The sequence below is a fragment of the Flavimaribacter sediminis genome, assembly GCF_019492055.1.
Classification (GTDB): Bacteria; Pseudomonadota; Alphaproteobacteria; order Rhizobiales; family Rhizobiaceae; genus Flavimaribacter; species Flavimaribacter sediminis.
Window position 1 is genome coordinate 1 of the sequence record NZ_JAICBX010000009.1, and the last position, 55,211, is coordinate 55,211.

Sequence of the window (55,211 nt, forward strand, 5' to 3'; positions counted from 1 at the left end):
CTTTGTTTCGGGATTTGGCTTTGTTTCGGGATTTGGCTTTGTTTCGGGATTTGGCTTTGTTTCGGGATTTGGCTTTGTTTCGGGATTTGGCTTTGTTTCGGGATTTGGCTTTGTTTCGGGATTTGGCGATTTTCGCGCGCCGGCGGCGGCGTCACAGCCTGCTTTCGTGCGATGAGGCGGCTTTTCGGCGCGGCGCATCCTAGCACATACGCCGACGAAAATCAGCAAGAATGTTCTCTATTTGTTCTTTCGTGGCTGCGTTGTTCTGGACATCGGATTTAGCCCGGCATGAGGCAGGAAGGAGAATTTGCGCAGGTTAATGCAAGCGGCAATCGCCTCGCATCTTCCGCGCCGTGGACACGGCGCTGCTGGATGCCGGATCAAGTCCGGCATGAGGGGTGAATATATGGAATTGCGCCAATAAATCCCTCATTGCGGGCTTGACCCGCAATCCAGCGACCCGCGCGTCTGCGCGGGTGAGAAATGCATTCTCAAACGCCGTGCAGCCAGTGGGAAATGTCTTCCCAGTCGGGGTCCATCTCCTCGAGCAGATCCAGTTTCCAGCTTCGCCTCCAGATCTTGATTCGCCTCACATCTTCCGCGCCGTGGACACGGCGCTGCTGGATGCCGGATCAAGTCCGGCATGAGGGGTGAATATATGGATTTGCGCCAATAAAACCCTCATTGCGGGCTTGACCCGCAATCCAGCGAGCCGCGCGTCGTCGCGGGTGGGAGGCGCTCTTTCAAATACTGTGCAGCCAACGGGAGATATCCTCCCAGCCGGAGTTTATCACCTCGAACTGATCGCCTCACATCTTCCGCACCGTGGACACGGCGCTGCTGGATGCCGGATCAAGTCAGGCATGAGGCATGAAGGGCGGGGAGCAGCCGCTCGACAGGGTCGGCCGATTTGGCTAGCTTTTGATATCGGACAAGGGCGGCGCTGAGCAAGGATGAGACCATGGCAGCTTATGACGACTTCGCGGCGCTGGAAAAGCGGGGATGGGCCGACGCGGACACGGCTGCGGCCTACGCCACGGATTTCGCGCGGGCCTCCGAAATGGCCGTGCCGACGCTTGTCGCGGAATCCGCAGCCGGCCCCGGCAAAACCGTGCTGGATCTGTGTTGCGGGCAGGGGATCGTGGCGCGCGGGCTGCTGGACGCCGGCGCCAGGGTGACCGGCCTCGATTTTTCACCCGCCATGCTGGCGATCGCGCGCGAAAACGCGCCGGAGGCGGAGTTCATCGAGGGCGACGCGATGGATCTGCCTTTCGAGGACGGCTTTTTCGACGCCGTGGCCATGGGCTTCGGCATGCCGCATGTGCCCGACCCGCCGGCCGTGATCGCCGAAGCGCGCCGCGTATTGAAACCCGGCGGCCGGTTTGCCTATTCCGTGTGGCTGGCCGCAGAGCGCTCGGCCTTCACCTATGTCTTCGCGGCGATCGGCGCGCATGGCGCGCCGGAGGTGACGCTGCCGCCCGGACCGGGCGCGACCGACTACGGCGAAGAGGACCGGGCATTCGCCGCGATGACGGCGGCGGGCTTCGGCGACCTTCGGTCAACCGAGGTGTACAGCCGCTGGACGATTGACGATCCGGGCGCGCCGTTCGATTTCTTCGTGGAGGGCACGGTGCGCGGCGCGGCGATGCTGCGCCCGCAGCCCGAGGCCAACAAGCGGGCGATCCGCGCCGCCGTGGTCGACAAGGTGCTCGCGAACCACGGCGAGACGGCGCCCTTTGACACGCCCATTCCTTCCGTGGTGATTTCCGGGACGGCGGTGTGAGGAAAACTCAGTCGCGGCGCAGTTCGTCGCGCACCTGCATCAGGATCCGGCCGAGCTTGTTGAGGCCGTTTCCGTCCGGCCCGCATCCCCAGTAGGAATCCATCGGCGCGTTTTCGACGATCATCGATTCGCCCGTCGACAAAAGCAGTTCGCGCGGCGCCTCGTGCGTCCGGAACTTGACCCGCACTGCGTCGAGCATGACGCCGTCCTTGATCGCTTCCCAGTCGTCGCGCAGCGGAATCTGCCGCGTCATGCCCAGCGCCTTCGCGTCCTTCGGCTTGTTCGCCACGCGGATCCGCTCCCGATAGTCGGCGTCGTGAAACTTCTGCGCCTGGAAATAGTGTTCGACCGTGCGCCACCAGACATCGTCCATGGCCACGCCATAGGGCGCGAAATTGGAGAACTCCGACCAGTCGTCGGTCTGGGCGTAGAAGTAGATCGTGTCGGCCGGATACATGGGCGAACAATGGATGGTTTTGGCGCGCGCGGCAATCCGTTAATTGTCAGAACGCCGCAAACACGATCCAGGCGCCCCAGACCGCGAGCGCTGCTCCGGCCGCCTTGCTGATCAGCTCGCCACGGGGCATGAGCTTTTCGAGCGCGACGATGACCGCAAGGCCGACGATCCACAGAAGGTTCATGATCCCGCCGACGAAGAGCAGCGCCATCAGGAACCAGCAGCAGCCGAGACAATAAATCCCGTGTTCGACGCCCATGCGGAAGGCGCCCGCAGCGCCCGGGCGCCTTCGCTCGGTGAGGAATTTAGCCGGCGAACGACAATGCGCCAGGCACGCCGTCTTCAAAGGCGTGAACTGGAACAGGCCCGCCGCGATCAACACCAGCCCGCCCGGCCAGGTGTCGATCAGGGTCATCATGGCAGCGGAGACGACGCCCGCCGCCTCGAGCGCCCATTGCGCCGCCGTCGCAATCACGCTGAAGGCGGCCCACGCCGCAAGATAGCCGCCCAAGAAGGCGCCGGCGAAGGCCGGAACCCGGTCGGACTTGTTACCGTGACGCAGGAGCGCCGCATAGAGCAGCACCGTGGGCGAGACGCTCGGCAGCATCATCGCCACCATCATGACGAACCACATCAAAAAGACGAGGACGGCGTAGGCCGGGCTCCAGACCCCCGGCTCGCCGGGGCCCGGCATGTCGCGCATGGCGCGCATCGCCGTCATGTCGATCGCGCTCATCCGCATGCCCACCCCGAACACGGTGTAGAGGCCGGCAAGCACGAAGAGCAGGGCGATCGACGCGATCAGGATCCGCCGGTCGCGGCCAAGCAGCCGCTCCGGCAGGCTTGTCCGGGCCACCGGACCGGGACCGGGTGCGTCAGGCCGCCTCGAGCACGCCCGCGTTGTTCATGTGCAATTCGCAGAAATGCGCGTGGCTTTCGGTCGTGCCGGTGAGCGAAATCGCGCCTTTGGTCTTCGTGGTGGCCTTGGCGACTTCGGCGACGCGGTATTCGAAACCGTGCGGCAGGTTGATGCGCGCCCGGTGCTCGGCGCCGCTGACGGGATTTTTCAAGGGCTCCCAGGTGGTCTCGAACACATCCGGCACGTGGGCCGAGCCGGTTCTGGCTTCGAAATCCATCGTCGCGTCCAGCGGCTTGTAGAGCGTTTCGAGCTTGTTGGGGCACATGGCGGAATAGACCCACCAGAACGTCGCCATGTCCTCGGTGTCGGCGCCGGTGACGATCTTTTCAAGCGCCTCACGCTGTTCGGGCGTGGCGCTCTCGTCGATGATGGTCTGCATGGTGCCGTTGCCTTCGTGCACGGCGCCCGGCCACTGGTAGACCTGGGCGACCTTCGTGCCGGCGAGGTCCACGCCGCCATAGTGGCCGGAGTTGAAGCTGAACATAACTGCGGCTTCGCAACTGCCCTTTGTCGGCAGCGACATGAACTGGCACGGGCAGCCCGTGTCGCAGTTGCAGTTGGCAAGTTCATATCCGTGAATTTCCCAAGGCGTCATGATATTCGTCCCCTAATTCGTTTTTTTGGCAAGTGTAGTTTAGCACAGGAACAGCTGTAGTTGTAGTTTTTCTTGGGAAGTACTTGCTTGCGCAAGCGGATACTCGCTTGCGAGCGGGGTCGTGACGCACGGTGCGTTTCGGAATCAGTGTGTTGTGGTGGGGATTGTTGGTTATGCGCGCGGGTGTGGTGGATGCGGTGTGGGCTTTATAGGCTGATGGCGCTGAGGAAGCTTCTATGGTTTTATTTGTGGAGTTGGGGATGGTTGTTTGGGGAGCTTTATTATTCACGTTGCAAAGGCAAGTGATTAGCCATCTTCAAAATGGAGTAAACGACTACTACGGCCAATGTATTGAAGAGGGTTGGCTGCAGGTGGAGACGTGTGATTGATAGAAAATTATCACAATTTAGGTCTTTTGACGCAGGGAAGAGAAAAGAGGCGCTGCGCTCCGGGCATTTTTAACCACTGTATCGACGGAGGCGACATGCGGGCGCACGTGGGCAGTGATCGGTTTGAACTCTGAAGGCAGTAGTAGCGGAAGCCTCACTCTACAACTTAGGAATTGACTTTCGTGTTTCACAGTACTATTTTTGTGAAACAGAAAGGTCCAGCCCATGACTGTTATCGAATTTCCTTTGAGAACTGCGGTTTTTCAACCGTTAGGGCACTACGTAAGGCTTGGTGAAAGCAGTTACCGGAAGATTGCAGATCTCGTAGCTGCTGGAGTAATCAACAGCCGACGCTTCGTTGTTGATGCGTCAAAGATCAAGCATATGAAAGATATAATTCAAATGCTGCAGGGGCTTGGAGCGGAGATAGTCCTTGATCCCAAGACAGTGGAGCTTTCATCACGACATAAATGCTGGGGTATGGCAGCTGGCGCGCCTTGGGCAAGCAATCAACGTGGAGACCCACTTTCTCCTGAAGTATTTCGGAAGACACATTCGAAAGATATCTTCGGTCAGATAGCGCGACACGCCGTCGAATTCGGTGTTAGCGCTGTGTTGTCACCTACGCACTATCTAGCCGACCCGGATTTTGATGAATGGTACGCTATTGATTTGGAGAGCTGTGAACTTCTGAGAAACGCTTTAGATCGGGAAGGCGGAAAAGAAATATCCATTGATTATTTGATTGCTGCACGCCTGCTCGATTTCAATGATCAAAGTTTCCAAGCAAAGGTGATGGAAGACCTTGCCAATTTGCCAATTGAAAATCTCTGGGTTCGTGCATCGATGGCATCTCCAGACAGCAGTCCAATAAATGCTCAGCGCCTCATAAGAACTCTGGCTGGATGGCATAACATCGGCGTTCCTATTGTTATGGATTATTTCGGAGGTTTGTCTGGCGAAGCACTACTTTCGATGAACGTGGTGTCTGGTATCGCCCACAGTTATGGAGAGCAGTCATCATTTACCACTTCCAACTGGGGATCTCCGCCTAAGTTAAGGGAAAAGGATGAGCAAGGCGGTCGAGCCACCCGCATTGGTCTAACTTCACTTGGGCGCTCATTCACTACAGCAGAGTTGGAGGTCTTGCTATCCGCTCACGGTGCGAAAAGTGCCTTATTACCCAACGATCGAAAAATACTTCCTAATGGGCTTGATGATCTGAGGAATGATCCGAGAAGATTCAATGCAAGCGAAGCACAACGGAGAATTCAAGAGATTGCTGAGACACCGACTATAAATCGGCCCGACAATTTTGCGGACAAAAGGATGCGTGAGGTTGTCTCAACTGCAAAAAAGGCAGCGAAACTCAATCCAAAGCCAGATGTTGCAGAGGAACACAGGGTTGAATTGCCAAAGCTTCGCGAACGTTTAATTAGACACAGAAAAGTCTCCGAAAAGCTGAGGGGAACATATGAAGTGATTGCTTTAGAACGAGCAGAACAAGGTACTACTGTAAGAGTAATTGGTGCAGTAAGACCTTCAATCGCGAATGCGGAAACAGGAACTAGGTGATGGTGTCAACGGCAATAGCAAGGAGTATCAATGAGTTGGAGACGATTGGCGGTCTCAATGGAACCGATATTGCTAATGTTACATCGGTTTCTAAGGCAACCGTTTCCCGTTGGCGTAATGGAACCAAGCGACCGCAGCCTCCAAATGAAAGAGTTCTCTCAGACTTAGTTTACGTAGTCAAACGACTTGGAGACTACTACACTAATGATGAAATCCGTATGTGGCTATATGCTCCTCACCCGCAGCTTCAGGGGCAGCGTGCAATTGATCTAATTCATGCTGGCCGAGTAGAAGAAATTTTTCGAGTTCTAGATCGTCTGGACTCTGATGGGTATCTCTAAAAATGATAGAGGGGCCCAGAGACAGAAACCTAATCGATACTCTGGATGGACTTGAGACTGTAGTTTTTAGAGGGCGTGTTTGGCGGGTAACGCGAGATGGTCGCGATCCGACACTGTTTTTTGGTGGTGGCAACCGCTGGGACGATGGCACTTTTGATGTTCTTTACACGTCGCTGACAAAAGACGGAGCTATTGCGGAGATGAGATATCATCTTAGCCGTGGGCAACCAGTAATGCCTTCAAAAATACGATATCGACTTCACGAGCTCCAGATTAGTGTATCGGGTGTTCTTGACCTAACCAATGATGAGTTACTGAGTGCAGTCGGAATAGATATTAATACATTTGGGAAGCTTCCATATTTGGATCGCTTTGGGGAATATGAAGCGTGTCAGAAAGTAGCCGAAGCAGTACACTTTTTGGGATCAGATGATCCTACAGATCCATCCGCTATACTTGTTCCTAATGCACGCCATCCTGCGAAAAACTTGGTTCTGTTCGCCGATTACGTTAATCCAGAAGACGTGAAGCATGTACAAGATCACGGCTTAATCGACTGGAGTTAGCAATAGTGAATGCTAATCGTTATTGGCTCTCTGAGAGGCAATTCGTTACGGTATGTCACTAAAAACTGTTAAGCTCTACAGCCTGCAAAAAGCCCATCTTCAACCTATATGCCCGCTTTCTTCATGCGGGTCGTTAAAGTCTAGGCGAATCACGCCATCAACATCGCTTCCTGCCACACGACCTGCACACTTAGGTTGTGACGCCAAGTGGAAGCCGGATCGAATGCTGACGAAGGAAGCAGGTGGCTGGCGTCGAATTCGTCCCGCAACCTTCTAGCACCCCCCCACCCTGTGACGTTCGCCACATACGGCCCCCGCCCGCACTGGCATGCTGCGATCCTCAACACCGCATCAGGAAAGGATCATTAGCCATGTCCGCCACCGTGCTTTCCATGCTGTTTGCGCATCTGCTCTGTAACGCTCTTGCCGCGGAACAGCCGCTGCCGCCGCGCGAGGCGACTTTCTGCTCGGCGAATTTCGAGGCCCTGAAGCTCGGACTCAATCCCGATCTGACGATGGAGGCGTTCGCCCGAATGGACGCCCGGGACAAGGCGCAGGCCAGCGTCGCGTCGTACCGCCATTACCGGATCATGGTGCGGGAGAACGCGCATCTCGTCTCCGTGATGCAGAAAAGCATCGTCCCGCTGGTCAAGGGCGAAGCCGTCGCGAGCCTCGGCGAATATTGATCAACCAGCCGAACCGGGGCGGCCAGGTGGCCGCCTCCGCGCATGTCGGGTTCAGGCGCCGGGAAACCGGCGCGGGTCCCGCCGTCAGCTTTCGTGTCGCCACACAGAAAATCCTACCGGTTCGCCACGCCGTTACGAAGCTCGGCCCTGGCGACCGACGTTTGCGTTTCTGCCGCCGCGCGCTCCATGAATTCGAACTTCCAGGCAAAGCCCAGCGCATATCCCATGCATTCCGCCCGGCGACGGTGGAACCGGCCGCCATAGTCGCCCAGTCCCGCCCGGCAGGCGCGATAGCGCTCGGCGGATTGATCTCCGGTCACCGGGTCCTTGAGCATCATGACGACGGCGCGGTATCCGTAGGCTTCGCCGGCGACGCATTCGGAAAGTGTTTCATCGGACATCGCCTGATAGTCGACGCACTCGGCGACGATAAAGGCATGTACTTTCGGTGGAACCGGGATATCGGCGTTGGGCCAAACGGGCTTGCCGCCGGCCATTGCAGGCAGCGCGCCGACAAGAACGAAGACCAGTGACAGAGACAAACGCATCGTTTTCTCCTGTTTCAGGTCGCCCGCGCGGCCATTCTATCACAAAGCGCGCGAATTTCGGAGAACGGGGGCGCGGCCTCCGGCGATCCGAACGCCTCTCGTCTGCGTAAGAGAGGGTGGATGCGAGGGTTCGCAATGCTTTGGGTTTTGAACGCCATTGAAGAGGTGCTGCCGGTCGTGACCTTCGTCGCGCTGCAGCAGCTTGTGAGCTTCACCGTCGGGTTGGCGGTGATGACGGCGCTCGTCGTCTGCCTGCTTGCGCTTGCTTACGCGACCGGGCGCAAGCCGCCGCGCTTCGCCGTGGCGAGCAACATCGCGCTGCTCGCCTTTTCCATTCCGAGCATCGTGACCGACGACGCCACGTGGTTTCAGATGTCCGACACGCTGCTCGACGGGCTGGTGGCGCTGCTTCTGCTGGGCAGCTGGGCGGTCAACTATCCGCTGTTGAAAGTGCTGTTCGACCGGGTGTTTGCGATCACCGACGAGGCCTGGCGGATCCTGTCGCTCAGATGGGGCGTGCTGCTGCTTGTGCTCGCCTGTCTCAACGAGTTTGTGCGGCGGGGCTATTCCGAAGACGTGTGGACCTGGTACAAGCTCGCCTCCACGCTGCTGATCCTCGCCTTCGGCTGCTACCAGTTCACGCTGTCGGCGCGCATGCGGATACCGGAGGAATCCAACCGGCTGGGCCTACGACGCTGATTTGGGGCGGGCGCGGCGTGCGCGGCCTCCGGTCCCGATCGTTTTCGACGCATCCTTCATGATGATCTCGCGGTGCGGGTAGGGGATGCTGATGTCGTGTTCCTTGAAAATATCCCACATTGCCAGAAGCACCTGGCCGCGAATATTGGTGAGGCCGTTCTGGGGATCGTCGATCCAGAAGCGCAGCACGAAATCGAGCGAGGAATCGCCGAAGCCGGTGAGCCAGCAGACGGGTTTCTTCCGCTCGTTGACGCGCGAGACCTGTTCGGTCGCCTCGATCGCCAGCCGGCTGACCTCGTGCGGGTCGGCCTCGTAGGAGACGCCGAATTCGACGTCGAGGCGCACCAGATCGTCGCTGAACGACCAGTTGATGACCCGGTGGGTGATGAAGTCCTCGTTGGGGATGAGGTATTCGCGGCCGTCGCGCGTGACGACGGACACGAAGCGGGCGCGCAATTCGCGGATCCAGCCGAAGGTGCCTTCCAGCGAAATCGTGTCGCCCGGCTTGATCGACTTGTCGAGCAGGATGATGACGCCGGAAATGAAGTTGGAGATGACCTTCTGCAGGCCGAAGCCGAGGCCGAGGCCGACGGCGCCGGAAAAGACGGTGAGCGCCGTGAGATCGATGCCGACGGAGGAGAGCGCAACGGCGCCGGCGATCAGCACCAGGCCGATGCGCGCGATCTTGCCGATCAGCACCCGCACGGACGGGGTGAGCTCTTCGGATTTCTGCACCTGCTCGTCGAGGAACCGGCCGAGGACCGCGGCGAGCCACAGCGTGACGACGAGCACGAGCGCGGCTTTCAGCACAAGCAGGGCCGACAGGCGCATCTGGCCGAGCGGCATGGCGAGGCTGTCGAGGAAGGTGGCCGCCTCGTCGTCGAAGCCCAGAATCACGAAGGCGGCGTAAATCCATGCTAGCCAGCCGAGAATACGGGCAAGCAGCCGGTTGCGCACGACGCGCGACAGCACCGACGCAATCAGCCAGGCGAGCGACAGCGACAGGACGATGGAAACGAGATGACTGCGGCTCGGCCAGGTGACGGCGCGCATGACGACCAGCGTTCCAAACAGCAGGAGCGAGAAGACGATCCAGTCGATGCGCCTGAGCAGCGCGATCACGACGCGGAGCAGGCCCGCATGGCCCTTGATCCGGCGGGCCCTTTCCTCCAGCCGCGGCTCGACCCGGCGCGCCACAAGCTTGGCGACCACGAACAGGACGATGATGATGGCGGCCTGATAGAAGAACCAGGGCGTCGTCAGATATCCGACGAGGCCGCGGGCCCAGTACTGCAAATCGGCGATGACGCCATGCAGGTCCATTGCTCCTCCTGTCAACAGTATAAGAACAATATCAAGGATTTGTTCCGCAGGCTATCGCGTTGCAGACTGGGCCGACATCAGAAGCCGACGCGGGTCAGGCCGTCTTCCAGCTTCCTGCGGAAGCTTTGTTCCGTGAAGGGAAAGGCCGTGAAGAACTGTTCGCGGCTCGCGTCGGGCCGGCGGGCGCGGACCTCGTCGCTCCAGTATCGCGCCTGTTTTTCCTTGCCGGCGAGCGCGCAGGCGGCGGCCGCAATCATCAGCACCAGATGATGGGCGCCTGGCGCGCGCGCCGCGTGCTCGGCCTCGACGACGGCCTGGCTGATCTCGGAATTTCGCAGCAGGCCGACGGCGCGCACGCTGTAGATGGCGTAGAGCAGCGGATCGAGCGGGCTCAGATCCTGCGCCCTGGTGGCCGTGTCGATAGCGGTTGACGCCTCGCCCCGTATGGCGTTGGCGAAGGCCATCGAATAATGGCCCTGCGCAAAATTGGGGCTGAGCGCGACCGACCGCTCCAGCCAGCTCAGGCCGCCGAGAGGATCGCCCTCCAGCCAGAAGGAGCGGCCCATGGTGAGGTTGCAGAACGGATCGAGCGGATCGAGCTCCATGCTGCGCTCGGCGTGGCGGCGCGCGTCGGCGATCGCCGTCGGCGCGTCCGGCTTGTACTTTAAAAAGGCGTCCTGAAAGCGGGTGAAGGACAGGCCGGCATGGGCGCGCGCGAAGGACGGATCCTGGATGATCGCGCGCCGGAACAGGCTGGTGGCGGTCTCGTTGTCTTCCTGCGAAAAGCGGAACATGTGGCGCAGGCCTAGATGGTAGTTTGACCAGGCGTCGAGATCCCGCGTCGCGACGGACTGGATGTGGTCGGCCTCGTTTTGCGGAATGTAGATCTCCAGCGACGACACCACGCGGGTGACGATCTCGTGGCGAACCTCCTGCAGGTCTTCGGGACGCACCTCGAAGCGGTCGGCCCAGATGACTTCGCCGGCCGCGCAGTCCGAAAGCTCGATCGTGATGGCGATAATCTCGCCCAGTCGCTCGATCATGCCGCACAGCGCGTAGCGCACGCTCAGTTGCCGGCCGATCGCCGCGAGATCGGGAACCGGGGCGCGGAAGCGGAAGGCCGTGCCGCGCGCGATCACGCGAATCCAGCGCAGCCGCGACAGCGCCTGGATGAGTTCGTGCGGCAGGGCCTCGCACAGGACGCGCTCCAGCCCGGTCGGGATCATGCTGTCGAATGGCAGGACCACAATCGATGGCCGGCCCTGGGCGTGTTGGTCAGCTTGAAGCATCATGAAGGCTCGACGAAGTCGGTATCCGAAACAACAAGGTCATCTGAAAGGATTTTACAGGCTTATTGCATTTCGCGGTACTATTACTTTGTCTCGCGTTTTACGAGAAACGGCATTCTCTTTTGTGTGGGAAATGCCACCATGATTTGCCAATCTTCATCAGATCAGCTCGAATTCACTGACCGGGGGATCGTTCAGGCGCTGCGGGCTTGCCTGGCGGCCGCCCGGTAATGGCCCGGCGTCGATCCGGTCCATTTCGCGAAGGCGCGGCGAAAACTGTTCGGCTCGTCGTAGCCGATGGAGCGGGCGATATCGCCGATCGCGAGATCGGTTTCGGACAGAAGCGTTCGGGCGCGCTCCTCGATGAACCGCGCCTTGACGTTGCGAAAGGACGTTCCCTCGCCCTTCAGAACACGTTGCAGGGTGCGGGGCCCGAGCGAAAGGCGGCGGGCCACGCTGTCTTCCGACAGGTCTCCGAGCGCAAGCTGCATGCGCAGGATCTGCCGGACGGCGTCTTCCGTGGTCTGCGGCTGGGTGACGCCCATCAGCGCGGGCAACTCGCCGAGCGTGATCACCTCTTCGGGCGCAGGCGGCGCCGGGTTCAGGGCTGTGAGGTCGGCTACGCGCACCGACACCGCCGGCAACGATGCGCCGCCGCGGATCGGCGCGCCCGCCATATCGGCCATGGTCGCCCCGCTTGCGCTTCGATCGGCGATGACGTCGATCCAGTCGGGCCGCCAGTCTGCTCCGAGATAGTGCCGGAAAACGGAATTCATGACGAAGATCGCGCCCTCTTCGATATGGCGGCGTCCGACGACGGCGCCCAGCCCCGTTTCGAAGCCGATGACGAGGTTGTCGCCGCTTTCCTGCAGGACGACGTCGGCGCCCGGGTGGATCAGCGGAAGCGCGCGGCGGGAGCGCACCAGCGCTGTGGCGAGATCGCGCGCGCCGAGGACATAGTCCGCAAAGCCGCGATAGGCGGCATAGTCGAATTCCCGGCCGAGCCTGGCGCCGATATGACCGTCTCCCAGCGCGCGCGCCGTCGATTCCAGGAAGACCGCCTCCACGACATAGGGCACGAAGCCGGGGCCCGCCTTCAGCATTTTGCGATTGACGCCGGCCGTGTGCAGGGCCCGGTTCACGACCGCGGGAGACGCGATCCTGTCGAGAATTTCCACGGTGTGCGCGAATTCCACCAGGTTGACCATCGGTATCGGCATGATTGTATTCTGTCGCAAAATGATTGTTCTTTCTATAGTAAACATCCATGGGGGCCGAGAAGAGATGAAGCAACAGGTTCATCTAACCGGCGGGGGCACGAGGATATTCTGATGAAAGCCAAACTATTCACGGCCGCGTATTTTGCATGCGGGATTTTTGTCGGCGGGGCGAACGCCCAGACCTATTCCGCCGATACGCCGGACTCGGTTCTGACCCCGGATATTGTCGAGACCGAGCGCCTCGGCGCGCTGAGATTCTTCGACGGCATGCCGGACGATGAAACGGTCCGCAAGGCATACGACAACATCGATTTCAGCCGCGGCGTCGAAGCTTTCCTCAGCGGCATGCCGGCCGCCTCGATCCATGCGATGTGCTCCGGCTTCGAAGAGGCCGGAATCCCCGCCCACACGATCGGCGTCAGCGAGGATCTGCTCGACGCCCGTTCGCTCTGGCTCACCGCAAATTCGACGACCGTTTACGTGACGGCCTGCCTCGACCTCAATCAGGGTCCCGTCGTCATGGAAGTTGCGCCCGGGGTTCTGGGCGGCGTTAACGACGCCTTCTTTCGCTGGGAGACCGACGTCGGCGTGACGGGTCCGGACCAGGGACGCGGCGGGCGTTATCTCTTCCTGCCGCCGCATTATGACGGCCCGGTTCCGGCGATGGGCTTTCACGTCATTCCGACCAGAACGAACGCGCACTGGCTGTTCGCCCGGGCTTTCGTGACGGAGGCCGGCATGGACGCAGCGGTCGCCAACGTCAAGGCGGGCATGAAGATCTATCCCCTTTCGGAGGTCAAGGACCCGCCGGAACAGACCTTCGTGAATTTTTCCGGCGCGAAGATGAACACCATCCACGCCAATGACGCGACGTTTTTCGACGAACTGAACGCGTCCGTCCAGAACGAACCGGCCGACGCATTCGATCCGGAGATCGCCGGCCTGTTCGCCTCGATCGGGATCAGGAAGGACGAGCCCTTTGCCCCCGACGAGCGGATGCAGAAGATCCTTGCCGACGCCGCCGCCGTGGGCAACGCCACGGCGCGCGCCATCGTGTTTCGCCCGCGCGAGAGGGACCGGTTTTATTTTTATCCGGACCGGCAATGGTATACGGGCTTTGCCGGCGGCAGCCACGAATTCCTGGACAGGGCCGCGCGCGGCCTGGACGACCGGGTCATGTTCCACTACGTCGCGACCGGCATTACGCCCGCGATGGTAGCGCCGCAGGTCGGCGCCGGCTCGGTCTACGCCTTCACGCCGCATGACGCGGATGGCGACTATCTCGATGGCGGCAAGACCTACAAGGTGACGCTGCCCGGACCCGTGCCCGCCAAGGACTTCTGGTCTTTCGTCGTGTATTCGACCCAGCACCGCTCGATGCTGGAGACCGACCAGCGGCTCGCCGGCCTCGACAGCACGTTGCCGGGGGTCACGCCCAACGAGGACGGCTCCTACACGATCTGGTTCGGTCCGCAAGCGCCGGAAGGCAAGGAGGATCACTGGGTGCAGACGACGCCCGGCAAGGGATACGCCGTGATCCTGCGCCTGTATGGCCCGCTTGAGCCCTGGTTCGACAAGACCTGGAAGCCCGGCGATCTGGAAGAGGTGGAATAGGACCTGGCGGCTCGCCGCTCGCCGACCAAAAAACTTCAAGGAGGAAACAATGAGACTATTGCTGACACTTGCGTTGCTCGCGCCGACCTTCGCCTTCGCCGAGGACGTCACGATGCAGAACCTGGTGCGCGCCGAATCCGACACGATGATCCGGGCGAACCTGGCGGCCTACGATGTCGGCCTGGGCGAACTCCTGCACGAGCGCAAGCTTGTTTCGGCCGAAGAGCCGCAGCCGATCATTCGCGCCAACCAGGACACGCTCTATTCCGCCGTCGTGCTGGACTTGTCCGAACCGGCGACAATCACGCTGCCGGAGATCGAGGGGCGTTTTCAGTCGATGCTGGTGATCAACCAGGATCACTACAGTTTCGTGGAGGCGACGCCGGGCGTCTACGAATTGACCGAGGAGGATGTGGGCACGCGCTTCGCCTACATCCTGTTCCGCACCTTCGTCGACGCCTCGAACCCGGACGACCTTGCGGCTGGGCGCGCCGCGCAGGACGGCATCGAACTGAGCGGCGGCGGCAAAGGCCCGTTCGAGGCGCCCGACTGGGATCTCGAAAGCCTTGCGGAGGCGCGAAAGGCCGTCAGCCACCTGGCGAGCGCGGTCGGTTTCGACGCGAGCCGCGCTTTTGGCCGCAAGGACGAGGTCGACCCCGTCGACCATCTGGTCGGCGCCATGGCGGGCTGGGCCGGCCAGCCGGCGTCGACGGCGGTCGCCGCCATCGAAGCAGTCGACGCCAATGACGGCGAGACGCCGCATGCGGTCACGGTCAAGGACGTGCCGGTTGACGCCTTCTGGTCGCTCACCGTCTATAACGCCGACGGCTATCTGGAGCCCAACGATCTTGGCCGCAACAGCTACAACAACACTTCGGCTACGGCGAACGACGACGGCTCCTTCACGATCCACTTCGGCGGCTGTGACGACGGGCGGGTGAACTGCATTCCGATCACGCCTGAATGGAACTACGCGATCCGCCTCTACCAGCCGCGCGCCGAGATTCTCGACGGAAGCTGGACATTTCCGCCGGTCCTGCCGGTCAACTGAGCAAAGGCCGGTCTCCTGAAACAAGGCTTACGCGCGCGCCGACACAGTGTAGTGTGGCGCGACGGCGGCGGCAGGAGGCGAGCCTTTGAAAGACCGGTTGATGGGTTGGGCGCAGGACGCCGCCGACTTCGCGATGGCGATGGTTCCGCGCAAGGTCCCGGACGCCGATGCCGTCCGACGATGCCGCATCGTCGCCCATCGCGGCGCCCATGACTACAATCGCGCGGCGAAGGAAAACACCCTCGAAGCCTTTGATCTTGCGCGCGCGGCGGGCGTGTGGGGCGTGGAGACGGACATACGCTGGACCGCGGATCTGACGCCGGTGATCTGCCACGATCCCGATACGGCGCGGGTGTTCGGCAAGGACGTTCGGCTTTGCGACGTGAGCTTCGAGGCGCTGCGCGCGGCTGTTCCCGCTGTTCCGTCGCTCGCCGAAGTGGTTGCGGAGTTCGGCGGCAAGCTCCACCTGATGCTGGAACTGAAGGCGGAGACGTTCCCGGATATCGAAAGGCAGCGGCGAATCCTCGCCGAGCATCTCTCCGGCCTGAAGCCCGGAGAATGCTACCACATGATGGCGCTCGACCCGGACCTGTTCGAGACCTTCGACATTCTGCCGCGGCAATGCTGTCTGCCGGTGGCGATGGCGAACATGGCCGCGATCAGCCGCCGGACGCTCGGGCAACCCTATGGCGGGGTAACCGGTCACTATCTGCTGTTGACCGAGGCGATCAAAAGGCGGCACGAAGCGGTCGGCCAGAAGGTCGGGACCGGTTTCGTGAAGTCGCGCAACTGTCTCTATCGGGAGATGAACCGCGGCATGGAGTGGATCTTCTCCAACGACGCGGTCGCCATGCAGCGGATCGTTGACGCGTTGAAGGCAGGCTGATCCTACTTCGTAACGCTCTTTCGGCCCATGGTCCCGGCGTCGACGCACACGGCGTATGTGTAGGCGGTGTCATAGACGCCAAGCCTGTTGCACAGCGCGGTGGAGGACGCATTGCTCTCCCGCACGCCGGTCATGAAGGCGCGGGCGCCCTTTTTCTCCCACATGTGGACGATCATCCGGGCGCCGAGCAGGAGCGCGATCTTTTCGCCGCGACGATCCGGACGCGTGGCGAGCATGCCCCAGAAAACCGTCGTCGCATGCGGTCCGTCTGTCGGATGCATGAAGAAGGACGAGGCCGTGGCGACCGGCTGGCCCGCTTCGTCGGTTGCGACGAGGCAGGCGCCGTTGCGCTGCTGGCCGCGCAACATGGCGGCCGGAACCGGCATGACCTCGCAACTTTCCATGAGATCGGCCGTTTCGGCCACCACGCAGCCCGGCGTGTCGGCGTCGAGTTCCCTCACAGTCAGATCGGCCGGCATCGCATAGTCGGACAGCGCCTGCCTGGACACTGCATAGGCTTCTTCGCCGCCCAGGAAATGCTCGTGCCGGTCGGTCGACAGGCCCCGGGCTTCGAGTTCGGCGAATAACGCAGGGGTCTGCGTTTTCGGAAAGAAATAGCAGGGCGCGGCGCCCTGGACGCGCGCAAGCGCGGCAAGGACGTCTGCAGTGTCGTCGACCGGCTGGCTGAGGCCGACCAGTCGTCCGTAATAGGCAAAACGCGGATCATCGCGCACAAGCGACCACAGGGCCGCGCTGCGCTTCATCGCCGCGACGCTTTGCGGATTGCCGTAATACGCTTCTTCGCCGGTCATCCCCGAAGCTCCTCCATTGCGCGCCGGAACCTGTCAGCGGCGACCAGCCGGAAGCGGCGCCGTCACAGGTGGTTGATCAGGCCTTGCCGATGTCCTTCATCGCCTCGGAGATGCGATCCTTCATGCCGTTGAAGACCTTTTCATTCGCCGTGCGGGTCTCCTCGGCCATTTCCTTCATCAGGGTCAGCGCCTTTTCGGTGGCGTCGGCGTAGGCCTTCTTCATCGCGTCGGGGTCGCCCGAAGCCGTAAGCGAACCGGTGTAGTCCCTGGCGGCGTCCGTCATCCGGTTGAGGATAGCCATCTGCTTGTCGAGCATGTCGCGATAGGTCTCGGCGGCGGATTTGTTGGCTTCGACCAGCGCCTCGAAATTCCTGCGGTTGCGATCGACCACCTCGCTCATATCGACATTGCCGGGCGTCATGGACTTGAACCGCTCCATGAATTTCTGCGGATCGAACATGTCCTTCATTGCGTCGGCATCATAGAAACTGAAGAACTCCTCCATCATGCCGGCGGGGTCGAAGGGGGATTTTTCAGGTTTTTTGGCCATTGCGATTTTCCTTTCCGGGGTGGACCCGACTGAAGTTTTCCGACGCAGCAGAACAGAACTCTGCGATGGTTTTGTGATCCCGCGACAAAAACGGGACCGGGCCATGGTATGACGAAACGCGCCGGCGAGAAAGCCGTTCCTGTTTACGCGTATCACCGGTGGCGATACACTCCAAATGCATGTTTGGATTGCGTTGACCAAGGAGGCGTCATGACCAGACACAAGATCTACGCGATGAGCTTCGCCAGCGTGTACCCGCATTACGTCGCCAAGGCGGAGCGCAAGGGCCGCGCGAAGGCGGAGGTCGACGAGATCATTTGCTGGCTGACGGGCTACGACCAGCAGGGACTGGACGCCGAGATCGAAAAAGAGACGGATTTCGAGACGTTTCTTGCTGATGCGCCGAAGATGAATCCTTCGAGAGCTCTGACCAAGGGCGTGATCTGCGGCGTGCGGGTGGAGGACATCGAGGAGCCTGTGATGCAGGACATCCGCTATCTCGACAAGATGATCGACGAACTGGCCAATGGCAAGGCGATGGAAAAAATCCTGCGGACCGGCTGATTCTCTCGCACCGCGGACACGGCGCTGCCGGATGCCGGGTCAAGTCCGTATTGATGTAACTATATGATATACTTACATCAATACGCTGTTTAGCCCTCGACCGGCGCGTAGTCGGCGGCGTCGACGCGGCCGGGGCGACCCTCGAGCCCGAGCTTGGCGATGCGCGGCAGCGTTTCGCTGATGATTTTTCCCTGCCGGAAGACCATGAGCCGCGTCGCCTTCAGGCGGATTGCCTCGATCGGGTCGCGTGCCTGCAACAAAACGCAATTGGCGGACTTGCCTTCGGCGACCCCGTAGTCGTCGAGGCCCATCGCCTTGGCTGAATTGACGGTGATCGCGTCATAGGCCTGGCGCATGGCGTCAAGCGACGTCATCTGGCCGACATGCACGGCCATGTTCGCCACCTCCAGCATGTCGGCGGCGCCGAGCGAATACCACGGATCCATGCAGCAATCCTGACCGAAGGCGACATTGATTCCCTGGGCGAGAAGCTCCGGCACGCGGGTCATGCCGCGACGCTTCGGATAGGTGTCGTGGCGGCCCTGCAGCGTGATGTTGATCAGCGGATTGGGAATTGCGTGGATCTCCGCCTCCGCCATCAGCGGCAGCAGTTTCGAGACGTAGTAGTTGTCCATCGAATGCATGGAGGTCAGATGCGAGCCGGCGACGCGGCCCTGCAGGCCGAGCCGCACCGTTTCGGCGGCGACCGTCTCGATGTGGCGCGACATCGGATCGTCCGTCTCGTCGCAGTGGAAATCGACGCGCAGACCGCGCTCGGCGGCGATTTCGCAAAGCCGCGTCACGGACCTGGCGCCGTCCTGCATGGTGCGCTCGAAATGCGGAATGCCGCCGACGACGTCGACGCCCATGTCGAGGGCGCGCAAGAGGTTCTTTTCCGCGGTGGGCGAGCGGTAGAGGCCGTCCTGCGGAAAGGCGACGAGCTGCAGGTCGATATAGGGCTTGATGCGTTCGCGTACGTCGACAAGCGCCTCGACGGCGAGCAAACGATCGTCGCAGACATCGACATGGCTGCGGATGGACAACAGTCCTTGAGAGACTGCCAGATCGCAATAGCGCAGCGCCCGCTCGATCACCGCGTCGTGGGTGAGAAGCGGCTTCAGCTCGCCCCACAGCGCGATGCCTTCCAGCAGCGTGCCGGACCGGTTGAGCCGGGGCATGCCCAGGGACAGCGTTGCGTCCATGTGAAAATGCGGGTCGATGAAATGCGGCGAGAGCAGGCGTCCGCCGGCGTCGACGACCCGCGCGGCCTCGCCTTCGACGCCCCTGGCGATCGCCTCGAAGCGGCCCCCGGATATCGCGACGTCGACGCCCTCGCGTCCGTCCGGCAGATTGGCGTTCCTGATCAGGATATCGAACATGCGGCGCATTCCCTTGCGGTGTTTCAGAACCGCGCTATCACTGCATGGCGACGGGCCGGGCCGCAAGGGGTCGCGGCGTCATTAACCGGCGCCGGGTCCGCCGAAACTCTCGACATCGGGGGCGCTTGGCGCTATGCCCGCCCTGACGTGGCGCAGTCTGGGCCAAGTCTGGGCCAAGTCTGGACAGGAAGATCGATGAGCAGCGCAGAAAACAGGCCGGCGCCGAAGCCGGGCGTGATGGAAATTGCAGCTTATGTGCCGGGCAAGGATTCGGCGCCCGGCGTTGCGAAGGTGTACAAGCTTTCAGCCAACGAGACGCCTTTGGGGCCGAGCCCGCATGTGGCCGGCGCGATGGCGGTCGCGCTGGAGCATCCTGAAATCTATCCGGACGGTGGATCGACGAAACTGCGCGAGGCGATCGCCGCGCGGCACGGGTTGAACGCCGCCAATATCGTCTGCGGCAACGGTTCCGACGAATTGCTGGGCCTTCTCTGCCAGACCTATCTCGCGCCCGGCGACGAGGGGATCGTTACCGAACACGGCTTTCTCGTCTACAAGATTCAGATCACCGCCGCCGGCGCGACGCCGGTGACCGTTCCCGAAACCGATCTGCGCGCCGATGTCGACGCGATCCTCGCGGCGGTGACGGAGCGCACCAGGCTGGTCTTCATCGCAAACCCGAACAATCCGACTGGCACCTATCTGCCGGCCGACGAGTTGCGCCGTCTGCAGGCGGGGCTGCCGGGCAACGTGTTATTGGTGATCGACGCCGCTTACGCCGAATATGTGCGACGTAACGACTACGAAGCTGGCGTCGAACTGGTTTCCGGCAGCGAAAATGTCGTCATGACCCGAACGTTTTCGAAGATTTATGGTCTGGCGGGTCTGCGTGTCGGCTGGATGTATGCGCCGCTGGCGGTCGCCGACGCCGTCAACCGGATTCGCGGGCCGTTCAACCTCAACGCCGTCGCTATCGAGGCGGGGGCCGCGGCGATCGCCGACCGTGACCATGTGGACAGGGCCGTCGCCTACAATCTGCGCTGGATCGAGCGTCTGACGACGGAAATCGAGGCGCTGGGCCTGAGCGTCACGCCGTCGGTCGGCAATTTCATTCTCATTCATTTCGGCAATCAACCAGGCAAGTCTGCGGCGGATGCGGATGATTTTCTCTCCGCGCGCGGCCTCGTTCTGCGGCGCGTCACGGCCTATGGCTTTCCGGACGGCTTGCGCATGAGCGTCGGCCCGGAAGAGGCCAACGAAGCGGTGATCGCCGCCCTGAAGGAATTCCTGGACAAGACATGACCACCAAGCAATTCGACAAAATAGCGCTGATCGGCATCGGCCTCATCGGCTCTTCCCTTGCACGCGTCATCCGGCAGAAGGGGCTTGCCGGCACGGTCGCGATCGCCACCCGCTCGTCCGAAACGCTGGAGCGGGCGCATGACCTCGGCCTTGGCGACAGCTATACGACCTCCAGCGCGGAAGCCGTGCGCGACGCCGACCTGGTGATCGTCAGCGTGCCTGTGGGCTCGTCGGAGAAGGTGGCGCGCGAAATCTCAGGCGAACTGAAGGAAGGCGCGATCGTCACCGACGTCGGCTCGACAAAGGAATCCGTCGTCGAGCAGATGAAGCCGTATATTCCCGAACACGCGCATTTCATTCCAGGCCATCCGATCGCCGGAACGGAGCATTCCGGACCGGACGCGGGGTTCGCGACGCTGTTTGAAGGCCGCTGGTGCATTCTTACGCCGCTGCCCAACGCCGACGAGGAAGCGCTGGCCAAGCTGACGACTTTCTGGGAAAGCTGCGGCTCGATGGTCGACCGGATGGATCCGCACCGCCACGACCTGGTGCTCGCGATCGTCTCGCATCTGCCGCAGATCATCGCCTACAACATCGTGGGCACCGCCGACGATCTGGAAACCGTGACGGAATCGGAAGTCATCAAATATTCGGCCTCGGGTTTTCGCGACTTCACGCGGCTCGCCGCCTCTGACCCCACCATGTGGCGGGACGTGTGCCTTCACAACCGGGACGCCATCCTGGAAATGCTGGCGCGCTTTTCGGAGGATTTGTCCTCACTGCAGCGCGCGATCCGCTGGGGCGACGGCGACAAGCTGTTCGACCTGTTCAGCCACACCCGGCATATCCGCAAGTCGATCATCGAGGCGGGCCAGGACGTCGAGGCTCCCGACTTCGGCCGGCATCCGGAATACACGCCGGCGGAGAAGCGCGGCGGTTAGAGACGATTTTCATCGTTGGCCACGCGGACGCGTGGCCACTGGATGCCGGATCAAGTCCGGCATGAGGGTAAACAATTGAATCCGCAACATAAAAACCCTCATTGCGGGCTCGGCCCGCAATCTGGCGGCGCCGCGTCCGCGGCGCGCAAGAAGTAGAAGTTTCGTCGGATGTGGATATGAGCCTGGCCTGCGGCTCACGGCCGATTGGCAGGGTCGGGGATCAGTACCGCCGCGGGCGCAGCGGCGGGATGCGGCCGAGCGTGAAGAAGGCGACCTGAACCTTGCCGCGGCGCACCGTCACCGGGAGCTTGATTTCGCCGGTTCCGGACAGTGTGGATAGGACCGACCGAACGTTTTCGATGGCGCCGGTCGGATCGGGCACGCCGCGCGCCAGCTCCATGACGCCGGCGAGATCGCGGATGCTCAGGTCGAACCGGCCGTCGAGAAGGCCGCGCCGGTCGATCGAGAACGGTCCCTCAACGGCGATCCGGGCGCCATTGTCGAGGGCGACGACGAAGTTCTTCAACGAACCGCTTGCGCCGATCCACGGATAATCCTGCGTTCGCTGGTGTCCCGAAAGGAGCCATGCCCGATCGTCGACGCTGACGTCGAGATCGAGATCGAAGGTCGGAGCTTCGCCAGCGCCCGTTGTGAGCCGCGCGTTGCGCAGCATGGCCGCGAAATCGAGATTGTCGCCGTTCTGACGGGTGTGGAATTCGCTTGTATCCGTTGCGAGCGTCAGGTCGTCGGCGCCATTCGTCAGCACCGCCCGGGTATCCTCGACATGGACCGAGGCGCGATCAAGCCCGTTGAGCCCGAAAACGGTGCTCGACTGCAGCGACCGCCATTCGAAATCGGCGCGGTCGCCGCGCGGCGACACGATAGTGACCGGGCTGTCGAGTTCGGAGATGATGTGGTTGGGATTGTAGACCTGCGCGGCGGTGCGAAACGCGCCCGCCGACAGTTGCGAGGAATCGACCTCGCTGACCGCCGTCACCGAATCACAGAACACGCCGAGGCGGAAGGGAAAGCCGCGCACTTCCATGTCTTCGCAGTCGGCCGCGACGCTGTTGAGCGACAGGTTGGCGAGCACCATTTCGCTGCGCGTCTTGACCTCGCCGGCGAGGTAGAACCACAGGCCGGCATAGCCCCCGAACAACACCACGATAAAAATTGCAAGGTAAATGAGACGTCGAAGATACCGGCCGTCATTCTGCGAAGTGGTCATAGATTCTCCAGCCAATACTTCAATTCGCCTGCGTTTCGAATTATGTGACGGATATGGACGATTTTTGGGTCTTTGGCTACGGGTCGCTGATGTGGCGGCCAGGTTTCGAGTTTCGCGAGGCGCAGCGCGGACGGATCTACGGATACCGGCGCGCGCTGTGCATCCACTCTTTCATTCACCGCGGCACGCCGGAACGGCCGGGGCTAGTGCTCGGGCTCGACCGGGGCGGCTCCTGCACGGGGATGGTGTTCAAGGTTCGCGGGGAGGACCATGAAGAGGTGGTCGCCTATCTGCGCGCCCGCGAAATGACCAACAAGGTCTATATGGAGCGGCATCTGCCGGCCTATCTCGCAAATGGCCAGCAGGTGGAAGCGCTATCCTTCGTGACGGACCGCGCGCATCCGCAATACGCCGGCGCGCTGGAGATCGACGAGGCGGCGCATCGCGTTGCGGTGTCGGAAGGCCAGTCGGGCCACAACGCCGACTACGTGCTGAGCACCGTCAGGCATCTCAGGGAAATGCGGATTCGCGATCACCTGCTTGAGGCGGTGGCCGAACGGCTGGAGCCCGTCAGTTCCTCGTAGCGTTTGCGGGCCGTTTCCGACAGCGGCAGATGCGGATTTTCATCGATCGTTCTGACCAGCAGCTCGTCGGTCGCGGCTTCTGTGACGTCGACCAGTTTTTCCAGGAATGCGTCAGGCTTCATGCCCGGCTGGATCGGCTCCAGAAAGCGAACGTGGATGTGGCCGGGGTAGCGGATGAATTTGCGCCTTGGCCAGAACAGGCCCGGAACCATGGCGACCGGCACGACCGGAACCTGCAGCTGGTCGTAGAGCCGGGCGATGCCGAATTTGTAGACCGGTTCGGCGCCGACCGGGCGTCGCGTGCCTTCCGGATAGATGATGAGCTGGCGGCCGTCAGCCATCTGCTTGCGGGTGCGTTCAAGCACCGCCGGCATGACGCTGGATTTGGCGCCGCGATCGATCGGCACCATCTGCATCTTGATGACGTACCAGCCGAAGAGCGGGATCCAGGTAAGTTCCCGCTTGAGGATGTAGAAGGGATCGTCCAGATGCGGCAGCAGCGCATAGGCGTCCCAGAAGGACTGGTGTTTCGGCGCGATGATGTACGGCCCGTCGGGCAGGTTCTCGAGGCCTTCGATCGAGTAGTCCGTTCCCACGATGACCTTGAGAAGCCAGTGGTTGGACCGCACCCAGTTTTTCGGGATCACCCAAGCGTTTTTCCGCCGCATCAGGAAATAGGCCGGAGAAAAGATGATCATCTGGACAATCAGGTTGAGATAGAAGGCCAGATTGAACAGCATGGAGCGGAGCAGGATCATGGGTGATCTAATCCGTCACCGTGGCCTGCGAGTCAATGCTGCGGGCTGTCGGCTTCCCGGCGGCGTGGGCGACGGAGCGCAGGAATTCGCCGGCGACGTCCGTTCCGGTCGCCAGCCGCAACCGCGCAATCAGATATTTCGCGTATTCCTCGACCAGCGGACGCCAGAGCGCCGGCCTGCGCACCCAGTCATAATTGCGGAATTCGTCCGGAACCACGGGGTAGGGGATGAATTCGACCTCCTCGTCAAGACGGCGCAATTCGATCAGGCTGCGCGGCATGTGATCGCTGCTGGTAACGACGATAACCCGCGTAAAGTTGTTGTCTCTCGCCCATTGGCTGACCTCGAGGGCGTTTCCTTCGGTGTCGAGCGCGTCGTGGCCGATATCCACGCAGCACTCGAACAGCGCCGGTTCCGTGGATGTCAGTTTGCGGATTTGCTCCGCCGTTGTGCTCGGATAGACGCCGGAGATCAGCAATCGGTCAGCCAGCCCCTGATCAAGAAGGTCGAGCGCCTGTTCGATGCGGTGGCTGCGCCCCGTCAGGACGACGATGCCGTCGGCTTCCGCGATGTCCGTCGGCGGCGTGACGGATGTGATTTCGCTGGAAAACCGGAAGAAGCCGCCGACCAGAACGCCGAATCCGAGCACGACGACCCATATGGCGATCACCATGAATGCGCGCAGGATGCGACGAAGCCAGCCGGGCTTTTTCGGCGCTGGCTGGTCTTCCAGTTCGGGATCCTTGTTTTCGACGTCCATGACGATGCCGCAAATGTGTAGGAGAGAATTGTACGCGCTTTGCCGCAGTGTCAATGAACAATGCCCGCTTTGGACGCCGAAGGCCGCCACAGCGCGGTTTGCGCGACGTTTCGCGGTTGTCTGGCTACAGGACGTGACCGGGGTTGGAGCGGATCAGGTCGATTTCCCGAATCGTTTTCATCACGGTGATTCGCGTGGTCAGGGCAGTGAGAAAGGCGATAATGATGACGATCGCGACGATGCCGACATAGCCGCCGGGCCCCACCGAGAAGCCGCCGAACAGGGCGTTTGTCTGGTCCGATTGCGGGGTGGCGAAATTGTTGTTCGCCCAGACGCCCGCTGACGCGAATATGATCGCCGCCGCGATGCCGCCGGCGGTCGCGCCTTTCAGAGCGATGATGAAGAAGTGACGCTGGAAGTGCGATGCGACGAAGCCGGCCTCCGCGCCGACGAAATGCAGCACTTCGACGATGTGGTGATTGCCCGACAGCGCGCCGCGGGTTGCGAAGATCACCGTCAGCACAGTCGCGGCGAAGACGAGCATCAGGATGCATATGCCGATCAGCGTCGTGGTGTTGGCCATGGCGACCAGCCGGTTCACCCATGTGCGGTGGTCGTCGAGGTAGACGTTCGGAAGGGCTTGCGTCAACGCTGTGCGCATCGCCTGAAAATCCGGCGGCGCACCCTCGTCGATGGTGACGATGACCAGCCGGGGCACGGGAAGTTCGTCCAGATCGAGTCCCTCGCCAAGCCAGGGTTCCAGGAGCCGCGAAGTCTCTTCGTCATTGACGATCGTGGCGTCCGTCGCGCCTTCGAACCCGATCGCGATCCGTCGCGCGGTCTCGAGGGCCTGCTGCATGTCGAGCCCGTCCTGCGGCTTGATCTGGATGGTGACTTCCCGCGAAATGTCGCTCTGCCAGGTGTTTGCAGTGTCCTGGACGAGGATGACCGCGCCAAGCGTGAGGCTGGCCAGAAACGACATGATCGAAATCACGAACATGAGCGAGCGACCGGCGATGTTCGCCGCCGGAACGATGGGCGCCGTCGGCCGAAGAACAATCTGCCGGGGTTGCCTCGCGCCGGTTCCGCCGGATGGAGCGCCGCCGTCAGTCATATATATCCAGTCGTCCATGCGACAGGATCATGCGGCGGGCGTCGATCTGGTCCATCAGCGACAGGTCGTGCGTGGCGATGACGACGGCCGTGCCGAGCTTGTTCAGCTCCATGAAAAGGCGCAGCAATCGGCGCGCAAGCGGCGCGTCGACATTGCCCGTCGGCTCGTCGGCGAGCAGGATTTCCGGCTGGTCGATCAGGGCGCGGGCGATCGCCGCGCGCTGCTTCTCTCCGCCGGAAAGAATGGGCGGCAAAACGTTCATCCGCTCACCAAGACCAACCCATTTGAGCAATTCGATGACATCGGTGCGGTAGGTGGATTCCTCGCGGCCCCGCACCCTGAGCGGCAAGGCGACGTTTTCATAGGTCGTCAGATGATCGAGCAGCCGGAAATCCTGGAAGACAATGCCGATGCGCCGGCGCAAGAGCGGCAGTTCCTGCGGGTCGATAGTGGCGATGTCCCGGTCGAAGATCCGGATGAAGCCGCGAGTCGGCTGCAGCGACAGGAACAGGAGCCGCAGCAGCGTTGTCTTTCCTGCGCCGGACGGCCCGGTAAGAAACTGGAACGAGCGCTGCGGAATGTCGAAGGTCAGATCGCGCAGCACTTCCGGGCCCATGCCGTAGCGCAGTCCAACGTTGTCGAAATGAATCAAGTCAGCAGCCTCCCCGTCCGGGTTGCCCTATATGCTGGTTGGTAATCGCTGCGCCGGTCGTTGTGAAAAGACAAGGGTTTCGTATTTGTTAACCGTATCGATTTACCGTCTTGCAGGGAAGGAATCGACATCGGATAGCCTTCCGGGAACGGGATTGCCTGACAAGCTAATGCAATACAGCCACGGCGCCGGTCAATACGATCGCAGCTTTAATGTGGAAAATTCCGGTTCGACCGCCCGCCAACGTGGTCGCCATAGACCGTTCGCCAATCGCGCTGCGGCGGAATCGGCCGTATCGGATGTGATCGACGCCGAATTCGTGCACATAGACGACAATGGGTCTGTGGTGGAAGTCTTTGGCGCGGACGCTGTGAGACCGGTTTCGCCGGGCGATTTTTTCGAAAGACGCGCACATTGCGCCGGTCAAGGCGCCGGTCAAGCCGCAGACGCCGCCGCGCCGGCCGGTTTACCGACGCTTTTCGGCCGGCTCGACCGGATGAGTCCGGTGGGATTTGGCGCACTGGTGGGGCTCGCATCGCTTTGCGTCTTCTGGTTCTTCGGCGGATACGCGCTATTGCAGTAAGCCTTTATTAACCCTGTCTATCGCGGCTTGCAGCCGAATGTTGGGAAAGACGGCGGCGAAACGGTTTCAAATCCCGGGCAATTCATGTAGCTAGCAGCTTCGTCAAACTGTTACGGGGCTCCACGCATGCCGGTCGTACGCGGAAAGAACATCGACATTTTGTACAGCGCGGAAGCAATTCACGCGCGCAATCTCCAGCTGGCGCAGGAAATTGCGACGGCTCCGAAGAACGATCTCCTGGTGATTTCGATCCTCAAGGGCTCTTTCATCTTCGCCGCCGATCTGCTGCGCGCCCTGCACGAAGTCGGTCTTGCCCCGGAAGTCGAGTTCATTACGCTTTCGAGCTACGGCAAGGGAACGACCAGCCGCGGCGTCAAGATCATCAAGGACATCGACAGCGACGTTAAGGATCGTTCGATCCTGCTGATCGACGATATCCTGGAATCCGGAAACACGTTGCGTTTTGCGCGCGACCTGATGTTCGAGCGCGGCGCCAGCGATGTTTCGATCGCCGTTCTGCTCGACAAGCGGTCGCGTCGCCAGGGCGAACTCGACGCTGACCATGTCGGCTTCGAATGCCCGGATTATTTCGTCGTCGGCTACGGCATGGACGTCGCCTACGCGTTCCGGGAACTGCCCTTCGTCGGCGTGGTGACGGGCGACGCCTGAGCGCCTTTGGGCGGCCGCCAACCAAACGTTAATCATGTTGATCGATAGGCCTCGCGAAAAGCCGCCTGCGCGGGGCTGAAACCGACTTCGTTTACCCGCCGACAAGATTTGGATGTTTTGCTGTTTCACACAAGAGGCAACAGGAAGCCCGTTTGGCGACGACGGCTCCAAAGACAATCAGGTAGGTATGGCATGGCAAGAATTCTGATCGCGGAAGACGAGGACGCGCTTCGGCGCTTCGTGAGTCGTGCGCTGCAGATGGACGGACATGAGGTGGTGGAAGTCGCGGACGGCGCAGAAGGCCTGCACTGCCTGCGCGACGGCGAACGCTACGACCTTTTGCTGTCTGATATTCGTATGCCGGAACTGGACGGCATTGCGCTGGCCCATACTGCGGCGATCGAGTTTCCGGCGACGAAGATCCTGCTGATGACGGGCTTCGCCGAACAGCGCGAACGCGCCGACAATCTGGCGCGGATTGTCGTGGACGTCGTGCCGAAACCGTTCAGCCTTCCCGATATTCGTTACGCGGTGGCCGAAGCGCTGTCGCACTGACGCCAGTTCGGCCAGCGGCCGAAACGCTGCCCGCCCGGTCGCCGGAGGCGACCTGTCCCCATTGCAGGTCGGGCCTGCAATGGGGTCGCAGCCTTGGGCGCTGATCAGTTGTTGTTGTCCAGAAGCCGCTCCAGATAGAAGCGCTCCATTTCGGGCCGGAAGGCGTCGCCGAGCCGGTCGCGAATGGCTTCCAGGATCCGGCGGGCGCGCTGGATATCGGCTTCCTCCGGAATCTTGACGTTTTCTCCGAAATCCGGGCCGGTGTTGGCTTGCGGCCTGCCGAGCGGATCGCGGCCCTGCCGATTGGGCGAAGCCTGGCCGTTCATCGGACCCGGGTTCTGGCCCATGGCCTGACGCATCTGGTTCATCATGTCCTGGGCGCCGCGGCGCAGCGCCTGCAGGGCGCGGCCCTGTTCGTCGACGGCGGTCCCGCCTTCGCCTTCACCCAGCGCTTCGCCAGCCTCGCCCATGGCTTCGCCGGCCTCATCGAAGCCTTCGCCGGGCTGAATGCCGAATTCTTCCAGCGCCTGCTGCAATTCGCCAAGCTGCTGCTGCAGCGCGTCCTGCTGTTCCTGCAACTGACGCAGCGCCTCGCGGAGCTGCTCCTCGGTCATGTCGCCCATTTCGCCTTGCTGCTGCTGACCGTTCTCGCCCTGCTGCTGTTGCTGCTGGCCTTCATTGCCGAAAAGCTGCTGTTGCCGGCGCTGCCTCAGCGCCTGTTCGAGATCGAAGGTCTCTTCCATCAATTGCTGCTGGCGCTGCATCAGTTCGCCGAGTTCGTCCATCCGCTGGCGCATGGGATTGTCGCCCTGGGCCTGCTGATGCTGGCCTGTCTGCAGATTGTTCATCATGCGCTGCAGTTCCGACAGCAATTGCTGCGCCTGATCGCGCGCGCCGGATTGCGCCAGATTCTCGATCTGGTCGAGCAGGCGGTCGATGTCCTGTTGGCGCAGAATGTTCTGCATGGATTGCGGCGGCATTTGCTGGGCCATCTCGGGGTTCTGCTGCATGGCCTGCGCCAGCGCCTCGAGGAATTCCTGCATGGCTTCGCGCAACTCGTCCATCAACGCCTGAATGGTTTCGTCGTCCGCGCCGTTTTCAAGCGCCTCGGAGAGGGCGCGCTGGGCGTCGCGCAGACGCCGTTCGGCGAAGGAGAGGTCGCCGTCCTCGATGCCGATGGCGATGTCCCACATGTAGTCCGCCGCGTCGCGCAGCATGTCGTCGTCGAAGGCTTGGCGCATGCGGGCGCGCGCCGACTTGATGAGAAGGTAATGCGTCGTGTTGTCGATGGTTTCTTCCGCCGCCATGGTCAGGGCGTCGTTGAACTCCACCGCCCGGTCGAGATCGTTTGTGTCGAGACTGAGGATCTGGCGCTGCTCGGCGACGGAACCGGCGAGCAGATTGTAGAAGGTCCTGGCCGGCAGGATCGTTTCGACCGTCTCGCTACGTCCCTCCTGGCCGGTTGCGTCGGTTGCGACGAGCGTGATCTTCACGGCTTTGCCGGCCATCGGATGTTCCGTCAGGTCACGGCTTTCGCGACCCTTGCGGGACCGGGCATTGCGTTTCGGCACCGTCAATTCGTATTCCGGCAGGTCGTAGAGTGGATTGGCGTCGTCGGCGGAGGGCTCGACGGGCAGGATTTCGGCGCGGGCGGATTCGAGGCCGTAATCGTCGCTGGCGGAAAAGGCAATCTCCAGCGCGCCGTTGGCGGCGGCCGCTGGATCCGCCTCGAAGGCGATGACCGGCGCTTCGTCGGCCAGCAGGTCAAAGGTCCAGCCATGGATAGGCGCTTCGGCCTGGCGTATCTCGAGCCGGCCGCTGTCTGGAATCGGAAAACGATAATTGCGCGCCGCCGCCGTGGCGACGCCGTCCTCGTTTTCTTCCTCCCCGATTGTTTCCTCATTGTAGGCGACTGCCTCCGAGCCCTGGCCGCCGACGATGCGCACAAGCACCTCGCTGCCTTCGGGAACGGTGATGATGTCTGGCAGGCCGATTTCGCCGCCAGTGAGAAACAGCGGCGCCTTGCCGGTGTAGGCCGGGGGCGTCACCCAGGCGTCAATGCGGATACCGGCGAGATTTTCTGTTCGGGCGTGGCTCGTAAAGGCGTCTCCAAGCCGGCCGGAATGGTTCGACCAGGAATAGCCAAAGGCGGCGACGAGCAGCAACGCGACGAGCGCCCGAACGCCCCATGGGTCAGCGCGGGGCGTATCGGGCTTCGGCGCATGCACATGCACATCGTCGAGCCTGTCATACATGCGCTGCTTGTGGGTTTGCCAAAGCACCCGCGCAAACTCGGAGTCGTTTTCCAGCCGGTCCGACTGGACGGCGATCGCCTGGTGGGCGATACGGTTGTCTTTCTCGAGGCGCCTTGTGGCCTCCTGTGCGTCGGGCCAGCGCAGACGACGAAGCGGAACGAGGCTTGCCAGGAACGCCGCCAGCATAGCGGCCAGCGAGGCGATGCGCGCCCAGTCGGGCACGGCGCGAAAATAACCGATCCAGGACAGTATCGCGAAGAGGGCGAGAACGCCGAAAGCAGGCAGCAACCTGGGCCACAGCCGCTCAAGAAAAATCACGACGCGCGTAAACTGACGGCTGACGGAAATTCGCGCCAACCGGCTGACTTTGGAGGCTGCTTCGTTCGAAGCTTCGTTCTGGTTCATCGCCACAGTCCCTCTGCGCCATAAAGAATAGCACTCTTTTGGGCGATGGCGAGGCCGGCAACGAAATTGTGACCTACCGCAACGCTTTATTCCGTGGTTATTTCAGCCAGTCGGGAATGGAATCGAGGCCGATCAGATCCTCATAGGTCGGGCGCGGGCGAACGACGTGATAGCTGTCGCCCCTGACCAGAACCTCCGGCGCGAGCAGGCGGGTGTTGTAGGTGGAGGACTGGACCGCGCCGTAGGCGCCAGCCGTTCCAACCGCGATCAGGTCGCCCTGCTTCAGCTCCGGCAGAGACCGCTCGCGGGCGAGAAAGTCGCCGCTTTCGCAGACCGGGCCGACGACGTCGACGACGATATGCGGCGTATCCGCCGGCGGCAGGACCACCGGCCGGATGTCGTGCCATGCGTCGTAGAGGGTCGGCCGGATGAGATCGTTCATGGCCGCGTCGACAATTGCGAAATTGCGAGCGTCGCCGTGCTTCATGTAAAGCACCTCGGCGACCAGAATTCCGGCGTTTCCGGCGATCATGCGGCCGGGTTCGAAGATAACCTGGCAGTCGAGCTGGCGCACCTGTTCCAGCACGACGTCGGCATAGGCGCGCGGATCGGGCGGCGGTTCGTTGTCTGACCGATAGGGGATGCCGAGCCCGCCGCCGACGTCGACGTGCCGGATGGCGTGGCCCGCCGCGCGCAGCTTGCCCACGATCTCCTTCAGAAGCAGGAAGGCGTCGCCATAGGGCTTCAGATCTGTGATCTGGCTGCCGATATGCATGTCGATGCCGGTGATCTCGACGCCGGGCATGGCGGCGGCGCGCGCATAGACAGCTTCGGCGTGTTCGAGGGAAATGCCGAACTTGTTTTCCTTCTTGCCGGTCGAGATCTTGGCGTGGGTGCGGGCGTCGACATCCGGGTTGATTCGAAAGGAGACCGGCGCGCGCTTGCCGAGCGCCTGGGCGCGCGCGTTGATCATGTCGAGTTCGGGTTCGGACTCTACGTTGAAGCAGAGAATGCCGACTTCAAGGCCGAAATCGATTTCGGCCGCCGTCTTGCCGACGCCGGAAAAGACGATCTTCGACGGCTCAATGCCGGCGGCAAGCGCGCGACGCAACTCACCTTCCGACACGACGTCGGCGCCTGCGCCCATTTGCGCCAGGGTCATCAGGACGGCCTGGTTGGAGTTGGCCTTCATGGCGTAGCAGACAAGCGCGTCGATATCCGAAAAGGCCTCGGCGAAGACACGATAGTGGCGCGTCAGCGTCGCAGTCGAATAGCAATAGAAAGGGGTGCCGACCGCGCGCGCAATGTCGGGAATGCTGACGCCCTCGGCATGCAGGACGCCGTCTCGATACTCGAAATGATTCACGGTTTTCGGCCTACTGGATCAGCGGATCGAGAATGAACGGTTTGTCGGGGTTTCCGCGTTTGCGCTTGCCTTCTTCGCCTTCCCCTTGCGGGCCGGCGCTTGCCGATTGCGGACCGCCGGGGCCTGCAGACTGATCAGCGGTTCCGCCTTTGGCGTCGTCGGCGGCGCGTTCGCGCGGCAGCTGCCTCGGATTGGGATCAGGCAGTCTCAGCTCGTTCTTTCGACCGCATCCTGCGGCGATCAACGCAATCATGGACAGGACGGCGGCCATCTTCAAATAGGTTACAGCGGTCTTCATACGTTCGCACCTGCCCGATATGCAGTCATTCGAAATAAACCCAGAGATCTTGTAGCGAAGTTCGCGGCGATTGTGCACCCTGCATTTTGCCTAATTACAGATGCTTGCGCCACCAGGTGATTTGCCGGCGCACTTCATCAGGCGCGGCGCCGCCGAAACTGGTGCGGCTTGCGACGGAGGCTTCGACGCTCAGCACCGAATAGACGTCGTCGGTGATGGCGTCGTTGATGGACTGCAGGTCGGCGAGTTCGAGCCCGGACAGGTCGCATCCCTTCTCTTCCGCCAGCGCCACCGCCTGCCCTGTGACATGGTGGGCCTCGCGGAAGGGCAGGCCTGCCACGCGGACCAGCCAGTCGGCGAGATCGGTGGCGGTGGAATAACCGGCGCCTGCGGCGTGGCGCATGGCGTCCGGCAGCACCTGCAGGTCGCGGATCATGCCGGTCATGGCGGCGATTGCGAGTTCAAGCGTGGCGGCGGCGTCAAAGACCTGCTCCTTGTCCTCCTGCATGTCCTTGGAGTAGGCGAGCGGCAGGCCCTTCATGACAGTGAGAAGCGCAATGAGAGCGCCGTTGATACGGCCGGTCTTGGCGCGCACGAGTTCGGCGGCGTCGGGATTCTTCTTCTGCGGCATGATGGACGAGCCTGTCGAAAAGGCGTCCGACAGCCGGACGAAACCGAATTGCGGCGTCGACCAGATGACGATCTCTTCCGCCAGCCGCGAAAGATGCGTGCCGCAAATCGCCGCAGCCGACAGGAACTCCAGGGCGAAATCGCGGTCCGACACGGTGTCGATGGAGTTGCGGGTCGGGCCGGAAAAGCCGAGCGCCCTGGCCGTCTGGTGGCGATCGATCGGAAAGCCCGTGCCGGCCAGCGCGGCGGCGCCGAGCGGGCATTCGTCCAGCCGGGCAAGCGCGTCGCGCATGCGCGAGCGGTCGCGGGAAAACATTTCGACATAGGCCATGCAATGGTGGCCAAACGTCACCGGCTGCGCCGTCTGGAGGTGCGTGAAGCCGGGCATGACGGTGTCGGCGTGCTCTTCGGCCTTGTCGAGGAAGGCCGCCATCAGCGCGCCGAGCGCCGCCACCGATTTCTCCAGTTCCGCGCGCACCCACATGCGGAAATCGACGGCGACCTGATCGTTGCGCGAGCGCGCGGTGTGCAGCCGGCCTGCCGCAGGGCCGACAAGGTCGGCGAGACGCGACTCGATGTTCATGTGAATGTCTTCGAGCTGTCGCGAAAATGTGAAGGTTCCGGCATTGATTTCGGACAGTATTGTGTTCAAACCGGCGACAATCCGGTCGCGGTCGTCGCCGGAGACGATGCCGGTGTCGGCCAGCATGGCGACATGGGCGAGCGAGCCTTCGATATCCTGCGCCGACAGCTTGCGGTCGAAATCGATGGATGCATTGATTTCTTCCATGATGGCGTCGGGGCCGGAGGCGAAACGCCCGCCCCACATCTGGTTGGAGGTTTTACCGGTCATGAATGAAGATACTCCGGAGAAGACGTCGATGGCGGCTCTAAAACACAGCAAGCGGTTCCCGGTCAGGACAATCGGCCTCGCCGTTGTCCTGGTAGTGCTCGCCGGCGCTGTTGCGGTATACGTGAACCAGGCGCCTTCTGGCAACACGCCAGATCAGGCGGCGGTAGCGGTTTCCGATTGTTCTGCGGCTGGCGACCTTGGCCGCAGGATAGCGCCGCTTGCCGTGGGCGACATCGCGGCGATGGGCGTCGTGGACGCGCCCCAGTCGGTTTCCGGGCTGGCCTTCGACGGACCGGACGGAACGCCGATGACGCTGGGCGATCTTGCCGGCAAGACGCTGCTGGTCAATCTCTGGGCGACCTGGTGCGTGCCCTGCCGAGAGGAGATGCCGACGCTCGACAGCCTGCAGGCCGAACTGGGCGGCGAGGACTTCGAGGTCGTGGCGATCAATATCGATACCGGCGGAGACGAAAAACCGAAGACTTTTCTCGACGGGATCGGGATCCAGGATCTGGCGTTCTATCGCGACAATTCAATGGACGTCTTCAACGAGTTGAAGAAACAGGGCCACGCGGTGGGTTTGCCTGCGACGCTGCTGATCGACGAGAACGGCTGTCCCGTCTCTCGCATGTTCGGCCCCGCCAACTGGTCCGGCGAAGACGCGAAGGCCTATCTTCGGGCGGCCATGGGGCCGAAGGGCGAGGTTTAGGGGGTAAAATCAGGAGCCGTCGTCGCTATCGTCGAGCCGCAGTCCGGTCTTCTCCTCGACATAGCGCACGAAAGCGGTGACGGGCGCGCCCGGTCCGAGCTTCTCATCCGCGTCTTCCCACATGGCGCGTCCTGCTTCGAGAAACGGCAGGTCGAGACCCAGTTCGCGGCCGAGGCGCGTTGCGATCTCGACATCCTTGTGCATGAGCGAGAGCTTGAAGCCGTCCTCGAATTTTCGGTTCAGCACATCCTGATGCAGACGCTCGGTTGTCCAGAAACTCTGGCCGGTGGACACGTTGAGGACATCCGCCATGGCGGATGGATCCAGACCGTAGGCCTTGCCGATCAACATTGCCTCCGTCGTTCCGATGACGGTCATGGCGGTGATGATGTTGTTGATGGTCTTCATCGCATGACCTGCGCCCAGCGGACCGACATGGTGGGTCGCCTTGCCCATAACGTCGAGGAGCGGCCTCGCCCGGGCGACATCGGCGTCCGATCCGCCGACCATGAAGACAAGCGTGGCGCTTTCCGCCCCCCAACTGGCGCCGGAAACAGGCGCGTCGACCATCGATACGCCTTTGTCCGCCAGCCGCTGCGCTGTTTCGCGGGTCAGCCACGGTTCGGCGGAACTCGTGTCGACGAAAAGCGAACCCGCCTTGCAGACGGTCAGGATTTCATCGACCACCGACGCCACCACGCCGCCATGCGGCAGCATGGTGATGATGATATCGGCGTCGCGCGCGGCGTCCACCGCCGACGATTTCCGATCCACGTCCTTTCCCACATTGGGGTCCGGGTCGTAACCGACCACATTGTAACCCGCGGTGGCGAGATTTCGGGCCATGGCGCCGCCCATGACGCCGAGCCCGATGAAACAGATCTGCATTGTTGCTCCCTCCAATCGCCGAATCAGTTCGGACGCGCCCCCTGCGACCAGACTGAAAGCGGGTGTTCGAGGCCCCGGATCGCCTGATCCGGATGCAGCTCGAGCGCATCGAATTCACCGCCGTCGCCATGCCCGTTGCGTTCGGATTTCGCCTTGCAAACGAGATCGTCGCTGACGACGAGACTGCACTGGAGATTGCGCGTCAGCGCCTCCAGCCGGCTTGCTGCGTTGACCGTTGTGCCGATGACGGCGAATTCCAGACGATTGGCGCCGATGTCGCCAAGCACGACCGGACCGTAGTGCAGACCGAAGCCGGCCCTGATTTCCGGCAGTCCGTGAGCGCTGCGAAGGCGGTTGAATTCCTCCAGGCTCTTCATCATCGCCTGGGCGCAGCAGAGCGCGTTGTAGGCGTCTTCGTCGCCGGCGACCGGCGTGCCGAATGTCGCCATCAGCCCGTCGCCGAGATATTTGTCGAGTGTGCCGCCAAACCGGAAGACCTCGCGCTCCATCCGTCCGTGGAATTCGCGCAGCATGCGGATCACCTCTTCCGGCTCCTGCCCGTCGGAGAGTTTGGTGAAGCCGACGATGTCGACGAAAAGCACCGCCACATTCTGGGTGCGGACCTGTTTCAGCGGATCGTCATTCTGCGACAGTTCCTCGACGACATTGGGAGAGAAGTATCGGGCGAGATTCGTGCGCTCCCGCTCGACCGCCGCGTGGCTGCGCAACAGGTCTCCGGCGCGCCTCACCGCCAGGGCGAGCGTGCCGGCCACGAGCAGGAAGGCGACGAGTTCCTGGAAGCGCAGGCCGAAGTCGATGGCGTTGGGATCGAGCATATGCGCAAGCTGGAGGTCCGGAGCGAACAGGGCGTAGATCGCCTCACTCCACCCCGGGTGCGCATTGGGAAAGAAGTAGATGTAGGCGATGCCCAGAATCCAGAGCCCTGTCGTCCAGGAGGCGAAGGCGAAGAACGTCCGCCAGGAATAGTGCAGCGTGCCTGCCGCAAGGAGTACGAAGAAGAAGATAAAAGCGTTGAAACGGTATTGCATCGCATTCGGCCAGTCGAAACTGTCGAATGGATTCGGGACGACCGTTATCATCGTCATAAGCACAAGGTCGCAGAGAAGCAGGAACAGTTCCGCCCGCGACTGGCCCACGGTGCCGACCTTGAGTTGCGCCCAGCCGATGAGCGTAAAGAGGACGAGGTACATATGATAGTAGAGAACCGCCCAATGCGGGTTCACGATCGGCAGCATGACGGCGATGATCGCCATCGCAATCCATCGCGCCTGCACGGCGAGCAGCAGACCTGATTGCTTTGCCCTGACCAGGGCGGCGTCGGCATAGGCTTCTGCTTCGCGTTTCGACTCTGCGAATGTGTCCTGCGTAAACTGGGTTAGCGGGACGCCAGGCGGTTCGGCGAATGCGGTCACGATCTCTGCCCTCCATCGTGGATTGCGCGGGTAACATATGGGTTGGCGACTGACCAATACCAGATTGCATGGATGCAATCTTCAGATCAATTTTTCGTAGATCGCCTGGTTCTCATCGTCGAAGCAGACAAAATTCAGCGTCTCTAGCCGGTCGCCAAACGGAAAGGACCTGACGGCGGCGATGGCGATTTCGGCGGCCTCGCGTTTCGGGAAACGATAGACGCCTGTGCTGATGTTGGGAAATGAGATGCTGCGGATATCGCGCTCGGTCGCAATATCGAGACAGCATCGATAGCAGCTCTCAAGCAGTTCCGCTTCGCCATGGCCGCCGCCGTTCCAGATCGGGCCGACTGTGTGGATGACGTAGTTCGCCGGAAGATCGCCGGCCGTCGTGATGACCGCGTCGCCGGGCGCGCAAGGCCCTTGTCTGCGGACAATTTCCTTGCAGGCTTCGAGAATGGACGGACCGCCGCTGCGGTGGATTGCGCCATCGACGCCACCGCCGCCCATCAGCGAGGAATTGGCGGCGTTGACGATCGCGTCGGCGGGGACAGTCGTTATGTCGGCCTTCAGAAGATTGATTTGCATGGCGCAGACGTCATCCCGGGTATTTCGCGAGCGCAGACTTCATCATCCGCTGGAGATCGCCCGGAGAGTCCGTATCCAGTAGATGAGGGTAGTCGTTGTAGCGTCCTGTGAGGCCGGAAACGAGCCGACCCCGCGGCGACAGAACCATTGTTCGCGGGATATAGACGCCATAGGCGCCGTATCGCGCATTGATATCCGCCTCGGTGTCCCGGTCGACGAGCACCATGACCATCGATCTCGACAACTTGACGACCGACCGGTTGTAGAACTGACGACGGTATCGTCTGCAATGGGGGCACCAGGTCGTGTGGAAGACGACCAGTATGGGCCTGTTCGTGCTGCGGGCCTCCGCCAGGCCGTCATCGAATGTTTTCCAGTCGATATTCGCGCCGTTCCAGCGATTGGCGATTTTGGGCGCGTCGGCATAGGCGCCGGTCGCCGCCCAGACAAACACGATCGCTGCAAGAAATATTCTGGTCATGAAACGCGTTCCCCACATTCTGAAAGCCAATTTGTCACAACTTCCGGCTTCATGCGCGCCGGCGGCGCACTCTCACCGGCGCCAGAAGGCTGGCATAAAAAGCGCAAAGACGCACATGATTTCCAGCCGGCCGATGATCATTTCGCCAGCCAGCATCCATTTGGCGAGATCCGGCAGATCGGCGAAATTCCCGGCCGGACCTATAACGCCGCCGATGCCCGGACCCACATTGGCGAGCGCGGTGGCGGAGGCGCTTGTCGCGGTGGCGAAATCCATGCCCATCAGAGAATAGGCCAGGGCGCAAAAGATGAATGTGATTGCGTAGAGAAAGGAAAAGATCATGACGGACGTCGAGACTTCATCCTCGATGCGACGCTGGCCGTAACGCGCGATGACGATCCAGTTCGGCCGCACAAGCCGGCTCAGTGTCGCGTTGACGACCTGATGGAGGATGACGAAGCGGAACTGCTTGAAACCGCCGGCTGTCGATCCGGCGCATCCGCCGACAAAGGTGATGATGAAAAAGACGCCGACGGCGGCCGGTCCCCACAACAGATAGTCTTCCGATGCGAACCCTGTCGTCGTCACCACGGAAACGACGTTGAAAAGCACCGGCGCGAGGTCATGTATGTCCGCCTCCGCATGGAATCCGGCGCGATACAGGACAATCGCCAGCGTGGTAAGGGCTATGACGCCGACATAGTAGCGGATCTGGACATCGTCCTGCCAGGACCCGGTCGAGAGCCTGATGAGAAAGAGAAACGGAACGCCGCCGATGAACATGAAGATCGTGGAGGCAATCAACATTCCGTTTGTAGCGAAGTGGCCCATGGACTCGTCCGAGGTCGAGAAGCCGCCGGTCGACACCGTCGTCATGGCGTGATTGAACGCCTCGAAGCTGGACATGCCGAGAAAGCGGTAGGCGATCGTGCAGGTAAGCGTCAGCGCAACATAGATGAGCAGGATCCGCTCGGCGTATTGCTCGGTTTTCGGAAACGGCTTGTCGGCGGTGTCGGAGGATTCCAGAGAAAACATCTGCTGACCGCCGCTTCGCATGAAAGGCAGCATGGAAATGCCGAGAACGACGATGCCGAGGCCGCCGATCCACTGGTTGATCGAACGCCAGAGAAGAATGCCGGGCGGCATCTCGTCCAGTCCCGTCAGAATTGTCGATCCGGTGGTTGTAAGACCCGACGCGGCTTCAAAGAAGGCGTCGGTAAAACTCAGATCGAGGCCCGACAGGAAAAAGGGAATGGCGGAGGCGGTGCTGAACAGGACCCACACGAGCGTCACGAACACGAACACGGAACGCCGCGATATGTGCGGCGTCTGGCGTCGGGCTGCGAAGAAGACAAGGCTGCTGAGAAAAACAACGGCGAGCGATGAGGCGAGAAACACCCGCCAGTCGGGATTGCCGACGGCGAAATCCACCACGCACGGAACGAGCATCGACGCGCCCAGAATGCCGAGAAGCACAGAGAGGGTCTGGATCATTCAGTCCTCCCTCCCATACGTGTTCCCGGTCATTTCTGGCGCTTCAAAGCCTCCGCGAGCGCTTGGTCAGCGGGTTGGAACGGGGGTTTCTCCCCGGTAGTCATAAAAGCCGCGCCCGGTCTTCTGACCGAGCCAGCCGGCCTCGACATACTTCACCAGTAGCGGACAGGGCCGGTATTTCGAATCGGCGAGGCCGTCATAGAGCACCTGCATGATGGACAGGCAGGTGTCGAGGCCAATGAAATCGGCGAGCTGCAGCGGGCCCATGGGATGGTTGGCGCCCAGCCGCATGGCCGTGTCGATGGCCTCGACGCTGCCGACGCCTTCATACAGCGTATAGATCGCCTCGTTGATCATCGGCAGCAGGATGCGATTGACGATGAAGGCCGGGAAATCCTCGGCCACGGTCACGGTCTTGTCGAGCGAGCCGACGAAATTGCGCGACGCCTCGAAGGTGACGTCTTCGGTGGCGATGCCGCGCACCAGTTCGACCAGCTTCATGATCGGAACCGGATTCATGAAATGAATGCCGATGAAGCGTTCCGGCCGATCCGTGGAGGACGCCAGCCGCGTGATGGAAAGCGATGACGTGTTTGTCGCCAGGATCGCTTCCGGATTGAGGATAGGGCACAGATTGGCGAAGATCTTGCGCTTGACCGTCTCGTCTTCGGTGGCGGCCTCGATCACAAGGTCCAGCGATGCGAGGTCGGCGACCGCAGGGGCGGCATGGATGCGCGAAAGCGCGGATTCGCGTTCCTTGTCTTCCATTTTTCCGGACGACACCTGACGCGCCATGTTGCCGTTGATGGTGGCCAGGCCGTCCTTGATGCGGTCTTCCGAAATGTCGTGAAGCCTGACGTCATATCCGGCGACGGCGCAGACATGGGCGATCCCGCTGCCCATTTGGCCCGCCCCGATGATCCCGACCGTTTTAATTGCGTTGCCCATGGCTGTTTTCCGTGAATATCAAGCGAAACAAAAATAAATGGCCGGGAAGACAACGTCCAGCCCGGCCAAGGAATTATTCCAGATTGTTGGTCGGCGTCAAAGCGCCTTTTCCAGTTCGGGCAAGGCCTCGAAAAGGTCTGCGACGAGGCCGTAGTCGGCGACCTGGAAGATCGGCGCCTCGTCGTCCTTGTTGATGGCGACGATGACCTTGGAGTCCTTCATGCCGGCCAGATGCTGGATCGCGCCGGAGATGCCGCAGGCGATGTAGAGGTCGGGCGCGACCACCTTGCCCGTCTGGCCTACCTGCCAGTCGTTCGGAGCGTAGCCGGCGTCGACAGCCGCGCGGGACGCGCCGACGGCGGCGCCCAGCTTGTCGGCGACCGGAAGGATGACTTCCTGGAACTTCTCCGAGGAGCCGAGAGCCCGGCCGCCGGAGATGATGATCTTCGCCGAGGTCAGTTCCGGACGGTCGCTTTCGGACAGCTTCGCTTCGATAAAAGTCGACAGACCCGGGTTCGCGGCAGCATCGACGCTCTCGACGGAAGCCGAGCCGCCTTCGCCGGCGGCCTGGAAGCCGGCCGTGCGCACCGTGATCACCTTCTTCGCATCGGAAGACTGCACCGTCTGGATGGCGTTGCCCGCATAGATCGGACGCTTGAAGGTGTCGGCGCTCACAACGTCGGTGATGTCGGAGATCTGCATCACGTCGAGCAGGGCGGCGACGCGCGGCATGATGTTCTTGCCGCTCGTCGTGGCCGCCGCCATGATCGTATCGTAGTCGCCCGCCAGCGAAACGATGAGCGCAGCCGTCGGTTCGGCAAGGCCATTTTCCAGTTCGTCGGCCTCGGCGAGCAGCACCTTTGTCACGCCATCGAGTTTTGCAGCATCGTCAGCAACGCCTTTGGCGCCCTTGCCGGCGACCAGCACATGGATGTCGCCGCCGATTTCCTTTGCCGCCGACAGCGCTTTCGCGGTCTGGTCAGACAGGGCCGCATTGTCGTGATCTGCAAGAAGAAGTGTTGTCATTGTCATGGTTCCTTTCTTACAGCACGCCGGCTTCGTTTTTCAGCTTGTCGACCAGTTCGGCGACGCTTTCCACCGTCACGCCGGCCTTGCGGCCCTCCGGCTCCTTCGTCTCGACAACCTTGAGACGCGGAGCGGTGTCGACGCCGTAGTCGGCGACCGTCTTCTTGTCGAGCGGCTTCTTCTTCGCCTTCATGATGTTGGGAAGCGAGGCGTAGCGCGGCTCGTTGAGACGCAGGTCCGTCGTCACAACGGCCGGCAGCTTGATCTCGACCGTCTGCAGACCGCCGTCGACCTCGCGCGTGACGCTGGCGACGCCGTCGCCGATCTCGACTTCCGAGGCGAAGGTGCCCTGGCTCCAGCCAAGCAGCGCCGACAGCATCTGGCCGGTCTGATTGGCGTCGTCGTCGATCGCCTGCTTGCCGACGATCACGAGATCGGGCTTTTCTTCCTCGGCAATGCTCTTCAGGATCTTGGCGACCGCCAGCGGCTCGACCAGATCGTCCGTCTGCACCAGGATACCGCGGTCCGCGCCCATGGCGAGCGCCGTGCGGATAGTTTCCTCGGCCTTCGCAGGCCCGATCGATACGGCGACGATTTCCTCGGCCTTGCCGGCTTCCTTGAGGCGTATCGCCTCTTCGACGGAAATCTCGTCGAACGGGTTCATCGACATCTTCACATTCGCGAGCTCGACGCCGGAGCCATCCGATTTTACCCGGATCTTCACGTTGTAGTCTACAACCCGCTTCACGGGCACGAGGATCTTCATGCGTTTCCCTTTCCCATAGCTCGCCGAGACACATTTTCGGCGCGATATGCCTTATCTGCCCCTTCTTCCTGTTTCTGACCGAAAGACGACATTATCGTACAAGATTCGGCCAGATATGCAGGAAACGGGCATTTCGGTGCGTTTATCGTGCGGGTCACATATCGGCAAGCGACCGTTTCCGTCAATCGGTTTGGACCGGATTTGGCTATTTTGCCGCTACCCGCGACCCCAGCGCGGTTGATCCTTCGGCTTGTCCTCCTCGACGACGACGGCGCGCGGCGTTTCGATGCGCCGGTCGAACAGCGGGACGGCGCGGCGCCTGAACAGGAAGACAAGAACCGCGCCGGCGGCCAGTCCGCCGATATGCGCGCCCCAGGACACGTTGCCCCTGCTGTCGCCGAACAGCATCACGACCTGCAGAATGATCCAGATCCCGAGCGGTATCCAGGCCGGCAGGGGCAGGGGAATACGCCCGAAAGCGAGAACCCACAGCCGCACTTTCGGATGCAGAACGAGATAGGCGGCGACGACGCCGGCGATCGCTCCGGACGCGCCGATGAGCGGCGCCTGGGATTCCGGCACGACATAGCCATGCAACACGGCGCCGGCGATTGCGCAGATACAGTAGAAAGCGAGGAAGCGGATATGGCCCATCGCGTCTTCGACGTTGTCTCCGAAGACCCAGAGGAAGAGCATATTGCCGGCAAGATGAAGGAAATCGCCATGCAGGAAGGCGTAGGTGAGATAGGTCGCGCCTTCTGGAACGAGGACGAGGTCCGGCGTCAGATCGGCGTAGCCGTTGGCGACCGCCGGTATATATCCGAGGCCGAGAATGGCGGCGGCGGTGAAATCGCTGCCAGCGCCGGCGCCCGCCGTCACCATCCAGATCGCACAATTCGCGATGATCAGGGTCAGCGTGACGTACTGCATCCTGATATATTTCAGGCCGTTGCGGTCATGCAGCGGGATAAACATGGCCGCCCTATCTGTGCTTGCCGGGAACCCACAGCACGTCGCCGCGGCCGTCGTCATTGGCGCATCGCGCGGCGACGAAGAGAAGGTCGGAGGCCCGGTTGACGTATTTTATGGCGGCCGGCGAGACGATTTCGCCGTCCTTCGCGGCAAGCGCGACCATCAGCCTCTCGGCCCGGCGGATCACGGTGCGCGCAAGGTGCAGGGCGGCGGAGGCCGGAGATCCGCCAGGCAAAACGAACGATTTCAGCGGCTCCAGCCGGGCGTTCAACGCGTCAATGTCGGCCTCTATGCGCTCGACCTGATGGTCGGTCACGCGCAGTGGCTCATAGTCGAGCTTCCTGCCGGTGTCCGGCGTCGCGAGATCGGCGCCCAGATCGAACAGGTCGTTCTGCATGCGGGCGAGAATGGCGTCGATCTCCGGCAACTGGCCGGTATGCAGTCTCGCCATGCCTATGCAACTGTTGCCCTCGTCGACGGACCCGTAGGCCTCGACGCGCAGATCGTATTTCGGACGGCGCGCGCCGTCGCCGAGGCCGGTTGTGCCGTCATCGCCGGTCCTTGTGTAGATTTTGTTGAGTTTGACCACTTGCGCCTACCGTCCCTATCCGTTTTTCCCGGAGTTCCAGGCGCCGTCGCTGACGCGTCAGCGACCGCCGCCGGTTATCCAGAGAAAGGCGACAATAAGAACGACCGCGACGAACTGCAATATGATGCGCATCTGCATCAGCTTGTTGGAGAAATTTCCGTCGCCGCCGCGCATCATGTTGATCAGGCCGCGAACGAGAACAAGGACCACCGCTCCCATGACAACGAGTATGGTGAAGTAGAGGAAGGTCGACATGACTGGTCCGTTTTAATGTGGCGTGCGGCTGTTCGGGCCATGTAACAGTTATGACCGGCTTTTCAAGACGGCGTGGAAAAGGGGCGCCGGAAGCAGCCGCTTCAAAATGACGCCGGTCCTCGCCGGCGTGGTGACAATGTAATGCGGCTTCGGCCGTGGATTTTCAAGCGCGTGCTGCAGGACGCGATAGATCGCGTCCGGCTTGAGCTTGGCCCGGTTTTTCACGCCGCCCTGACGCAGCCTCTCCAACTGCGCCTCGTAGTCTTTCCGGTGAACGGAGGATTCAATGTCGATATATTTGGCGACATAAGGCAATGCGTTGACGGCGATCTTCGATTCGATCGGCCCGGGTTCTATGAGGCTGACCTCGACGCCGGTGCCGTCGAGTTCGTAGCGCATCGCTATCGACAGCGCCTCAAGCGCGCCCTTGGAGGCGGCGTAGGCGCCGCGATAGCGCATCGGAACGAGGCCCAGGATTGAAGAACATTGCACGATCCGGCCGTGGCCCTGATCGCGCATGACCGGTATGACGCGGCGGGTCAGGTCGTGCCAGCCGAAGAAATTCGCCTCGAACTGCTCCCGCAGGGCCTCGACAGGCAGATCCTCCACGGCGCCCACCTGGCTGTAGGCGCCGTTGTTGAACAGCGCGTCGAGCCTGTTTGCGGTCATGTCCAGCACCTTGTCGACGGCGTCGGCGATGCTCTGCGGCCTTGCGTAGTCGAGATAGAGCGCCTCCAGGCCGTCGCTTGTCAGAGCTTTGATGTCGTCCGGCTTGCGCGCGGTGGCGAAGACGCGCCAGCCATCGGCCTTGAGCGCCCGCGCGCACCAGGCGCCGATGCCCGAGGAGCAACCGGTAACGAGGATCGATCTTTCTTGCGCCATGGCGACTTCCGTTATGTTTGTCCGGCCCTTCGTCCGGCGAAGTCGCCGGGATGTCAATGCCATGGCAACACGCGCCTGCTTGACTATGGGCGTCTTGTGTGCGGCAAATGGCGGCAGGCATCGAAGGTCGAATCATGGACTGGAAGCGGTATTGGCGGATTGTTTCGGGCGCAGTTCGCCATTTCAATAACGATGATGGTTGGGCCATGGCGAGCCATGTCGCCCTGTCTTCCCTGATGGCGTTGTTTCCGTTTCTTATATTCGCCACGTCGCTGGCGAGTTTTCTGGGCGCGCACGCCTTCGCCGAGACTGCGGTGCATCTGATTTTCGACACCTGGCCGTCGCGGGTCGCCGATCCGATTTCCCGCGAGGTGATGGACGTGCTGACCGTGAATCGCGGGGGCCTTCTGACGATCAGCGTCGCCGCCGCCTTCTTCTTCGCCTCCAACGGGGTCGAGGCGCTGAGGGTCGCGCTCAACCGCGCCTACCGGGTCAGCGACACGCGCTCGATCTTTTTTACCCGCGCGCAAAGTCTCGGTTTCGTGCTTGTCGCGACAGTGCTGATGATGGCGATCAGCTTTCTTCTCGTGCTTGCGCCGCTCGCCGAAACGCTGCTGGAAAAGTATGTTCCCGCCGCCGGCAAACTGATCGCGCTGATCAAGGACTGGCGGCTGATCATTGCAGCGGCCGTTTTGCTGATCGGACTCATCGTGTCCCACAAATGGCTGCCTGCAGGCCAACGCAGCATCTTTTCCATCCTGCCGGGCATCGTCGTCACGTTCGTGCTGTGGATTGTCGGCTCGATGATCTTCGCGGCCTATCTGAAGACTTTTGCGAACTATTTCAGCACCTATGCGGGTCTGACGTCGCTGATGATCGCGCTGATCTTTCTCTACATCATCGGGGCGATCTTCATTCTCGGCGCCGAACTCAATGCGTCGATCCTCATCGAGGCGCGGGAAGACGAACGCCGCAATTCATAAAATGCGAGCGATTTCGGCAAACCTGTCTTTAAGGATTTACGCCATGATGTACGCCTGTGAGCAGGACATCCGGGCGGCGGGTCCTGCCTGAGGTTATGGAGAGGTTTCAATGTCCGCTCAAATGTCCGACGAAGTGCTTTACGGATTGCTGGCAGGCTGCGTTATGGCCTGCTTCTTTGTCGGTCACGCCATGGACGGCGTGATGGGCCGCGCCGGTTTCGGGGTTCTCGGCAATATGCTGGTGCTGATTACGGGCCTGTTCATCGGCATCTTTTCCGCTGATCTGCTCAATCTTAGCACGATCCACATGGAAATTCTGGGCGGAGCGGCGATCATCGGCTCCTTCTCGGCGCTGATGCTGCTCGCGATCCTGAAATATCTATTCCTGAAGGTGGACTGACGCGGTCTCGACGCCGCCGGAGCGCGGGGCGTCTTCCATTGCGTCCAAGACGTCGCGGGGCGACAGGCCAGCTTCGCGCATGGCGCGGATCGAACGATCGCGATGGGTTTTCGACAGCTTCTTTCCGTCCGGCCCCAGCAGCAGTGCGTGGTGTTGATATCGGGGCTCGGGCAGGTCCAGCAATCGCTGCAGCAGGCGATGGACCGCGGTTGCGTGAAAAAGATCCTGTCCACGCACGACGTCCGTGATTTCTTGTTCTGCGTCGTCCATGACGACGGACAGGTGGTAACTGGTGGGCGTGTCGCTGCGCGCCAGTATGACATCGCCCCAGCTTGCGGGGTCGGCTTGAAGAACGACGCGCGCGCCGTCCGGGCCGGAGCCCAGTTCATTCCAGGCCAGATTCCCGCCGGCGCTGGCCACAGCCTGCGCCATGTCGAGCCGCAAGGTGTAGGGGCGACCGCTTTGGGTCAGCACGTCGCGTTCGGCCTTCGAGGCGTCCCGTTCAAGACCCGGATAATGCGGCTGCCCGTCGGGATCGCGCGGCCAGTGCCCGCCCCTGGCTTCGACGGCTTCAACATGCTCGCGAATTTCCCGCCGCGACATCGAGGCCGGATAGACGAGCCCCATGTCGTCCAATCTGCAAAGGGCTGAGCGGTATGCGTCGAAGTGCTCGCTCTGGCGCCGAACCGGACTGTCCCATCCGATCCCGAGCCATTGCAGATCCTCAGCGATCTGGCGCTCGAAAGCGGGCGTGCAGCGGGCCTGGTCGATATCCTCCATCCGCAACAGCATCACACCGCCGGACCGGTCCGCCATTCGCCGGTTGAGACATGCGGACAGGGCATGGCCGAGATGGAGTTCGCCATTCGGACTTGGCGCAAAGCGGAAGACCTGGCGGTTCGTCATGTGCTCTCTGTCTTGCCGTGCTATGGTTCGTTCGGATAACGCGCAACCGGACGCCGGGTTCAAGCAATAATGGATTTCACTGTCATTGCCAGCAAAACCGATATCGAGACCGGTCTCGATGCGCTTTGCGCGGCCGATCCGAGATTGTTGGAGGTGCGCCGGAAGGCGGGGTCTACGCCGCTGCGCAGGCAGGATCCGGGGTTTCCCGGTCTCGCGCAGATCATCGTCGCGCAGATGGTCTCCAAGGCCAGCGCCGCCGCGATCTGGGGGCGGCTGGCGGATCAGACCGGGGGCGCAGCGCCGGCCCGCGTCGCTGCGCTCACCGATCTGCAATGCCGGGCGATCGGCCTGTCGCGCGCGAAGGAAACCACGCTTCGAGCGGCGGCGAACGCCGTGCTGTCAGGCGCGCTCGATCCGCAGGATCTTTGCCGCGTCCCTGCCGAAGAGGCCATCGCGGCCATGGTTGCGATCAAGGGTGTCGGCCGGTGGACGGCGGAGGTCTATCTGTTGTTCTGCGCCGGGCACGCGGACATATTTCCGGCCGGAGACGTGGCGTTACAGAGCGCCGTCGCGCACGCCTTGCGTCTTGCTGACCGGCCAACGCAGAAGCAGCTCTATGCGCTGTCGGAGGAGTGGAGCCCCTGGCGCGGCGTCGCCGCCAGACTGTTCTGGGCCTACTATGCGACGGAGATGCGGCGCGCGGACGTCATCCCGGCGTGAAAGGACAGTACAAGGGCGCGCGCGGAACCAACGCGCGATATCGCTTCCCTGCTTTATATTCCTGAGATAACTTCACAATCCTGTAACAACAGGCCTAATATACCATAATCAACGTGCGAATCACTCAGGAGAGTGAGGTGACAGTAGCTGTATCGCCGGATTCACTACCGGCACTTGTTTTGAACGCCGATTACCGGCCTCTGAGTTACTACCCCTTGTCGCTTTGGTCCTGGCAGGACGCGATCAAGGCCGTCTTCCTCGACCGCGTCAACATTCTTGCGGAGTACGACTTCCGCGTCTCCTCTCCAAGCATGTCGCTGGCCCTGCCGAGCGTGGTGTGCCTCAAGAGCTACGTCAAACCCAGCCGGCACCCGGCCTTCACACGCTTCAACGTGTTCCTGCGCGACCGGTTTCGCTGCCAGTATTGCGGCGCTGAACACGACCTGACCTTCGACCACGTGGTGCCGCGCCGCTTTGGCGGAGAGACGACCTGGGAGAACATCGTCGCCGCCTGCTCGTCGTGCAATCTGAAGAAGGGCGGAAAGATGCCGCAGGAAGCGCGGATGTTCCCGTCGCAGAAGCCCTATCATCCGACAGTGCACGACCTGCACAACAATGGCCGGCAGTTTCCGCCCAACTATTTGCACGAAAGCTGGATGGACTATCTCTACTGGGACGTCGAACTGGAGCCGTAACAGTTCCGGTCAGTCTCTGCGCCCGAAGGCCAGGCGCAGCGAGAACCAGGCGAGCACAGCGCTTGCCAGCACGTTCCAGCCGGCCAGCGACAATCCGAAAATCCGCAGCGCCGCCTCGTCGCATGAGGGTGGTTTGATGGCGTTGAGATCGTCGAGCAGGCTGCCCGCGTCCGTTGCGCCGCCGGCGACGCCGCTGCATCCCGACGGACCCGGCCACCAGCCCCATTCGACGCCGGAATGATAGACGCCGAGGGCTGCGCCATAGACCATGAGCAGCCCACCGGCGAGGGCCAGAACGCGGGTGATGATCGCCGGCAGTTTCAGCCAGGCCGACAGGGCGGAGAGAACCATCAGCGGCGCGCCGATGTAGTAGGGCGTGCGTTGTTCCAGGCACAGGGCGCAGGGGATATAGCCGCCTATGTGTTCGAAGCCGAGCGCGGATCCCACGACCGCCGCCATGGCGATCCCTGCTGCAAGCAACAGGGGCGCGGCGCTGCGGTCCACAGGGGCGGTCAATCTCGACATGGCGGGAACCTCAAAACACGTAGCGGACTGCGACGAAGCCGCCAATCAGGATGATCATGAACAGCAGGAACAGCAGGCCGAGATATTTTTCGATGAAGGCCTGAATAGGCGCGCCGAAACGATACAGCAGAAATGCGACCAGAAAAAAGCGCAGGCTCCTGCCGACGACGCTGACTATGACGAATGTCAGGAAATTCAGGCCGGTGAGGCCGGAGAAGATCGTCAGCACCTTGTAGGGAAACGGCGTAACAGCGGCAAAAAGCACGCCCCAGCCGCCCCACGTATTGTACCAGTCGGTGATCTCGGTGAACGCGTCTTCCTTGCCGTAGAAATGCAGGATCGGTTCGCCGATCGCGTCGAAGAGGAACTTGCCGATTGCGTAACCCAGCATGGCGCCGAGCACCGACGCGAAGGTGCACAGCAGGGCGAGCCGCCACCAGTCCTTGCGGTTGGCGATAACCATCGGAATGAGCAGGACATCGGGCGGAATCGGAAAGAACGAACTTTCCGCAAACGACACGCCGGCGAGCCCGGCCTTCGCATAGCGGGTTCGTGCAAGCGACATGGTCCAGTCGTAGAGGCGTCTGATCATCCGTGCGGGTTCCAGTGGACGGGGATGCTTTTATGACTAATCGGCGGCCCGGTAAACCGCCTTGCGCTCTTTGCAGGCAATCGCGGCAAAAGCAAGTTGACCAACGGTTGATGCTTCGTATATTGCGGCTCCGGTATCAGCCGACAGGCACCAGGCGGGTGTGGCGGAACTGGTAGACGCGCCAGACTCAAAATCTGGTGTCCTTTGGACGTGTCGGTTCGAGTCCGACCACCCGCACCATCCCTGCATTGTAACCGGAGCGATCGGCGGCGACTGGCGCCTTGCAAGTGAACTCGAGCCGGGCCGGGCCATGAATATCCTCCATTTTCCATGTAGATCGTACTGTCGCCATGTTTCTTGAACCCGATGACTACGACACGCTGACCGAAGGTTTTCGCTGGGACATCCCCGAGCGATTCAATATCGGCGTCGCCGTGTGCGATGTCTGGGCGGAGCGTGATCCGGACCGCGTTTGTCTCTATTATTACCAGCCCGACGGCCCGCCCGATGCGCTGACCTACGGTGCGATGAAGCGGCAATCCGACGCAGTGGCCGCGGGGCTGGCGGCAAGAGGCGTGGGCCCCGGTGACCGGGTGGCGCTGCTTCTGCCGCAGCGCTTCGAGACCGCGATCGCCCATATCGCGATCTACAAGCTCGGCGCGATCGCCGTGCCGCTGGCCTCGCTGTTCGGCACTGAGGCGCTGCAATACCGGCTGGCGAGCGCCGGCGCGAAGGCCGTGATCACGGACCGGGCCGGCATCGAGAAAATCGCCGAGATTCGCGACGCGCTGGACGCGCTCGACACGGTCGTGTCTGTGGATGGCTGCGACGGCGCCGTGGACTACGCCGACCTCGCGGCCACGGAAAGCGGCGCGTTTCGCCCCGTCGACACGCGCGCCGACGATCCGTCGCTGATGATCTTCACCTCCGGCACCACGGGCCCTCCGAAAGGCGCTCTGCACGGGCACCGGGTTCTGCTCGGCCACCTGCCGGGGGTGCAGTTTCCCCATGAATTCCTGCCGCAGCCGGGCGACCGGTTCTGGACGCCGGCCGACTGGGCCTGGGCGGGCGGGCTTTTGAACGTGCTCTTGCCGTCGCTCTATTTCGGCGTGCCGATTGTCGCCTCCCGGGCGCAGAAATTCGATCCCGTGACGGCCTACCGCATCATGGAGGAGATGGAGGTGCGCAACGCCTTCATCCCGCCGACCGCTCTGCGGATGCTGAGAACCGTCGAAAAGCCGCGGGACAAATTCGATCTGAAGCTGCGGACGATCGGGTCGGGCGGGGAATCGCTTGGCCGGGAGACCTTCGAATGGGCGAAGGCCGAACTCGGCATCGTCATCAACGAGTTCTACGGCCAGACGGAATGCAATCTGGTCCTGTCGTCCTGCGCGGCGATCGGGGTGAGCCGGGTCGGCGCAATCGGCAAGCCCGTGCCGGGCCACCGCGTGGCGATCGTGGACGAAAAGGGCAATCGCGCGCCGCCCGGAACGCCGGGACAGATTGCGGTGATGCGGCCCGATCCGGTGATGTTCCTGGAATACTGGAACAACCCCCAGGCGACGGCCGCCAAATTCATCGGCGACTGGATGCTGACGGGAGACCAGGGGATTGCGGACGATGACGGCTATATCGAGTTTTTCGGCCGCGACGACGACGTGATCACCTCGGCCGGCTACCGGATCGGCCCCGGCGAAATCGAGGATTGCCTGACAGGGCATCCGGCGGTGGCGCTGGCGGCGGCCGTGGGCAAGCCCGATCCGGTGCGCACCGAAATCGTCAAGGCCTATATCGTGCTGAAGCCCGGGATTCGGGCGAGCCACGCGCTTGCCGGCGAAATCCAGGACTGGGTGAAGACGCGGCTCTCGGCGCATGAATATCCGCGCGAGGTGGAATTCGTGGACGCGATGCCGCTGACGACGACCGGAAAAGTGGTGCGGCGGGAGTTGAGAGACCGGGCGCAGAGGGAAACGCGGAGCCTCGATCCGCGATAAAGGCGGCGGCCGGCCCCGACAGGGCGTGCGGCAAGCCGTTCCGTCGGCGCTGAAACCGGACTTGCGGCCGTGCGTGAGCGGCGCGGGCGCGGATATCGCCGTGTCTTCGGATGCAATTTGGCTTTGTTTCGGGAATTCGGGATTCTGCGGCTCGTCCGGCGTGTCCGGCGGCAGGTCTTCGGCCTCGGCGGGGCAATCGATCCAGGCCTTGAACGCCTTTTTCCGCCGGGCGCGGGCCTCGTTGCGGTAGCGCCTCAGCAGGCGGCCGGGATCTTCCATGCGGCGCGCAGTGCGCGGGTCTACAAGCGCGGTGATGAGGCGCATCACCCGGCGGTCTTCCGACCGGGTGAGACTTTCGCCGGCGAGCGCCCGCTTCATCAGTTCGGCGTCGTCGCAATGGTCCGGGTAGGGGGCGGCCAGGTTTACGCCGGCTTCAAAGTCCCTGAGCGCGCGTTCGCAGGATTCAAGCCGGGCCTCGGCTTCCGCCAGCGCCAGGGCGCAGAAGCTGCGCTCGTCGCAGGGAACGAAATCGGCGAGGCTCAAATCGGGCCGGCCGAGGATGATGCGGAGCCACAGGCCGACGCGCGCCTTGTCAGGCTTCGCGGTCGCGCCGTGCCGGCGGGCGTTGCCGGAAACAGCGGCCTTGCCGGCCGGCGTTTTGGGGCCTGTGCTTTTGGCGGCGTTCGCCCGGTTGCGGCGGGCGATGTCGGTTGTCACTGCTCTGTTTGGTCAGGGTTGAAGGCTTGCGACAGGGTGTGCAGTCTGGAAGCCATGAACGATGCCTTGGTATGATTTTGGGGGTAGGCTTCATAGCACGGATAGCGCGAAATTGCAAGGAATTGTTCACTTTTTGTTCTGTGATAGGGTTGGCCGTACTCGTTCGACACAGTGATGTTTTTGGCAAGATGATGTTTCGCGTTGACCCAGAGGTCCATCGCAAGGCGTCGCTGGCGGCGGAACTGTCCGGAAAGAGCCTCAATCAATGGGCCGAAGAGGCGCTCGCCAGGGCGGCGGATTTACCGAATTCAGAGTAGGGAGCACCTGCCTCTCTCCTTCCGCGCCGCGGACGCGGCGCCGCTGGATGGCGGGTCAGGCCCGCAATGAGGGCAGGGGGGAAGGTCCGTTGAAAACAGCAAGGCCGTATGCGAGGCGGATGTTGTGTCGGACAGCCTCTCTTCGCCACTTCATACCGCGCTTGACGCGGTATTCAGCGCCGTAGTTCAGCAGATGACAGCGCGCGCGGACACATCTTTTGCGCCGCGCATCGAGTGAGGCGTGATCAGGGCAGGCTTGCGACCAGGATTGTCTCTCAAGCCACGGCCTTCGCCACCATGTCGGGATGCCGGGCGATCACGCGAACATAGGCGATTGCGAAGTCGGGGGCGGTCGCCCGCGCCTGCTCCCAATCCCGCAGCGTGCCGACGGGAACCCGAAAACGATTGGCGAATTCGGCTTGCGAGAGGCCCAATCCGGTCCGCGTCTTGCGGATCAGCCGGGCGCGTTGTGCGCGGTCGAGCGCATCCGCCGTCACGTCGAAATCTTCCGCATCCGATGGATCAGCAGGAAGAATGATATTCTTTTTCTTCACCGTTGTTGCTCCTTCTAACGGAAATGAAGCGGGGCAAATCATCCCGCCAGACAAACACGCCGGTAAACAGCTTCTCGTCGACGATGCCAATGACCTTGAACCGTTCCTCGCCATCCTGCTTGCGGATGGAAGGAATGATCAGATGGTTGTCGTCCTCGAAGATCGTGTCGCCGAACGCCAGTGACAGCTTGTGCTTGAGAGCCGGTTGGCGGCGTCTTTCGCAGGATCGAACCTGTTTTCCATATGTATGATCTATACGGAAATCCCGTACTGATCTCAAGGGGAATTATACCGGGTTCCCGTAGCAGCGGCTGTCGTTTTCATCATTCTCCTACCGCGCCGCGGACGCGGCGCCGCTGGATGGCGGATCGGGGTCCGCCATGAGGCCTGAGTTGGCCAGTGTGGCGGCAACCAAAGCAGAATTGGCGGCCAAACGGAGCGTTGCGACCTTGCTGACGCACTCTCAACCGTCCTCATGTCGCACTCCTATGCGGCATCCAGCTACCGCGTGCCTACGCGCTCGCCAAGGCAGCGGATTTACCGACTTCGCAGTAGGGAGCGCCTGCTTTTCTCCTCCCGCGCCGCGGACGCGGCGCAGACTGGATTGCGGGTCGAGCCCGCAATGAGGGTAAGGGGAAAGGGTCGTGGAGAGAGCGAACTCGGCATCTGCGGCCCGCCTGTGCGCAGCGATCTCGCGATGGCTTCTCAATACATTCCCATGCGGCGCCGCCCTATGGATCGCGGATCTTCGTCCGCGATGAGGAAAGAGAGGAAAATCGGCGTCGATACACAGCTTCGGAATTTGCCGCCAGGCAGCAGGAAATGTGTATCCTCGCTGCTGCAAACGTCCCTCATACCGCGCTTTGGCGCGGGATCCGGATCGGGAGTGGCGTCAGCGCTGTGCATACGACCATCGCCAGACGGCGTCAGCCTATCTCAGGCCAATCATGGAGCGGAGCTTTTCGCGCACGCGGCGGCCGAAATTGCGGGTTTCGTGGTAGAGGTGCAGCTGCTTGGCGACCTGGCGGACTTCCCGGTCCTTCGCCTCGTTGAGGCCGACGATGACCGTGCTCATGGGCGAGCGCTCCTGCCATGAGCGGCTCATGACCGGGTGGTCGGGGACGGCGCAGGAATCCGTCATGTCGATGTTCGGATCCTCAAGCAGCGTTTCGGTGAGATCCTCGACGAGAAGCTGGCCCGGAGAAAACTGGCTGTAGGTTTCGTCGAATGCTGTTTTCCAGGTATAGGCGGTGCCGTTCATTACGAAGACGATCATCGACGCGATCGCGCGGCCGTCGAGATCGAGCGTGTGGATGCGGACATTGTCCTTTTCCGCAAGATTGGTGATGGCCTCGCGGGTGAACGCCGCCCGGAAACGATCCATGGCGAGCGCAGAGCGGCGGCTGCCCTTCCAGCCGCTGGCTTCCAGCGTCAGAAACTCCTCGGTCCGTTGACGGATTTCTTCCGGATTGCGGGCGACGTGATAGGCGAGCTTGCCGAGTTCGGAGAGTTTGCGCTTCTGCCGGCGATGCTCGCGGCGGTGCTTGGCCGAGATCGTCTGATCGAGATATTGCGCCG

General features: G+C 61.9%; 59 protein-coding genes, 1 tRNA gene and 2 pseudogenes (1 of these 62 running past the window's edge). 24 read left to right on the forward strand and 38 right to left on the reverse strand.

From position 1 onward, the window contains the following. Positions 1-228: pseudogene (locus tag K1W69_RS26360) on the reverse strand (hypothetical protein); the annotation flags it as partial. A gap of 733 nt (positions 229-961) precedes the next feature. Here K1W69_RS26360 and K1W69_RS26365 point away from each other — a divergent pair. Further along, positions 962-1,783, forward strand: a complete 822-nt coding sequence (locus tag K1W69_RS26365; RefSeq protein ID WP_220231482.1) for a class I SAM-dependent methyltransferase — start codon at positions 962-964, stop codon at positions 1,781-1,783. A gap of 7 nt (positions 1,784-1,790) precedes the next feature. On the opposite strand, the gene ybiA is transcribed toward K1W69_RS26365, so the two are convergent. The 3 genes from ybiA to K1W69_RS26380 are packed head-to-tail and all read right to left on the reverse strand — an operon-like array spanning position 1,791 to position 3,754. Beyond that, complete coding sequence (gene ybiA, locus K1W69_RS26370) at positions 1,791-2,240, reverse strand: riboflavin biosynthesis intermediates N-glycosidase (RefSeq protein ID WP_220231483.1); 450 nt, start codon at positions 2,238-2,240, stop codon at positions 1,791-1,793. A gap of 46 nt (positions 2,241-2,286) precedes the next feature. Continuing rightward, complete coding sequence (locus tag K1W69_RS26375) at positions 2,287-3,096, reverse strand: DUF2182 domain-containing protein (protein ID WP_220231484.1); 810 nt, start codon at positions 3,094-3,096, stop codon at positions 2,287-2,289. Positions 3,097-3,115: 19 nt separating this feature from the next. Beyond that, on the reverse strand, positions 3,116-3,754 hold the full coding sequence (locus K1W69_RS26380; RefSeq protein WP_220231485.1) for a DUF1326 domain-containing protein: 639 nt from the start codon (positions 3,752-3,754) through the stop codon (positions 3,116-3,118). Between the two features lie 614 nt (positions 3,755-4,368). Between K1W69_RS26380 and K1W69_RS26385 the strand changes: the two genes are divergently transcribed. From K1W69_RS26385 to K1W69_RS26400, 3 genes are all read left to right on the forward strand, one after another. Continuing rightward, on the forward strand, positions 4,369-5,718 hold the full coding sequence (locus K1W69_RS26385; RefSeq protein ID WP_220231486.1) for a hypothetical protein: 1,350 nt from the start codon (positions 4,369-4,371) through the stop codon (positions 5,716-5,718). 343 nt (positions 5,719-6,061) lie between these two features. Beyond that, positions 6,062-6,625, forward strand: coding sequence for an RES family NAD+ phosphorylase (locus K1W69_RS26395; RefSeq protein WP_220231488.1), 564 nt, complete (start codon positions 6,062-6,064; stop codon positions 6,623-6,625). Positions 6,626-6,996: 371 nt separating this feature from the next. Beyond that, complete coding sequence (locus tag K1W69_RS26400; RefSeq protein WP_220231489.1) at positions 6,997-7,311, forward strand: hypothetical protein; 315 nt, start codon at positions 6,997-6,999, stop codon at positions 7,309-7,311. A gap of 113 nt (positions 7,312-7,424) precedes the next feature. Here K1W69_RS26400 and K1W69_RS26405 read toward each other — a convergent pair whose 3' ends face one another. Further along, a complete protein-coding gene (locus tag K1W69_RS26405) occupies positions 7,425-7,859 on the reverse strand; it encodes a hypothetical protein (RefSeq protein WP_220231490.1) in 435 nt (144 codons plus the stop codon). A gap of 135 nt (positions 7,860-7,994) precedes the next feature. On the opposite strand from K1W69_RS26405, the gene K1W69_RS26410 reads away from it, so the two are divergent. Next, a complete protein-coding gene (locus K1W69_RS26410) occupies positions 7,995-8,558 on the forward strand; it encodes an inner membrane-spanning protein YciB (RefSeq protein WP_220231491.1) in 564 nt (187 codons plus the stop codon). On the opposite strand, the gene K1W69_RS26415 is transcribed toward K1W69_RS26410, so the two are convergent. From K1W69_RS26415 to K1W69_RS26425, 3 genes are all read right to left on the reverse strand, one after another. Then, complete coding sequence (locus K1W69_RS26415; RefSeq protein ID WP_220231492.1) at positions 8,547-9,881, reverse strand: mechanosensitive ion channel family protein; 1,335 nt, start codon at positions 9,879-9,881, stop codon at positions 8,547-8,549. The genes K1W69_RS26410 and K1W69_RS26415 overlap by 12 nt on opposite strands. Positions 9,882-9,958: 77 nt before the next feature. Then, entirely contained in the window at positions 9,959-11,173 is a 1,215-nt protein-coding gene (locus tag K1W69_RS26420) for a tetratricopeptide repeat protein (protein WP_220231493.1), read from the reverse strand. 191 nt (positions 11,174-11,364) lie between these two features. Then, positions 11,365-12,390 (reverse strand): helix-turn-helix domain-containing protein, encoded by a 1,026-nt coding sequence (locus K1W69_RS26425; RefSeq protein ID WP_220231494.1) that lies wholly within the window; start codon positions 12,388-12,390, stop codon positions 11,365-11,367. 111 nt (positions 12,391-12,501) lie between these two features. On the opposite strand from K1W69_RS26425, the gene K1W69_RS26430 reads away from it, so the two are divergent. From K1W69_RS26430 to K1W69_RS26440, 3 genes are all read left to right on the forward strand, one after another. Further along, positions 12,502-14,004, forward strand: a complete 1,503-nt coding sequence (locus K1W69_RS26430) for a DUF1254 domain-containing protein (protein ID WP_220231495.1) — start codon at positions 12,502-12,504, stop codon at positions 14,002-14,004. A 49-nt stretch (positions 14,005-14,053) separates the two neighbouring features. Continuing rightward, the gene (locus K1W69_RS26435; RefSeq protein WP_220231496.1) at positions 14,054-15,055 is read left to right on the forward strand and encodes a DUF1214 domain-containing protein; all 1,002 of its coding nucleotides are present in this window, start codon (positions 14,054-14,056) and stop codon (positions 15,053-15,055) included. 85 nt (positions 15,056-15,140) lie between these two features. Then, on the forward strand, positions 15,141-15,941 hold the full coding sequence (locus tag K1W69_RS26440; protein WP_220231497.1) for a glycerophosphodiester phosphodiesterase: 801 nt from the start codon (positions 15,141-15,143) through the stop codon (positions 15,939-15,941). 2 nt (positions 15,942-15,943) lie between these two features. On the opposite strand, the gene K1W69_RS26445 is transcribed toward K1W69_RS26440, so the two are convergent. Then, on the reverse strand, positions 15,944-16,753 hold the full coding sequence (locus tag K1W69_RS26445; protein WP_220231498.1) for a GNAT family N-acetyltransferase: 810 nt from the start codon (positions 16,751-16,753) through the stop codon (positions 15,944-15,946). Between the two features lie 76 nt (positions 16,754-16,829). After that, positions 16,830-17,303, reverse strand: coding sequence for a phasin family protein (locus K1W69_RS26450; RefSeq protein WP_220231499.1), 474 nt, complete (start codon positions 17,301-17,303; stop codon positions 16,830-16,832). A 210-nt stretch (positions 17,304-17,513) separates the two neighbouring features. Between K1W69_RS26450 and K1W69_RS26455 the strand changes: the two genes are divergently transcribed. Next, positions 17,514-17,867, forward strand: coding sequence for a DUF2200 domain-containing protein (locus tag K1W69_RS26455; protein ID WP_220231500.1), 354 nt, complete (start codon positions 17,514-17,516; stop codon positions 17,865-17,867). An 89-nt stretch (positions 17,868-17,956) separates the two neighbouring features. On the opposite strand, the gene K1W69_RS26460 is transcribed toward K1W69_RS26455, so the two are convergent. After that, positions 17,957-19,246 carry an amidohydrolase family protein gene (locus K1W69_RS26460; protein WP_220231501.1) on the reverse strand — a complete coding sequence of 430 codons (1,290 nt, stop codon included), beginning with the start codon at positions 19,244-19,246 and terminating at the stop codon, positions 17,957-17,959. 195 nt (positions 19,247-19,441) lie between these two features. On the opposite strand from K1W69_RS26460, the gene hisC reads away from it, so the two are divergent. Both hisC and K1W69_RS26470 read left to right on the forward strand, forming a co-directional pair. Further along, complete coding sequence (hisC, locus tag K1W69_RS26465) at positions 19,442-20,548, forward strand: histidinol-phosphate transaminase (protein ID WP_220231502.1); 1,107 nt, start codon at positions 19,442-19,444, stop codon at positions 20,546-20,548. Continuing rightward, the gene (locus K1W69_RS26470; protein ID WP_220231503.1) at positions 20,545-21,489 is read left to right on the forward strand and encodes a prephenate/arogenate dehydrogenase family protein; all 945 of its coding nucleotides are present in this window, start codon (positions 20,545-20,547) and stop codon (positions 21,487-21,489) included. Before hisC ends, K1W69_RS26470 begins: the two co-directional genes overlap by 4 nt. A gap of 220 nt (positions 21,490-21,709) precedes the next feature. Here K1W69_RS26470 and K1W69_RS26475 read toward each other — a convergent pair whose 3' ends face one another. Continuing rightward, the gene (locus K1W69_RS26475; RefSeq protein WP_220231504.1) at positions 21,710-22,717 is read right to left on the reverse strand and encodes a DUF2125 domain-containing protein; all 1,008 of its coding nucleotides are present in this window, start codon (positions 22,715-22,717) and stop codon (positions 21,710-21,712) included. Between the two features lie 53 nt (positions 22,718-22,770). Between K1W69_RS26475 and K1W69_RS26480 the strand changes: the two genes are divergently transcribed. Then, complete coding sequence (locus tag K1W69_RS26480; RefSeq protein WP_220231505.1) at positions 22,771-23,301, forward strand: gamma-glutamylcyclotransferase; 531 nt, start codon at positions 22,771-22,773, stop codon at positions 23,299-23,301. Here K1W69_RS26480 and K1W69_RS26485 read toward each other — a convergent pair. The 4 genes from K1W69_RS26485 to ftsE form a co-directional block, all read right to left on the reverse strand. Beyond that, a complete protein-coding gene (locus tag K1W69_RS26485; protein WP_220231506.1) occupies positions 23,250-24,059 on the reverse strand; it encodes a lysophospholipid acyltransferase family protein in 810 nt (269 codons plus the stop codon). The genes K1W69_RS26480 and K1W69_RS26485 overlap by 52 nt on opposite strands. A gap of 7 nt (positions 24,060-24,066) precedes the next feature. After that, positions 24,067-24,819 (reverse strand): YdcF family protein, encoded by a 753-nt coding sequence (locus K1W69_RS26490; RefSeq protein WP_220231507.1) that lies wholly within the window; start codon positions 24,817-24,819, stop codon positions 24,067-24,069. 124 nt (positions 24,820-24,943) lie between these two features. Continuing rightward, positions 24,944-25,933 carry a cell division protein FtsX gene (locus K1W69_RS26495; RefSeq protein ID WP_220231558.1) on the reverse strand — a complete coding sequence of 330 codons (990 nt, stop codon included), beginning with the start codon at positions 25,931-25,933 and terminating at the stop codon, positions 24,944-24,946. Beyond that, positions 25,926-26,585: a cell division ATP-binding protein FtsE gene (ftsE, locus tag K1W69_RS26500; RefSeq protein WP_220231508.1), complete on the reverse strand. Its 660-nt coding sequence runs from the start codon at positions 26,583-26,585 to the stop codon at positions 25,926-25,928. Before ftsE ends, K1W69_RS26495 begins: the two co-directional genes overlap by 8 nt. Positions 26,586-26,739: 154 nt before the next feature. Here ftsE and K1W69_RS26505 point away from each other — a divergent pair, with 154 nt between their 5' ends. From K1W69_RS26505 to K1W69_RS26515, 3 genes are all read left to right on the forward strand, one after another. Further along, positions 26,740-27,168, forward strand: a complete 429-nt coding sequence (locus tag K1W69_RS26505; protein ID WP_220231509.1) for a hypothetical protein — start codon at positions 26,740-26,742, stop codon at positions 27,166-27,168. A gap of 126 nt (positions 27,169-27,294) precedes the next feature. Beyond that, positions 27,295-27,837 (forward strand): hypoxanthine phosphoribosyltransferase, encoded by a 543-nt coding sequence (gene hpt / locus K1W69_RS26510; RefSeq protein WP_220231510.1) that lies wholly within the window; start codon positions 27,295-27,297, stop codon positions 27,835-27,837. Positions 27,838-28,029: 192 nt separating this feature from the next. After that, on the forward strand, positions 28,030-28,392 hold the full coding sequence (locus tag K1W69_RS26515) for a response regulator (protein WP_220231511.1): 363 nt from the start codon (positions 28,030-28,032) through the stop codon (positions 28,390-28,392). A 104-nt stretch (positions 28,393-28,496) separates the two neighbouring features. On the opposite strand, the gene K1W69_RS26520 is transcribed toward K1W69_RS26515, so the two are convergent. The 4 genes from K1W69_RS26520 to argH form a co-directional block, all read right to left on the reverse strand. After that, a complete protein-coding gene (locus tag K1W69_RS26520) occupies positions 28,497-31,052 on the reverse strand; it encodes a TIGR02302 family protein (protein WP_220231512.1) in 2,556 nt (851 codons plus the stop codon). A gap of 97 nt (positions 31,053-31,149) precedes the next feature. Further along, positions 31,150-32,418, reverse strand: coding sequence for a diaminopimelate decarboxylase (gene lysA / locus K1W69_RS26525; protein WP_220231513.1), 1,269 nt, complete (start codon positions 32,416-32,418; stop codon positions 31,150-31,152). A 10-nt stretch (positions 32,419-32,428) separates the two neighbouring features. Further along, complete coding sequence (locus K1W69_RS26530) at positions 32,429-32,716, reverse strand: hypothetical protein (RefSeq protein ID WP_220231514.1); 288 nt, start codon at positions 32,714-32,716, stop codon at positions 32,429-32,431. A 94-nt stretch (positions 32,717-32,810) separates the two neighbouring features. Then, positions 32,811-34,199 carry an argininosuccinate lyase gene (gene argH, locus K1W69_RS26535; protein WP_220231515.1) on the reverse strand — a complete coding sequence of 463 codons (1,389 nt, stop codon included), beginning with the start codon at positions 34,197-34,199 and terminating at the stop codon, positions 32,811-32,813. On the opposite strand from argH, the gene tlpA reads away from it, so the two are divergent. After that, positions 34,198-34,908 (forward strand): thiol:disulfide interchange protein TlpA, encoded by a 711-nt coding sequence (gene tlpA / locus K1W69_RS26540; protein ID WP_258571394.1) that lies wholly within the window; start codon positions 34,198-34,200, stop codon positions 34,906-34,908. The two genes, argH and tlpA, sit on opposite strands and share 2 nt — an antisense overlap. Positions 34,909-34,917: 9 nt before the next feature. Here tlpA and K1W69_RS26545 read toward each other — a convergent pair whose 3' ends face one another. From K1W69_RS26545 to K1W69_RS26600, 12 genes are all read right to left on the reverse strand, one after another. Beyond that, the gene (locus K1W69_RS26545) at positions 34,918-35,796 is read right to left on the reverse strand and encodes an NAD(P)-dependent oxidoreductase (protein WP_220231516.1); all 879 of its coding nucleotides are present in this window, start codon (positions 35,794-35,796) and stop codon (positions 34,918-34,920) included. A 23-nt stretch (positions 35,797-35,819) separates the two neighbouring features. Next, complete coding sequence (locus tag K1W69_RS27360; RefSeq protein ID WP_220231517.1) at positions 35,820-37,229, reverse strand: adenylate/guanylate cyclase domain-containing protein; 1,410 nt, start codon at positions 37,227-37,229, stop codon at positions 35,820-35,822. Positions 37,230-37,310: 81 nt separating this feature from the next. Continuing rightward, positions 37,311-37,817: an O-acetyl-ADP-ribose deacetylase gene (locus tag K1W69_RS26555; RefSeq protein ID WP_220231518.1), complete on the reverse strand. Its 507-nt coding sequence runs from the start codon at positions 37,815-37,817 to the stop codon at positions 37,311-37,313. A 10-nt stretch (positions 37,818-37,827) separates the two neighbouring features. Continuing rightward, positions 37,828-38,298 carry a thioredoxin family protein gene (locus K1W69_RS26560; RefSeq protein ID WP_220231519.1) on the reverse strand — a complete coding sequence of 157 codons (471 nt, stop codon included), beginning with the start codon at positions 38,296-38,298 and terminating at the stop codon, positions 37,828-37,830. A gap of 72 nt (positions 38,299-38,370) precedes the next feature. Continuing rightward, positions 38,371-39,792 carry a TrkH family potassium uptake protein gene (locus tag K1W69_RS26565; protein WP_220231520.1) on the reverse strand — a complete coding sequence of 474 codons (1,422 nt, stop codon included), beginning with the start codon at positions 39,790-39,792 and terminating at the stop codon, positions 38,371-38,373. Positions 39,793-39,858: 66 nt separating this feature from the next. Next, complete coding sequence (locus K1W69_RS26570) at positions 39,859-40,740, reverse strand: 3-hydroxybutyryl-CoA dehydrogenase (protein WP_220231521.1); 882 nt, start codon at positions 40,738-40,740, stop codon at positions 39,859-39,861. A gap of 96 nt (positions 40,741-40,836) precedes the next feature. Then, positions 40,837-41,766, reverse strand: a complete 930-nt coding sequence (locus tag K1W69_RS26575) for an electron transfer flavoprotein subunit alpha/FixB family protein (RefSeq protein WP_220231522.1) — start codon at positions 41,764-41,766, stop codon at positions 40,837-40,839. A gap of 16 nt (positions 41,767-41,782) precedes the next feature. Next, positions 41,783-42,532, reverse strand: a complete 750-nt coding sequence (locus tag K1W69_RS26580; RefSeq protein WP_220231523.1) for an electron transfer flavoprotein subunit beta/FixA family protein — start codon at positions 42,530-42,532, stop codon at positions 41,783-41,785. Positions 42,533-42,748: 216 nt separating this feature from the next. Further along, a complete protein-coding gene (locus tag K1W69_RS26585; RefSeq protein WP_220231524.1) occupies positions 42,749-43,507 on the reverse strand; it encodes a rhomboid family intramembrane serine protease in 759 nt (252 codons plus the stop codon). Between the two features lie 7 nt (positions 43,508-43,514). Next, positions 43,515-44,093, reverse strand: coding sequence for a cob(I)yrinic acid a,c-diamide adenosyltransferase (locus K1W69_RS26590; RefSeq protein ID WP_220231525.1), 579 nt, complete (start codon positions 44,091-44,093; stop codon positions 43,515-43,517). Positions 44,094-44,150: 57 nt separating this feature from the next. Continuing rightward, entirely contained in the window at positions 44,151-44,348 is a 198-nt protein-coding gene (locus K1W69_RS26595) for a twin transmembrane helix small protein (RefSeq protein WP_220231526.1), read from the reverse strand. Positions 44,349-44,396: 48 nt separating this feature from the next. Then, entirely contained in the window at positions 44,397-45,230 is an 834-nt protein-coding gene (locus K1W69_RS26600; protein WP_220231527.1) for an SDR family oxidoreductase, read from the reverse strand. A gap of 131 nt (positions 45,231-45,361) precedes the next feature. Here K1W69_RS26600 and K1W69_RS26605 point away from each other — a divergent pair, with 131 nt between their 5' ends. Further along, the gene (locus K1W69_RS26605) at positions 45,362-46,213 is read left to right on the forward strand and encodes a YihY/virulence factor BrkB family protein (RefSeq protein ID WP_220231560.1); all 852 of its coding nucleotides are present in this window, start codon (positions 45,362-45,364) and stop codon (positions 46,211-46,213) included. 109 nt (positions 46,214-46,322) lie between these two features. Further along, the gene (locus tag K1W69_RS26610) at positions 46,323-46,613 is read left to right on the forward strand and encodes a hypothetical protein (protein ID WP_220231528.1); all 291 of its coding nucleotides are present in this window, start codon (positions 46,323-46,325) and stop codon (positions 46,611-46,613) included. Here the strand turns inward: K1W69_RS26610 and gluQRS are convergent. Continuing rightward, on the reverse strand, positions 46,593-47,519 hold the full coding sequence (gluQRS, locus tag K1W69_RS26615; RefSeq protein ID WP_220231529.1) for a tRNA glutamyl-Q(34) synthetase GluQRS: 927 nt from the start codon (positions 47,517-47,519) through the stop codon (positions 46,593-46,595). The genes K1W69_RS26610 and gluQRS overlap by 21 nt on opposite strands. A 69-nt stretch (positions 47,520-47,588) precedes the next feature. On the opposite strand from gluQRS, the gene K1W69_RS26620 reads away from it, so the two are divergent. Together K1W69_RS26620 and K1W69_RS26625 are read left to right on the forward strand one after the other, a co-directional pair. Then, positions 47,589-48,239, forward strand: coding sequence for a DNA-3-methyladenine glycosylase family protein (locus K1W69_RS26620; protein WP_220231530.1), 651 nt, complete (start codon positions 47,589-47,591; stop codon positions 48,237-48,239). Positions 48,240-48,376: 137 nt separating this feature from the next. Then, positions 48,377-48,934 carry an HNH endonuclease gene (locus tag K1W69_RS26625; RefSeq protein WP_220231531.1) on the forward strand — a complete coding sequence of 186 codons (558 nt, stop codon included), beginning with the start codon at positions 48,377-48,379 and terminating at the stop codon, positions 48,932-48,934. A gap of 9 nt (positions 48,935-48,943) precedes the next feature. Here the strand turns inward: K1W69_RS26625 and K1W69_RS26630 are convergent, their stop codons facing one another. Further along, complete coding sequence (locus K1W69_RS26630; protein ID WP_220231532.1) at positions 48,944-49,459, reverse strand: disulfide bond formation protein B; 516 nt, start codon at positions 49,457-49,459, stop codon at positions 48,944-48,946. A gap of 10 nt (positions 49,460-49,469) precedes the next feature. Further along, on the reverse strand, positions 49,470-50,051 hold the full coding sequence (locus K1W69_RS26635) for a YqaA family protein (protein ID WP_220231533.1): 582 nt from the start codon (positions 50,049-50,051) through the stop codon (positions 49,470-49,472). Positions 50,052-50,205: 154 nt separating this feature from the next. On the opposite strand from K1W69_RS26635, the gene K1W69_RS26640 reads away from it, so the two are divergent. From K1W69_RS26640 to K1W69_RS26655, 4 genes and pseudogenes are all read left to right on the forward strand, one after another. Further along, positions 50,206-50,291, forward strand: a tRNA-Leu gene (locus K1W69_RS26640). A 110-nt stretch (positions 50,292-50,401) separates the two neighbouring features. Then, positions 50,402-52,045 (forward strand): acyl-CoA synthetase, encoded by a 1,644-nt coding sequence (locus K1W69_RS26645; RefSeq protein WP_220231534.1) that lies wholly within the window; start codon positions 50,402-50,404, stop codon positions 52,043-52,045. A gap of 117 nt (positions 52,046-52,162) precedes the next feature. After that, positions 52,163-52,837, forward strand: coding sequence for a hypothetical protein (locus K1W69_RS26650; protein ID WP_220231535.1), 675 nt, complete (start codon positions 52,163-52,165; stop codon positions 52,835-52,837). A gap of 107 nt (positions 52,838-52,944) precedes the next feature. Beyond that, positions 52,945-53,079, forward strand: a pseudogene (locus K1W69_RS26655) (toxin-antitoxin system HicB family antitoxin); the annotation flags it as partial. A 275-nt stretch (positions 53,080-53,354) separates the two neighbouring features. Here K1W69_RS26655 and K1W69_RS26660 read toward each other — a convergent pair. From K1W69_RS26660 to K1W69_RS26670, 3 genes are all read right to left on the reverse strand, one after another. After that, positions 53,355-53,633, reverse strand: a complete 279-nt coding sequence (locus tag K1W69_RS26660) for a helix-turn-helix domain-containing protein (RefSeq protein WP_370688322.1) — start codon at positions 53,631-53,633, stop codon at positions 53,355-53,357. Beyond that, a complete protein-coding gene (locus K1W69_RS26665; protein WP_258571397.1) occupies positions 53,602-53,913 on the reverse strand; it encodes a BrnT family toxin in 312 nt (103 codons plus the stop codon). Before K1W69_RS26665 ends, K1W69_RS26660 begins: the two co-directional genes overlap by 32 nt. Before the next feature lie 651 nt (positions 53,914-54,564). Then, positions 54,565-55,211, reverse strand: the 3' portion of a protein-coding gene (locus tag K1W69_RS26670) for a GNAT family N-acetyltransferase (protein ID WP_220231537.1). The gene runs 631 nt beyond the window's last position; the window shows 647 of its 1,278 coding nt (coding positions 632-1,278); the start codon falls outside the window, past its right edge; it ends in the stop codon at positions 54,565-54,567.

Coding starts and splice junctions, on each gene's coding strand:
- K1W69_RS26530 (WP_220231514.1), bottom strand. CDS start 32,716: ATGAAGACCGCTGTAACCTATTTGAAGATGGCCGCCGTCCTGTCCATG.
- K1W69_RS26580 (WP_220231523.1), bottom strand. CDS start 42,532: ATGAAGATCCTCGTGCCCGTGAAGCGGGTTGTAGACTACAACGTGAAG.
- K1W69_RS26380 (WP_220231485.1), bottom strand. CDS start 3,754: ATGACGCCTTGGGAAATTCACGGATATGAACTTGCCAACTGCAACTGC.
- K1W69_RS26595 (WP_220231526.1), bottom strand. CDS start 44,348: ATGTCGACCTTCCTCTACTTCACCATACTCGTTGTCATGGGAGCGGTG.
- argH (WP_220231515.1), bottom strand. CDS start 34,199: ATGACCGGTAAAACCTCCAACCAGATGTGGGGCGGGCGTTTCGCCTCC.
- K1W69_RS26475 (WP_220231504.1), bottom strand. CDS start 22,717: ATGACCACTTCGCAGAATGACGGCCGGTATCTTCGACGTCTCATTTAC.
- K1W69_RS26420 (WP_220231493.1), bottom strand. CDS start 11,173: ATGATGCTTCAAGCTGACCAACACGCCCAGGGCCGGCCATCGATTGTG.
- K1W69_RS26600 (WP_220231527.1), bottom strand. CDS start 45,230: ATGGCGCAAGAAAGATCGATCCTCGTTACCGGTTGCTCCTCGGGCATC.
- K1W69_RS26555 (WP_220231518.1), bottom strand. CDS start 37,817: ATGCAAATCAATCTTCTGAAGGCCGACATAACGACTGTCCCCGCCGAC.
- K1W69_RS26630 (WP_220231532.1), bottom strand. CDS start 49,459: ATGTCGAGATTGACCGCCCCTGTGGACCGCAGCGCCGCGCCCCTGTTG.
- K1W69_RS26560 (WP_220231519.1), bottom strand. CDS start 38,298: ATGACCAGAATATTTCTTGCAGCGATCGTGTTTGTCTGGGCGGCGACC.
- K1W69_RS26400 (WP_220231489.1), top strand. CDS start 6,997: ATGTCCGCCACCGTGCTTTCCATGCTGTTTGCGCATCTGCTCTGTAAC.
- K1W69_RS26610 (WP_220231528.1), top strand. CDS start 46,323: ATGTCCGCTCAAATGTCCGACGAAGTGCTTTACGGATTGCTGGCAGGC.
- tlpA (WP_258571394.1), top strand. CDS start 34,198: ATGAATGAAGATACTCCGGAGAAGACGTCGATGGCGGCTCTAAAACAC.
- K1W69_RS26570 (WP_220231521.1), bottom strand. CDS start 40,740: ATGGGCAACGCAATTAAAACGGTCGGGATCATCGGGGCGGGCCAAATG.
- K1W69_RS26645 (WP_220231534.1), top strand. CDS start 50,402: ATGTTTCTTGAACCCGATGACTACGACACGCTGACCGAAGGTTTTCGC.
- K1W69_RS26490 (WP_220231507.1), bottom strand. CDS start 24,819: ATGGACGTCGAAAACAAGGATCCCGAACTGGAAGACCAGCCAGCGCCG.
- K1W69_RS26520 (WP_220231512.1), bottom strand. CDS start 31,052: ATGAACCAGAACGAAGCTTCGAACGAAGCAGCCTCCAAAGTCAGCCGG.
- K1W69_RS26485 (WP_220231506.1), bottom strand. CDS start 24,059: ATGATCCTGCTCCGCTCCATGCTGTTCAATCTGGCCTTCTATCTCAAC.
- K1W69_RS26450 (WP_220231499.1), bottom strand. CDS start 17,303: ATGGCCAAAAAACCTGAAAAATCCCCCTTCGACCCCGCCGGCATGATG.
- K1W69_RS26495 (WP_220231558.1), bottom strand. CDS start 25,933: ATGACTGACGGCGGCGCTCCATCCGGCGGAACCGGCGCGAGGCAACCC.
- K1W69_RS26470 (WP_220231503.1), top strand. CDS start 20,545: ATGACCACCAAGCAATTCGACAAAATAGCGCTGATCGGCATCGGCCTC.
- K1W69_RS26410 (WP_220231491.1), top strand. CDS start 7,995: ATGCTTTGGGTTTTGAACGCCATTGAAGAGGTGCTGCCGGTCGTGACC.
- K1W69_RS26545 (WP_220231516.1), bottom strand. CDS start 35,796: ATGCAGATCTGTTTCATCGGGCTCGGCGTCATGGGCGGCGCCATGGCC.
- K1W69_RS26515 (WP_220231511.1), top strand. CDS start 28,030: ATGGCAAGAATTCTGATCGCGGAAGACGAGGACGCGCTTCGGCGCTTC.
- K1W69_RS26395 (WP_220231488.1), top strand. CDS start 6,062: ATGATAGAGGGGCCCAGAGACAGAAACCTAATCGATACTCTGGATGGA.
- hisC (WP_220231502.1), top strand. CDS start 19,442: ATGAGCAGCGCAGAAAACAGGCCGGCGCCGAAGCCGGGCGTGATGGAA.
- K1W69_RS26575 (WP_220231522.1), bottom strand. CDS start 41,766: ATGACAACACTTCTTCTTGCAGATCACGACAATGCGGCCCTGTCTGAC.
- K1W69_RS26435 (WP_220231496.1), top strand. CDS start 14,054: ATGAGACTATTGCTGACACTTGCGTTGCTCGCGCCGACCTTCGCCTTC.
- K1W69_RS26405 (WP_220231490.1), bottom strand. CDS start 7,859: ATGCGTTTGTCTCTGTCACTGGTCTTCGTTCTTGTCGGCGCGCTGCCT.
- K1W69_RS26565 (WP_220231520.1), bottom strand. CDS start 39,792: ATGATCCAGACCCTCTCTGTGCTTCTCGGCATTCTGGGCGCGTCGATG.
- K1W69_RS26430 (WP_220231495.1), top strand. CDS start 12,502: ATGAAAGCCAAACTATTCACGGCCGCGTATTTTGCATGCGGGATTTTT.
- K1W69_RS26480 (WP_220231505.1), top strand. CDS start 22,771: ATGGACGATTTTTGGGTCTTTGGCTACGGGTCGCTGATGTGGCGGCCA.
- ybiA (WP_220231483.1), bottom strand. CDS start 2,240: ATGTATCCGGCCGACACGATCTACTTCTACGCCCAGACCGACGACTGG.
- K1W69_RS26620 (WP_220231530.1), top strand. CDS start 47,589: ATGGATTTCACTGTCATTGCCAGCAAAACCGATATCGAGACCGGTCTC.
- K1W69_RS26585 (WP_220231524.1), bottom strand. CDS start 43,507: ATGTTTATCCCGCTGCATGACCGCAACGGCCTGAAATATATCAGGATG.
- K1W69_RS26385 (WP_220231486.1), top strand. CDS start 4,369: ATGACTGTTATCGAATTTCCTTTGAGAACTGCGGTTTTTCAACCGTTA.
- K1W69_RS26415 (WP_220231492.1), bottom strand. CDS start 9,881: ATGGACCTGCATGGCGTCATCGCCGATTTGCAGTACTGGGCCCGCGGC.
- K1W69_RS26460 (WP_220231501.1), bottom strand. CDS start 19,246: ATGTTCGATATCCTGATCAGGAACGCCAATCTGCCGGACGGACGCGAG.
- K1W69_RS26365 (WP_220231482.1), top strand. CDS start 962: ATGGCAGCTTATGACGACTTCGCGGCGCTGGAAAAGCGGGGATGGGCC.
- K1W69_RS26455 (WP_220231500.1), top strand. CDS start 17,514: ATGACCAGACACAAGATCTACGCGATGAGCTTCGCCAGCGTGTACCCG.
- K1W69_RS26425 (WP_220231494.1), bottom strand. CDS start 12,390: ATGCCGATACCGATGGTCAACCTGGTGGAATTCGCGCACACCGTGGAA.
- gluQRS (WP_220231529.1), bottom strand. CDS start 47,519: ATGACGAACCGCCAGGTCTTCCGCTTTGCGCCAAGTCCGAATGGCGAA.
- K1W69_RS26635 (WP_220231533.1), bottom strand. CDS start 50,051: ATGATCAGACGCCTCTACGACTGGACCATGTCGCTTGCACGAACCCGC.
- K1W69_RS26445 (WP_220231498.1), bottom strand. CDS start 16,753: ATGACCGGCGAAGAAGCGTATTACGGCAATCCGCAAAGCGTCGCGGCG.
- hpt (WP_220231510.1), top strand. CDS start 27,295: ATGCCGGTCGTACGCGGAAAGAACATCGACATTTTGTACAGCGCGGAA.